This is a genomic window from Neisseria sp. (genome assembly GCF_030527965.1).
Classification (GTDB): Bacteria; Pseudomonadota; Gammaproteobacteria; order Burkholderiales; family Neisseriaceae; genus Neisseria.
Map to the genome: position 1 here is coordinate 1 of NZ_JAUMZU010000001.1, position 57,671 is coordinate 57,671.

Annotated in this window: 50 protein-coding genes and 2 pseudogenes (1 of these 52 running past the window's edge); 33 read left to right on the top strand and 19 right to left on the bottom strand. The window is 48.7% G+C overall.

Annotated elements, in window-relative coordinates:
* The 15 genes and pseudogenes from Q4A84_RS00005 to cas2 form a co-directional block, all read left to right on the top strand.
* Positions 1-557: pseudogene (locus tag Q4A84_RS00005) on the top strand (DEAD/DEAH box helicase); the annotation flags it as partial.
* A gap of 46 nt (positions 558-603) precedes the next feature.
* The gene (locus Q4A84_RS00010; protein ID WP_303086875.1) at positions 604-1,974 is read left to right on the top strand and encodes an ATP-binding protein; all 1,371 of its coding nucleotides are present in this window, start codon (positions 604-606) and stop codon (positions 1,972-1,974) included.
* Between the two features lie 5 nt (positions 1,975-1,979).
* The gene (locus Q4A84_RS00015; RefSeq protein ID WP_303086876.1) at positions 1,980-2,567 is read left to right on the top strand and encodes a hypothetical protein; all 588 of its coding nucleotides are present in this window, start codon (positions 1,980-1,982) and stop codon (positions 2,565-2,567) included.
* Entirely contained in the window at positions 2,564-4,255 is a 1,692-nt protein-coding gene (locus Q4A84_RS00020) for a site-specific DNA-methyltransferase (protein ID WP_303086877.1), read from the top strand. The genes Q4A84_RS00015 and Q4A84_RS00020 overlap by 4 nt, the downstream gene beginning before the upstream one ends.
* Positions 4,248-4,700 (top strand): hypothetical protein, encoded by a 453-nt coding sequence (locus Q4A84_RS00025; RefSeq protein WP_303086878.1) that lies wholly within the window; start codon positions 4,248-4,250, stop codon positions 4,698-4,700. Before Q4A84_RS00020 ends, Q4A84_RS00025 begins: the two co-directional genes overlap by 8 nt.
* Complete coding sequence (locus tag Q4A84_RS00030; protein ID WP_303086879.1) at positions 4,697-7,387, top strand: DEAD/DEAH box helicase family protein; 2,691 nt, start codon at positions 4,697-4,699, stop codon at positions 7,385-7,387. The genes Q4A84_RS00025 and Q4A84_RS00030 overlap by 4 nt, the downstream gene beginning before the upstream one ends.
* Positions 7,388-7,499: 112 nt before the next feature.
* A complete protein-coding gene (gene cas5c / locus Q4A84_RS00035) occupies positions 7,500-8,177 on the top strand; it encodes a type I-C CRISPR-associated protein Cas5c (RefSeq protein ID WP_303086880.1) in 678 nt (225 codons plus the stop codon).
* Positions 8,174-10,066 (top strand): type I-C CRISPR-associated protein Cas8c/Csd1, encoded by a 1,893-nt coding sequence (gene cas8c / locus Q4A84_RS00040; protein ID WP_303086881.1) that lies wholly within the window; start codon positions 8,174-8,176, stop codon positions 10,064-10,066. Before cas5c ends, cas8c begins: the two co-directional genes overlap by 4 nt.
* Before the next feature lie 11 nt (positions 10,067-10,077).
* On the top strand, positions 10,078-10,941 hold the full coding sequence (gene cas7c / locus Q4A84_RS00045; RefSeq protein WP_303086882.1) for a type I-C CRISPR-associated protein Cas7/Csd2: 864 nt from the start codon (positions 10,078-10,080) through the stop codon (positions 10,939-10,941).
* Positions 10,942-11,001: 60 nt separating this feature from the next.
* Positions 11,002-11,799, top strand: coding sequence for an NYN domain-containing protein (locus tag Q4A84_RS00050; RefSeq protein ID WP_303086883.1), 798 nt, complete (start codon positions 11,002-11,004; stop codon positions 11,797-11,799).
* Between the two features lie 85 nt (positions 11,800-11,884).
* A pseudogene (gene cas4, locus Q4A84_RS00055) lies at positions 11,885-12,352 on the top strand (CRISPR-associated protein Cas4); the annotation flags it as partial.
* A gap of 41 nt (positions 12,353-12,393) precedes the next feature.
* Positions 12,394-13,194, top strand: a complete 801-nt coding sequence (locus Q4A84_RS00060) for a CPBP family intramembrane glutamic endopeptidase (protein ID WP_303086884.1) — start codon at positions 12,394-12,396, stop codon at positions 13,192-13,194.
* Positions 13,195-13,415: 221 nt separating this feature from the next.
* On the top strand, positions 13,416-14,465 hold the full coding sequence (locus Q4A84_RS00065) for a hypothetical protein (protein ID WP_303086885.1): 1,050 nt from the start codon (positions 13,416-13,418) through the stop codon (positions 14,463-14,465).
* Positions 14,466-14,543: 78 nt separating this feature from the next.
* Positions 14,544-15,557: a type I-C CRISPR-associated endonuclease Cas1c gene (gene cas1c / locus Q4A84_RS00070; protein ID WP_303086886.1), complete on the top strand. Its 1,014-nt coding sequence runs from the start codon at positions 14,544-14,546 to the stop codon at positions 15,555-15,557.
* A gap of 38 nt (positions 15,558-15,595) precedes the next feature.
* A complete protein-coding gene (gene cas2 / locus Q4A84_RS00075) occupies positions 15,596-15,889 on the top strand; it encodes a CRISPR-associated endonuclease Cas2 (protein ID WP_303087063.1) in 294 nt (97 codons plus the stop codon).
* Between the two features lie 107 nt (positions 15,890-15,996).
* On the opposite strand, the gene Q4A84_RS00080 is transcribed toward cas2, so the two are convergent.
* From Q4A84_RS00080 to Q4A84_RS00090, 3 genes are all read right to left on the bottom strand, one after another.
* Positions 15,997-16,614 (bottom strand): NAD(P)H-hydrate epimerase, encoded by a 618-nt coding sequence (locus Q4A84_RS00080; RefSeq protein ID WP_303086887.1) that lies wholly within the window; start codon positions 16,612-16,614, stop codon positions 15,997-15,999.
* 88 nt (positions 16,615-16,702) lie between these two features.
* Complete coding sequence (locus Q4A84_RS00085) at positions 16,703-18,157, bottom strand: S41 family peptidase (protein ID WP_303086888.1); 1,455 nt, start codon at positions 18,155-18,157, stop codon at positions 16,703-16,705.
* A 125-nt stretch (positions 18,158-18,282) separates the two neighbouring features.
* Entirely contained in the window at positions 18,283-19,542 is a 1,260-nt protein-coding gene (locus Q4A84_RS00090) for a murein hydrolase activator EnvC (RefSeq protein ID WP_303086889.1), read from the bottom strand.
* A 180-nt stretch (positions 19,543-19,722) separates the two neighbouring features.
* Here Q4A84_RS00090 and Q4A84_RS00095 point away from each other — a divergent pair, with 180 nt between their 5' ends.
* From Q4A84_RS00095 to Q4A84_RS00115, 5 genes are all read left to right on the top strand, one after another.
* Positions 19,723-20,271, top strand: a complete 549-nt coding sequence (locus Q4A84_RS00095; RefSeq protein ID WP_303086890.1) for a YqgE/AlgH family protein — start codon at positions 19,723-19,725, stop codon at positions 20,269-20,271.
* Positions 20,264-20,728, top strand: a complete 465-nt coding sequence (gene ruvX, locus Q4A84_RS00100) for a Holliday junction resolvase RuvX (protein WP_303086891.1) — start codon at positions 20,264-20,266, stop codon at positions 20,726-20,728. The genes Q4A84_RS00095 and ruvX overlap by 8 nt, the downstream gene beginning before the upstream one ends.
* A 198-nt stretch (positions 20,729-20,926) precedes the next feature.
* On the top strand, positions 20,927-21,343 hold the full coding sequence (locus tag Q4A84_RS00105) for a YidB family protein (RefSeq protein WP_303086892.1): 417 nt from the start codon (positions 20,927-20,929) through the stop codon (positions 21,341-21,343).
* A 111-nt stretch (positions 21,344-21,454) separates the two neighbouring features.
* Positions 21,455-22,342 (top strand): acetylglutamate kinase, encoded by an 888-nt coding sequence (gene argB / locus Q4A84_RS00110; protein ID WP_303086893.1) that lies wholly within the window; start codon positions 21,455-21,457, stop codon positions 22,340-22,342.
* A gap of 75 nt (positions 22,343-22,417) precedes the next feature.
* Complete coding sequence (locus tag Q4A84_RS00115; protein WP_303086894.1) at positions 22,418-23,437, top strand: NAD(P)-dependent alcohol dehydrogenase; 1,020 nt, start codon at positions 22,418-22,420, stop codon at positions 23,435-23,437.
* 171 nt (positions 23,438-23,608) lie between these two features.
* Here the strand turns inward: Q4A84_RS00115 and cysI are convergent, their stop codons facing one another.
* The 4 genes from cysI to Q4A84_RS00135 form a co-directional block, all read right to left on the bottom strand.
* Positions 23,609-25,375, bottom strand: a complete 1,767-nt coding sequence (cysI, locus tag Q4A84_RS00120) for an assimilatory sulfite reductase (NADPH) hemoprotein subunit (protein ID WP_303086895.1) — start codon at positions 25,373-25,375, stop codon at positions 23,609-23,611.
* Positions 25,376-25,572: 197 nt separating this feature from the next.
* The gene (locus Q4A84_RS00125; protein WP_303086896.1) at positions 25,573-26,019 is read right to left on the bottom strand and encodes a DUF4124 domain-containing protein; all 447 of its coding nucleotides are present in this window, start codon (positions 26,017-26,019) and stop codon (positions 25,573-25,575) included.
* A gap of 116 nt (positions 26,020-26,135) precedes the next feature.
* Positions 26,136-27,470 (bottom strand): DEAD/DEAH box helicase, encoded by a 1,335-nt coding sequence (locus Q4A84_RS00130; RefSeq protein WP_303086897.1) that lies wholly within the window; start codon positions 27,468-27,470, stop codon positions 26,136-26,138.
* Positions 27,471-27,546: 76 nt separating this feature from the next.
* Positions 27,547-27,732, bottom strand: coding sequence for a hypothetical protein (locus Q4A84_RS00135; RefSeq protein WP_303086898.1), 186 nt, complete (start codon positions 27,730-27,732; stop codon positions 27,547-27,549).
* A gap of 49 nt (positions 27,733-27,781) precedes the next feature.
* Here Q4A84_RS00135 and Q4A84_RS00140 point away from each other — a divergent pair, with 49 nt between their 5' ends.
* The 3 genes from Q4A84_RS00140 to Q4A84_RS00150 all read left to right on the top strand — a co-directional run bounded on the left by Q4A84_RS00140 (position 27,782) and on the right by Q4A84_RS00150 (position 30,506).
* Positions 27,782-28,468 carry a M48 family metallopeptidase gene (locus tag Q4A84_RS00140; protein ID WP_303086899.1) on the top strand — a complete coding sequence of 229 codons (687 nt, stop codon included), beginning with the start codon at positions 27,782-27,784 and terminating at the stop codon, positions 28,466-28,468.
* A 36-nt stretch (positions 28,469-28,504) separates the two neighbouring features.
* Positions 28,505-28,750 (top strand): glutaredoxin family protein, encoded by a 246-nt coding sequence (locus Q4A84_RS00145; protein WP_303086900.1) that lies wholly within the window; start codon positions 28,505-28,507, stop codon positions 28,748-28,750.
* A 160-nt stretch (positions 28,751-28,910) separates the two neighbouring features.
* On the top strand, positions 28,911-30,506 hold the full coding sequence (locus Q4A84_RS00150) for an aspartate:alanine exchanger family transporter (protein ID WP_303086901.1): 1,596 nt from the start codon (positions 28,911-28,913) through the stop codon (positions 30,504-30,506).
* A 49-nt stretch (positions 30,507-30,555) separates the two neighbouring features.
* Here Q4A84_RS00150 and Q4A84_RS00155 read toward each other — a convergent pair whose 3' ends face one another.
* Complete coding sequence (locus Q4A84_RS00155; RefSeq protein WP_303086902.1) at positions 30,556-30,831, bottom strand: helix-turn-helix domain-containing protein; 276 nt, start codon at positions 30,829-30,831, stop codon at positions 30,556-30,558.
* A gap of 206 nt (positions 30,832-31,037) precedes the next feature.
* Here Q4A84_RS00155 and radC point away from each other — a divergent pair, with 206 nt between their 5' ends.
* The 8 genes from radC (at position 31,038) to Q4A84_RS00195 (ending at position 40,973) form a co-directional block, all read left to right on the top strand.
* Positions 31,038-31,712 (top strand): DNA repair protein RadC, encoded by a 675-nt coding sequence (gene radC, locus Q4A84_RS00160; protein WP_303086903.1) that lies wholly within the window; start codon positions 31,038-31,040, stop codon positions 31,710-31,712.
* A 56-nt stretch (positions 31,713-31,768) separates the two neighbouring features.
* A complete protein-coding gene (locus Q4A84_RS00165) occupies positions 31,769-32,302 on the top strand; it encodes an NUDIX hydrolase (RefSeq protein ID WP_303086904.1) in 534 nt (177 codons plus the stop codon).
* Positions 32,303-32,306: 4 nt separating this feature from the next.
* Positions 32,307-33,059 (top strand): hydroxyacylglutathione hydrolase, encoded by a 753-nt coding sequence (gene gloB, locus Q4A84_RS00170; RefSeq protein WP_303086905.1) that lies wholly within the window; start codon positions 32,307-32,309, stop codon positions 33,057-33,059.
* A 242-nt stretch (positions 33,060-33,301) separates the two neighbouring features.
* A complete protein-coding gene (locus tag Q4A84_RS00175; protein WP_303086906.1) occupies positions 33,302-34,207 on the top strand; it encodes a recombination-associated protein RdgC in 906 nt (301 codons plus the stop codon).
* Between the two features lie 44 nt (positions 34,208-34,251).
* Positions 34,252-34,818: a dCTP deaminase gene (gene dcd, locus Q4A84_RS00180; RefSeq protein ID WP_303086907.1), complete on the top strand. Its 567-nt coding sequence runs from the start codon at positions 34,252-34,254 to the stop codon at positions 34,816-34,818.
* Positions 34,819-34,945: 127 nt separating this feature from the next.
* Positions 34,946-39,037: a DUF6531 domain-containing protein gene (locus Q4A84_RS00185; protein WP_303086908.1), complete on the top strand. Its 4,092-nt coding sequence runs from the start codon at positions 34,946-34,948 to the stop codon at positions 39,035-39,037.
* 25 nt (positions 39,038-39,062) lie between these two features.
* Positions 39,063-39,494, top strand: a complete 432-nt coding sequence (locus Q4A84_RS00190) for a DUF4265 domain-containing protein (RefSeq protein WP_303086909.1) — start codon at positions 39,063-39,065, stop codon at positions 39,492-39,494.
* A 222-nt stretch (positions 39,495-39,716) separates the two neighbouring features.
* Positions 39,717-40,973, top strand: a complete 1,257-nt coding sequence (locus tag Q4A84_RS00195) for an RHS domain-containing protein (RefSeq protein ID WP_303086910.1) — start codon at positions 39,717-39,719, stop codon at positions 40,971-40,973.
* 156 nt (positions 40,974-41,129) lie between these two features.
* Here the strand turns inward: Q4A84_RS00195 and Q4A84_RS00200 are convergent, their stop codons facing one another.
* The 7 genes from Q4A84_RS00200 to Q4A84_RS00230 all read right to left on the bottom strand — a co-directional run bounded on the left by Q4A84_RS00200 (position 41,130) and on the right by Q4A84_RS00230 (position 50,332).
* The gene (locus tag Q4A84_RS00200; protein ID WP_303086911.1) at positions 41,130-41,657 is read right to left on the bottom strand and encodes a membrane integrity-associated transporter subunit PqiC; all 528 of its coding nucleotides are present in this window, start codon (positions 41,655-41,657) and stop codon (positions 41,130-41,132) included.
* Positions 41,658-43,283 carry an intermembrane transport protein PqiB gene (gene pqiB, locus Q4A84_RS00205; RefSeq protein ID WP_303086912.1) on the bottom strand — a complete coding sequence of 542 codons (1,626 nt, stop codon included), beginning with the start codon at positions 43,281-43,283 and terminating at the stop codon, positions 41,658-41,660.
* A gap of 15 nt (positions 43,284-43,298) precedes the next feature.
* Positions 43,299-44,600: a paraquat-inducible protein A gene (locus Q4A84_RS00210; protein WP_303086913.1), complete on the bottom strand. Its 1,302-nt coding sequence runs from the start codon at positions 44,598-44,600 to the stop codon at positions 43,299-43,301.
* Positions 44,601-44,797: 197 nt separating this feature from the next.
* Positions 44,798-47,383, bottom strand: a complete 2,586-nt coding sequence (gene acnB / locus Q4A84_RS00215) for a bifunctional aconitate hydratase 2/2-methylisocitrate dehydratase (RefSeq protein WP_303086914.1) — start codon at positions 47,381-47,383, stop codon at positions 44,798-44,800.
* Positions 47,384-47,683: 300 nt separating this feature from the next.
* On the bottom strand, positions 47,684-48,505 hold the full coding sequence (locus tag Q4A84_RS00220) for a M48 family metallopeptidase (RefSeq protein WP_303086915.1): 822 nt from the start codon (positions 48,503-48,505) through the stop codon (positions 47,684-47,686).
* Positions 48,502-49,359: a M48 family metallopeptidase gene (locus Q4A84_RS00225; protein ID WP_303086916.1), complete on the bottom strand. Its 858-nt coding sequence runs from the start codon at positions 49,357-49,359 to the stop codon at positions 48,502-48,504. The genes Q4A84_RS00220 and Q4A84_RS00225 overlap by 4 nt, the downstream gene beginning before the upstream one ends.
* Positions 49,360-49,543: 184 nt before the next feature.
* Positions 49,544-50,332, bottom strand: a complete 789-nt coding sequence (locus Q4A84_RS00230) for an SIMPL domain-containing protein (RefSeq protein ID WP_303086917.1) — start codon at positions 50,330-50,332, stop codon at positions 49,544-49,546.
* 76 nt (positions 50,333-50,408) lie between these two features.
* Here Q4A84_RS00230 and Q4A84_RS00235 point away from each other — a divergent pair, with 76 nt between their 5' ends.
* Complete coding sequence (locus tag Q4A84_RS00235; protein ID WP_303086918.1) at positions 50,409-51,602, top strand: amino acid aminotransferase; 1,194 nt, start codon at positions 50,409-50,411, stop codon at positions 51,600-51,602.
* A gap of 77 nt (positions 51,603-51,679) precedes the next feature.
* Here the strand turns inward: Q4A84_RS00235 and Q4A84_RS00240 are convergent, their stop codons facing one another.
* The 3 genes from Q4A84_RS00240 to mnmC form a co-directional block, all read right to left on the bottom strand.
* A complete protein-coding gene (locus tag Q4A84_RS00240) occupies positions 51,680-51,910 on the bottom strand; it encodes a hypothetical protein (protein ID WP_303086919.1) in 231 nt (76 codons plus the stop codon).
* 94 nt (positions 51,911-52,004) lie between these two features.
* Positions 52,005-53,459 (bottom strand): phosphatidylserine/phosphatidylglycerophosphate/cardiolipin synthase family protein, encoded by a 1,455-nt coding sequence (locus Q4A84_RS00245; RefSeq protein ID WP_303086920.1) that lies wholly within the window; start codon positions 53,457-53,459, stop codon positions 52,005-52,007.
* 111 nt (positions 53,460-53,570) lie between these two features.
* Positions 53,571-55,277 carry an FAD-dependent 5-carboxymethylaminomethyl-2-thiouridine(34) oxidoreductase MnmC gene (gene mnmC / locus Q4A84_RS00250; protein ID WP_303086921.1) on the bottom strand — a complete coding sequence of 569 codons (1,707 nt, stop codon included), beginning with the start codon at positions 55,275-55,277 and terminating at the stop codon, positions 53,571-53,573.
* 145 nt (positions 55,278-55,422) lie between these two features.
* Between mnmC and Q4A84_RS00255 the strand changes: the two genes are divergently transcribed.
* Complete coding sequence (locus Q4A84_RS00255) at positions 55,423-56,946, top strand: acetyl-CoA hydrolase/transferase family protein (protein ID WP_303086922.1); 1,524 nt, start codon at positions 55,423-55,425, stop codon at positions 56,944-56,946.
* Between the two features lie 165 nt (positions 56,947-57,111).
* On the opposite strand, the gene Q4A84_RS00260 is transcribed toward Q4A84_RS00255, so the two are convergent.
* Positions 57,112-57,671, bottom strand: partial view of an HAD family phosphatase gene (locus Q4A84_RS00260; protein WP_303086923.1) — the 3' portion only. It continues 100 nt past the right edge of the window; 560 of the gene's 660 nt are visible here — the last part of the coding sequence; the start codon falls outside the window, past its right edge; it ends in the stop codon at positions 57,112-57,114.

Consider the following 57,671-nt stretch of genomic DNA (forward strand, 5'->3'; position numbering starts at 1 on the left):
TTTTGAAACTATTAACTGTCGAAGCCTTGGGTAATCGTGAAGAACATTGTTTATTGGCTGCGGTTACATCTGATGGAACCATTCTGCAAGAAGAAGATCCTGAAAAACTATTGCAATTACCGGCAACATTGGCGGGTGAAATGAGCAACAACCTTTTTCAGGCAGCCTTAGAAGAAAACATTCAACAACGGCAGCAAAATTTACTCAAGCAAATTAATGAACGCAATCTAGGCTATTTTGAACAAGAAGTGAAAAAGCTGGAAGACTGGGCAGACGACTTAAAACTTGGATTAGAACAAGAAATTAAAGAAATAGACAGAGAGATTAAAGAAGTTCGCCGTACGGCTGCAGTAGCTGCTACTTTAGAAGAGAAACTGAGTTGGCAGAAAAAACAGCGAGAATTGGAACAAAAGCGCAATAAGCTACGCCGTGAGCTATATGAACGTCAAGATAATATCGAAGCAGAACGTAACCGCTTGATTGATGAATTAGAAGCGGAGTTGCAGCAAAAAGTGGAAGAGAAAGAATTGTTTGTGATTGAGTGGGAGATAATTTAATATCTACCATATACAGAATATTAAGATTTAAGATAGGTATTTTATAATGAAATTTCATTTTGAGAATTTAGGTCTTTTAGATAAGGCTGAATTAGAATTATCTGATTTAACAATTATTTGTGGTGAAAATAACACTGGAAAAACCTACGCTACTTATGCAATTTATGGTTTTTTACGTAATTGGAAGAATTTATTACGTAAAGTTATTTATTTAGAAATTAGACAACTTGAACATCCTAAGGAAAAATATCAAATTGATTTGGAAAAAATGTTTAAAGGTAAAATAAATACCTATTTAAATAAAATGAGTGAAGAGTTTATTGGTTATTTACCAGAGGTATTTGCATCAAAAGAAGGAGCTTTTTCCAAGACAATTATTAATGTCAATATTGATACAGAGTCTCCTATATCAAGGAAGCCTTTTAAAAGTAACATTCAAGGTGGAGGTAAAATATTAACAACTATAACAAAAGAAGAAAATTCAACAATTTTAGAAATACTAACAACAGACGATAAAATGCATTTAGTTAGTTTTGATAGTTTTGTAATAGAAGCTATTATTGATATCGTATTTAGTCCTTATTTTCCTAATACTCATATTTCAAGTGCTGAGAGAACTGGCGCTGCGATTTTTAGAAAAGAATTGGATATGGCTCGAACTAGAATTCTCAAAGCATTGAATGAAATGGATGCTAAAGATATCAAGAGAATCAAATCTATGCCATGGGAATTGTTAGATAAGGTTGATACTGATTATGCTTGGCCAGTTGAAGATAACGTTGAGTTTGTACGTCAATTAGAAGATATTGATAAACAAACTAGTGAATTATCTAAACAAAATCCTGAAATACTACCTTCTTTTTATACTATTATTGGTGGAACCTATAAGGTGGTTCGTAATCAAGGGTTGTTTTTTCAAGCAAAAAAAGGAAAACAAAAATTTACAATGAATGAAGCATCCAGTTGTGCAAGAGCGCTGCTGGATGTCGGTTTTTATTTGCGTTGTAGAGCTAAGGTTGGAGATTTATTTATTATTGATGAACCAGAATTAAACCTACATCCAAAAAATCAACGCGCTTTTGCACGATTAATTTCTAGGCTTGTAAATTCAGGTGTTAAAGTATTTATGACCACGCATAGTGACTATTTAGTTAAAGAGTTAAACACGCTAATTATGCTAAATCAAAAAACAAAGCATACAAAAAATGTGCAGGAAAAATATGAATATGTAGATGAAGAAATTCTAAATCCAGAATTGGTTAAGCTTTACATCACGACAAAAGGTGGTCCGAGAAAACAATTGAATGTTTTGCAACAAGCAACTATTCATTCTAATTTCGGCATAGAGGTATCCACTTTTGATGATACGATTGAATTAATGAATGAAATTCAAAGTAATTTAGTTTACGGAGGATAGTGGGAATGGCATTAACTCCAGAAATGGATTATTTAATGAACTCAATATCTTGTGTTTTATGCAATGGTGCACAACATACAAATATTCAAATAGTTGAACATGATAAATCAGCAAAACTGAAAAAAGTGAATATTGAGGCAGTAAATGGTGATTGGTTTTGTTTTAGTCCTGATGAGGGGAGGAAATGCAAACATATTCATAAAAGTGCAAAAAATATTGTTGTGATGTCCCCTTTGTTAAAAATAGACGCCCAATTTAATCATCATTGTGCTTGTGATGCTGTTTTACTTATTAGACAGGATGGAAAACTTGTTGTTATTTATATGGATTTAAAATCAGGAAATTCAGAAGGATATAGTCCTCAATTTCAAAGCACTCGCCAATTTGTTCGATATCTGATTTCACTATATGAGGAATTTAATGGTACAAAACTTCCTATAGATGAAGAAAGATATGTGATTTTTCATACTGGAAATTTAAATAAAACTACAACAATACCTAAGCAAAGAATCAGTCAAAGCAAGCCTAATGCTGCGTATAAACGTTCCGTAAAAAATGGTGACACACTGTATTTAAAAGAGTTATTAACATGACACTAAAAAAACTTGAACTAACCTGGATAGGTAAAGAGAAACGACCTAAATTGGAAGCGCGGATTTTGTTGGAAGATGCGGGGAAGTCGTATCATGCCAAAGTACGGTCGGAAAATGCGTTGTTTGATAATCGGTTGATTTTTGGCGATAACTTATTGGCATTGAAAGCGTTGGAGCAGGAATTTGCAGGTAAGGTCAAGTGTGTTTTTATTGACCCGCCGTATAACACGGGTAGTGCTTTTACGCATTATGATGACGGTTTGGAACATTCCATTTGGTTGGGGCTGATGCGTGACCGCTTGGAGATTATCAAACGTTTGCTGGCAGATGATGGCTCATTGTGGATTACCATTGATGACAATGAAGCTCATTATTTAAAAGTATTATGTGATGAGATTTTTGGGCGTGGGAATTTTGTTGCGAATGTGGTTTGGCAGAAGAAACATACTCGCGCAAATGATGCAAAATGGTTTTCTGATAACCATGACCATGTTTTAATTTATGCAAAAAATAAAGAACGATGGAAGCCTAATTTATTAACAAGAACAGAAAGTTCTGATAAAAATTATTCTAATCCTGATAATGATCCTAGAGGAGTTTGGCAATCATCTCCATTACATGCGAAAAGTGGTTCAGATAGTAATTTTTCATTCACTTTCAGGAATGGAATAACTTGGAAACCACCTTTAGGAACATATCCAAGATTTTCAAAAGAAACTCTAGAGAAATTAGATTTAGATAATCGTATTTGGTTTGGTAAAAATGGAACTAATGTGCCTAGGCAGAAAAAGTTTCTATCAGAAATTCAAAATGGTTTAGTGCCTGTTACTGTCTGGTTGCATGAAGAGGTTGGGCATAACCAAGATGCAAAAACAGAAGTTAAACAATTTAATTCTGACTATGTCTTTGATACGCCAAAACCAGAAAAATTACTGCAACGCATTATCCATCTAGCAACCAACCCCGGTGATCTAGTTCTCGACTCTTTTGCCGGTTCTGGCGCGACAGGTGCAGTCGCGCATAAGATGGGGCGGCGTTGGATTATGGTGGAATTGGGCGAACACTGTCATACGCATATTATTCCACGTTTGCAAAAAGTGATAGATGGCGAAGACCAAGGCGGTATTTCCAAAGAGGTTAATTGGCAAGGTGGCGGCGGTTTTCGTTATTACCGTCTCGCTCCGTCTTTGATTGTTAATGACCGTTGGGACAATCCGGTTATTAATCCTGAATATAATGCAGCCATGCTAGCCGAAGCATTGGCTAAATTGGAAGGCTTTACTTATATGCCGTCTGAAACTGTGTGGTGGCAGCATGGTTTCTCTAGTGAGCAGGATTTTATTTATGTGACCACGCAGAATTTGTCGGTTGCGCAGTTGCAAGCGTTATCAGATGAAGTGGGCGAAGGGCGTAGCTTATTGATTTGTTGCGCGGCTTATCGTGGTATTTCAGCAGATAAAGCAGCGGAACGTTTTCCTAACTTAACGCTGAGAAAGATTCCCAAAATGGTACTGGCTCGCTGTGAATGGGGGCATGATGATTATAGTTTGAATGTGGCGAATCTACCGATGGCTGAGAGCGATATTGCCTCTTCCCCTACTCTAAAAACAGAAAAAACACAAAGTTCGTCTGAGCAGCACTCTGTTCAAAACAATTTGTTTGAGAATGTGGAGGATTCAAATGAATGAACTGTCTCCATCATTAGGTGAGTTTCTACTTTATCAAACAGAAGATGCTCAAACGCGTATTCAAGTGCGGTTTGAAGAGAATGGGCTTTGGTTAAGTCAAACACAAATGGCTCAGTTATATCAAGTATCTGTTAAAACGATAAGTGAGCATCTGGGGAATATTTTTGATGAAGATGAATTAAACCCAGAACGAACTATCCGGAAATTCCGGATAGTTCAAAAATTAGATAATTTTTTAAGGTTAACCCGAAAAGATATTCTTGATCACGCCGGTAAAGTTTCAGCAAAAATGGCTGAAGATAAAGCACACCAAATATATGCCTTATATAAGCAGAAAGAATATAAGCAACCTTTACAGGTAGAGCAAGATTTTGAGCGATTTATTGAAACACCAATACATCAATTAACGCAAAAAATAAAATCGAAGACGGGGGAGGAACAATGAATATCAAAGTACTAAATCATGTTAATGGGCGTTTATCATTGCGTGCTCCGCAAGCGGAAAGCTTATCTCGTCTGGCTCAGGCATTAAGCTCTGCACCTGAAATGCTTAAGCATGAAAGAAATATTGATGCAGTTTTAAATTGCCTAAAAGCAGAATTTCCTACTTTAGAGGATTTTGAGCGCGATTTTCCGTCGCTTTGTTTTGCCTTAGCAACAGGAGTGGGTAAGACTCGCTTAATGGGTGCATTTATTTCTTATCTGCACTTGGCATACGGAATTAATAATTTTTTTGTACTGGCGCCGAATCTCACGATTTATAACAAGTTAATCACAGATTTCACGCCAAACACGCCTAAATATGTATTTAAAGGAATTTCTGAGTTTGCTATTAACTCCCCTCGTGTGATTACTGGTGATAATTATGATCAGCAGAATATTAGTGGCGGAGAATTGTTTGGCGAAGTTCGGATTAATATTTTCAATATTTCTAAAATTAATTCGGAAGTTCGTGGAGGCAAAGAACCGCGCATTAAGCGGATGCGCGAAGTCTTGGGCGATAGCTATTTTAATTATTTGGCTAATTTGCCGGATTTGGTGTTATTAATGGATGAGTCTCATCGTTATCGTGCTCAGGCAGGTATGCGGGCGATTAATGATTTAAATCCGTTGTTTGGGCTGGAGCTGACGGCAACTCCTTTTGTAGAGTCTACCAAAGTGCCAATTCCGTTTAAAAATGTGGTGATGGATTATCCGTTGGCACGGGCTTTGGATGATGGTTTTGTCAAAATGCCGGCTGTGGTTACTCAACGTAATTTCAATGCGAGTCATTATTCGCCAGAAGAAATCGAAAAGATTAAGTTAGAGGATGGCGTTCGTTTGCATGAAATGACAAAAGTTGAGCTGTTGACTTATGCACGTGAAAATAGTGTATCTACCGTGAAACCTTTTATGCTGGTAATTGCACGTGATACGACCCATGCAGGACAATTATTGTCTTTGATGGAATCAGATGCTTTTTTTAACGGACGTTATCGTGGCAAAGTGATCCAAGTAGACTCCAGCAAGACAGGCAAAGAAGAAGAGGAAATGATTACCCGTTTGCTGGCAGTGGAAAGCATTGATGAGCCAACGGAAATTGTGGTGCATGTGAATATGTTGAAAGAAGGTTGGGATGTAACCAATCTTTATACGATTGTGCCGTTGCGTGCTGCTAATGCCCGCACTTTGATTGAACAGAGTATTGGGCGCGGGCTGCGTTTGCCTTATGGTAAACGTACGGGAGTGGAAGCAGTTGATCGCCTGAATATTGTTGCACACGACAAATTTCAGGAAATTATCGATGAAGCGAATAAAGGTGATTCCGTCTTAAGGCTACAACAAGTTATTCTTGATGCACCGACAAAAGATGATGCAAAAGTAAGCGTGCAAGTGCCAAGTGGTGTAGAGAGTTCCTTAGGATTGGTTGATAAGGAATCTTTGCCGGCGCATATCGAGGCAAATAATCATGCTCCGGTTTTTCATAACGAAAAAGAACGAGAGACTGCTCGTGTTGTTTTGGAAGTAATCAACCAATATGAATCAAAAAAGACGGAAGTACCCACCAGCCAAGCGTTATTAAAACCTGAAATTCAGGCAGCCATTACCGCTGAAGTAAAACAGCGATTACAGCCGAAGCAAGGTGATTTATTGCAACAAGATCCGACTGATGTAACTGATATTGTGGCAAAAACAACTCAAACTATGGTTGATAAGACGATTGATATTCCACGTATTACCGTTGTGCCAAGCGACGATATTCAGACGGGATTCCATCCATTTAAATTAGATGTCAGCCAATTAAACTTACAACCTAGCGAACGTGAAATTACCATTCATAACCTGCATACGAATGAACAAAGCAGCTTAGCCCATGAAATGGGGTTGAAAGAAAAGTGCTTGGAAGATTATATCGTCTATGCCTTGATTGATTTTGAAGATATTGATTATGCCAGCCAAGCCGAGTTGCTTTATGACTTGGCCGGGCAAATGGTTGCTCATCTACAAAGCTATTTATCTGAGGAAGAAACATTAAATGTTTTAGACAAAGATCGCCGTTTAATCGCTAAAGAAATTCACGCACAGATGATGGCTCATTTCTGGGAAAGAGCAACGACTTATGAAGTGAATGTAAGCCGTGGTTTTACGAAATTAAAACGGATTAATTACACCATTTCAGAAAATGAACCCGTGCATACAGTGCGAGAAACCATTACAGATAAAAGCAGAATCAAACAGATGCTATTTGGTAGTTTTACGAAATGCCTTTATGAATATCAAAAATTTGATGTAGATACGGAACGGCGTTTTGCTGTTATTCTGGAAAGAGATGCACAGAAGTGGTTTAAACCTGCCAAAGGGCAATTTCAGATTTATTATAAACAAGGTGTTGATGAATCGGAATATATTCCTGATTTTGTGGTTGAAACTGAGCAATATATCTTAATGGCAGAAACGAAAGCACGAACAGATTTAGAAACGGTTGAAGTGCAAACCAAAGCCAAAGCCGCAAGTAAATGGTGTCAACATGCTTCGGAATATGCTGCAGAAGTAGGAAACAAGCCTTGGCGATATATATTGATTCCACATGATGAGGTTAACGAAGCTCAGAAAATAACTGATTTTCTGCGTTTTGAAGTAAAAGCCGTCTGAAAACGGTTTTCGCACAATATTGTGCGTGGGTTGAAACTAAAATTGATAGGTTAGCAAAAGCCGAATCAGCCGCCTTCGGGCGGCTGTGTGTTAATCAAAACGGAGAATAAACATGGCAAATAAGGTAAGGCTACATATCTGGGGCGACTATGCCTGTTTTACCCGAGCGGAGATGAAGGTGGAACGGGTTTCCTATGATATGCCGACGCCGTCTGCCGTACGTGGCATTTTGGCGGCGATACATTGGAAGCCGGCGATTCGTTGGGTGGTTGATAGAATCCATGTATTAAAGCCGATTCAGTTTGAATCGGTGCGCCGTAATGAGCTGGGCAGTAAGATTTCCGCCAGCAAGATTAGCGGTGCGATGAAACGCAAGAGCGTGGAAGATTTGCATTTGCTGATTGAAGACGATCGCCAACAGCGTGCAGCAACGGTGTTGAAAGATGTTGCCTATGTGATTGAGGCGCATATCGTGATGACCAACAAGCGAGGCGAAAGCGATAACATCACCAAGCATATTGAGATGTTCAAACGGCGTGCGGCTAAGGGGCAATGTTTTCAGCAGCCGTGTATGGGCGTGCGTGAGTTTCCGGCAAATTTTGCTTTGCTTGAAGATAGCGATCCTTTGCCGCCATCATGCCTGTCTGAAAATGAGCGGAACCGTGATTTGGGCTGGATGTTGCATGATATAGATTTTGACCGTGGCAATCAGCCGCGGTTTTTTCGTGCGCAAATGCAAAATGGCGTGATAAATGTTCCGCCGTTTTATGATGAGGAGGTGAAAGCATGATTTTGCAATCACTTGTTCATTATTATCGCCGACTTGCAATGCAAACGGATAACACCACGGGGCAAGCCAAAGTACCGCCTTATGGTTTTAGTGAAGAGAAAATCGGTTGGATTTTGGTTTTGTCGGCGGATGGAGATTTATTGGAAATTGTCTCTAATTTTAGTAGTGATAAAAAGCCACTGCCCAAACTTATGAGTGTGCCTCGCCCTGAAAAACGAACTTCAGGCGTTAAACCTAATTTTCTATGGGATAAAACCGCCTACGCGCTTGGTGTGGAAAGTAATAAAGATAAAGCCACCGCCAAGGAGCAGCCTTATAGCCTGTCTGAAAAAACATTCTCGGCTTTCAGGCAGCATCATTTGGATTTATTGCAAGATACAACGGATGAAGGCTTGTTGGCTTTACGTCGTTTTCTGGAAAAGTGGCAACCTGAAGATTTTCAAAATCCGCCGTGTAAAGCAGAAATGTTGGATGCCAATGTGGTGTTCGCCCTAGAAAAACCAACAGCATTTATTCATAAGCGCGAAGCAGCACAACAGCTCTGGGCAACGCTGTTAAAAACCGATGATGCCACGCAAGGCTGGTGTTTGGTGAGCGGTGAAGAAGCGCCGATTGCCCGTTTGCATCCGGCGATTAAAGGCGTTTTCGGCGGGCAAAGCTCGGGCGGTTCAATCATCTCGTTTAACAAAGAATCTTTTGCTTCCTTTGGTAAAGAGCAAGGCGATAACGCACCGGTATCGGAGCAAGCTGCGTTTGCTTATACCACTGCGCTTAATTATTTATTGCGACGTGAGAATAATCATTGCCTAACCATCGGCGATGCCAGCACCGTGTTTTGGGCGGAGGCGGATGACGAACAAGCTGCCGAAGCGGCTGAGAGTTTCTTTGGTAATACCATGAACCCGCCGGATGATGAAGAAGAAAGCCGCAAGATTTTTGATATCTTGGAACAGGTTGCCAAAGGGCGGCCGTTAAAAGAAATCGCACCTGAGTTGGATGAAAACACACGTTTTTATGTATTGGGGCTGGCGCCGAATGCTTCGCGGATTTCTATTCGGTTTTGGCTGGATACCGATTTTGGGCATTTGGCGGCTAATTTGGCTAAATATTGGCAAGATTTAAAAATTGAACCGGCTGCATGGAAAGCTAAAGCACCTTCCATTTGGCGGATATTATTGGAAACAACGCCAAAACGAAAAGGTGCAGATGGGCGTCTGAAAAAATCGGAAAGCAAAGACATTCCGCCGCAATTAGCCGGAGAATACATGCGGACAATTTTAACAGGCAGTTTTTATCCCAAAACCATGTTGACACGTATGATTGGGCGTATTCGCTCTGACGGATATATTTCAGGATTACGTGTTGCAGTCATTAAAGCGGTTATCAATCGTAATAGCTTATATAAAGAGGAACTTCCCATGGGATTAAATGAAGAAAGCAAAGATATTCCGTATCGGTTAGGGCGTTTATTTGCCATTATCGAATTGGCACAGTCTTCCGCTCTTGGCGAATTGAATGCAGGCGTTAGAGATAAGTTTTATGGAGGTGCATCGAGTACGCCACACAGCACCTTTCCTTTATTGCTGGATAATTATCGGACGCATATTTCTAGTTTGAGAAAAGGAAAGAAAGCGAAATGGGTTAAAGGTGATTCTAAAAAACTGGCAAACTGGCTGGAACGAAAAGTTGGAGAAATTGTATATGTTTTTGATGCAGAAACCCCTTTTCCTCGTCACTTATCTTTAGAAGAACAAGGTCGCTTTGTGGTAGGTTACTATCAACAAAAGTTTAAAAAATATAGCAAACAAGAAGATGGCAATCTTCCTGAGGATATCGAACAGGGTGATTATCTAACTAATAATACCGAATCTGAAAATGAAGAAAACTAAGGAGCAGAATAATGCCTATCCAAAACCGTTACGAATTCGTTTTTCTTTTTGATGTAACCAACGGCAATCCAAACGGCGACCCTGATGCCGGCAATATGCCGCGCTTAGATCCTGAATCCAGCAAAGGCTTGATTACCGACGTTTGCTTAAAACGCAAAATCCGCAACTTTATCGAAATCAGCAGCCAAAACGAAGCCGGCTATGAAATCTATATCAAAGAAAAAAGCGTATTAAATCTGCAAAACAAGCGCGCTTATGAAGCATTGAGTATTGAACCTGAAGCAAAAAAACTGCCGAAAGACGAAGCCAAAGCCCGTGATTTAACCGCTTGGATGTGCAAAAACTTCTTTGATATCCGCACGTTTGGCGCCGTGATGACGACCGAAGTCAACAGCGGGCAAGTGCGCGGCCCGGTACAACTGGCATTTGCCCAATCCATTGATCCGATTATTCCTTTGGAAATCTCCATCACACGCATGGCAGTAACCAATGAAAAAGATTTGGAAAAAGAACGCACAATGGGTCGTAAACACATCGTGCCTTACGCACTCTATCGCGTACACGGCTTTATCTCCGCTAACTTGGCACAAAAAACCGGTTTTAACGAAACCGATTTGCAAAAACTATGGCAAGCCTTGCAATTAATGTTTGAACACGACCGTGCAGCCGCACGTGGCGAAATGGCAGCACGCAAGCTAATTGTCTTCAAACACGATAGCGAACTTGGCAACCAACCCGCACATAAATTGTTTGAGCGTGTAACCGTTGAGCGTATTCAAGGCGAAACAGGCACACCGGCAGCCAGTTTTGATGACTATCGCATCACAGTGGATTCAGACGGCCTAAATGGTGTGAGGGTGGAAGAGTTGTTATAGAATATCAAACGTTTCCAACGTTATTATAATTTTATGTTTATAAAATATTAGGGGTATAAAATGTCTAAAGTAAAAACCAGTGTGAATGTGGTGGAAGAAAAATCAGCACATCTGGCTATTTTAATTGATGCCGATAATGCTTCAGCCAAAACAATCCATGCCATTTTAGAGGAAACAACAAAGTTTGGTGAAGCAACCGTTAAACGTATATATGGCAATTTTGTTGGTATTAATGGCCAATGGAAATCCGTGATTAACGAATATGCGATTAAACCTATGCAACAATTTGCTTATACAACAGGAAAAAATGCAACCGATGGTGCAATGATTATTGATGCAATGGATTTATTGTATACCAATCGATTTGATGGATTCTGTATTGTATCAAGCGACAGTGATTTCACAGCACTGGCTATTCGTTTAAAAGAGCAAGGTGTAACAGTGTATGGATTTGGGAAAAAACAAACGCCCGAATCATTCCGTAATGCATGTAGTCAGTTTATTTATGTAGAGAATTTGTTACCACCAGAAGAAATGAAGCAGAAGGCTGAAAAGCCAGAAGAAGTTACTCAGCAAAATAAATCACAAGCGGATAATACAACTGAAACAACTCATTCTAGCAAAATAATACCATTGGATACTGTTAAGAAAATTTTTGAGCAATTTGATAATGAATGGGTGCCAATGACAGCGTTTGGATCTACATGGAAAAGATTACAAGTGGATATTGATCCGAGAACATATGGATGCAAAAAATTTACCGATTTAGTAAAAAAATATCCTGAGATATTTGAATATCAATCAAGGAAAAATGAGGAAGGTACTCAAGAACAGATGTATGTTAGGCTCAAAAATTAATTGGTAGGATATCAAGGTTTTTTGTATTGTAAGAAATGTAATGATTCTTGATTTTCTTGTAATGTCAACTACTCCAGCCTCTGGCGAGCCGGAAACGCGCAAAGGCGTGCGCTTTGAGCGGACGGTGCATGTGTCGGCGGAGAAATTAGGGCTTATTGGCATTTTAGATTTGGTAGAACGAGATTTGCAAACAGGCCGTCTGAAACCTGTGGAATACAAGCGAGGTAAGCCTAAAATCGAGCATTGTGATGAAATCCAACTTTGCGCCCAAGCACTATGTTTGGAAGAAATGACAGGGCAAACCGTTAACGAAGGCGCGCTGTGGTATATGCAAACCCGTCACCGCGTCCCCGTCTTGTTTTCAGGCGACCTACGCGACCAAACACTCGCCACCATCGCCGCTGTGCGCGAACTCCTAAACAGCGGCCAAACCCCGCCACCCGACTACGGCAAACGCTGCAAAGCCTGCTCACTGGTGGAGATTTGTCAGCCGGAGTTGCTGGGAAAACGGGATAGGAGTGTGGGGTATGTGGAGGGGTTGTTTGCTGAATAAATGGAGGTAATATGCAAGACAAGTATTCGGGAAGCCTGGACATGAATTATTCGCATCCATGGCAATATTTTCTGCTGGTGTACGCTTTGAGCGCGCCGTTTTGGCTGCTGTCTTTGTTTCTCAAACACAGTCCTCTGCCTGATAATCTGCCGCTGACCGACATCGGCGCGGCACTCACCCCGACGGTTGCCGCCGCGTTGCTGCGTTACCGCGAAGGCGGCATGGCGGCGGTGCGCGGACTGTTTGGATGTGTGTTTGATTACGGGCGGATAAAGCATTCTGCCTATTTTTGGACGGCGATACTGATTTTTCCCCTGCTTTATCTGCTGACTTATGCCGCGATACGTCAAACGGGGCAAACCATACCTGCCTTATCCGTATCGTTTGCGCCGCTTGCCGGTGCGTTCGTCATGTTCTTTATCGCGGCAGTTGCCGAGGAATTGGGCTATGCCGCCTACGCTACGGAGAGTCTGCAACGGCGTTTTACCCCGCTTGTTACAGCGCTGATTATCGGGGTGCCGTGGGCGTTGTGGCACTTGCCGTCTATGATTGCCGTGGGGCAGTCTGCCGAACTGATCGCATGGGGGCTGGCAGGAACGGTTGCCGTGAGGATTATCTATGTATGGCTGTATAACGGCAGCGGCGGCTCGGTGTTTGTATTGATTGCGTGCCACACAGTTGCCAATACCGCGCGCACGGGCTTCCCGGGCGGACGGGCAGTATATGAAAACGGCAGCGGCATGATTCCATACGGAATCATCATCATTGCGGCGGCAATTGTGATGGGTTTTTGGTGTAAGGCGATGTGTTCGCCATATGATAGAGGTAAGTCATATTCGTAAGTTCAGCAACCTGTCCGTTTTTTCAGGTAGCCTGCACAAGCCGTTGCCCTAAAAGTGCGGTTAAACTTTAAGTAGCAAGCTGTAGTCTTTATCCGTTTGCTCAGTTGTGGAGATTGCCAGCTGGAGTTGCTGGGGAAACGGGATAGGAGTGTGGGGTATGTGGAGGGGGGGGTGTTTGGGGAATTAACTTTTAATAAGCATCTAATTATAAAAGGAATGTTATGAATGAAAATCAAGCTCATGAATTTGAGTTATTAATGAAAAATCGTCCACATGTAGTTTTACTTGGTGCAGGGGCTACAATGGCAGCTATACCTAATGGCGATAAAAATGGTAGAAAATCATCTGTTATGAATAATTTTATTGAAGAGCTAGGGATGTCTTCGATAATAAAAAATATCAATTTAAATACCAAAAGTAATAACTTGGAGGATATTTATTCAGAATTACACGATCGAGATGATTGTCAGTCCATCAGAGAAGAATTAGATAATAAGATAAGGGAATATTTTTCTTGTTTAGAAATTCCTGATGAACCTAATATATATGATTTAATTTTATTATCCTTAAGACGAAAGGACTTGGTAGCAACTTTTAATTGGGATCCGCTGTTATTGCAAGCATACCAACGTGCTGTTCGTATTACGAGCGATCTCCCAGATTTGGCTTTTTTACATGGTAATGTTTCAGTAGGATATTGTAGTGAGCATAGGTATGGTGGAAATCTAAATGCTAATGTTTGTCGTGAGTGTAAAAAACCGTTCCAACCTAGCAGGCTGTTATATCCCATACGTCAAAAAAATTATGCAGCAGATCCATTTACACAAGATAATTGGAAGGCTGTAAGGAATGCATTTAGACACGCTTATCTTGTTACGGTTTTTGGATATAGTGCACCAGCAACAGATACAGAAGCTATTTCTCTGTTAAAAGAATCTTGGGGAAAAATTGATGATAGGAATCTTGAAGATTTTGAATTTATCGATATTCGTTCTGAAAATGAATTGGTAGATAGTTGGTCTGAATTTATACATTCTCATCACTACACCGTAGTCGATAATTTTTTTGATTCTCTCCTTGCTCGTACCCCAAGGAGAACAACAATTGAATTCTTTGATAGAACAATGAATTGTGTATGGGGTGAGTCAGATCCAGCCTTTTCTTTTAAGGCAAATATGACGTGGGATGAAATTAAAAATATAGTAAAACCTTTAGTTCAAGAGGAAGAAATGCTTGAGCCCAATAACTTTTTGAGGATTAAAGTTAAGTAGTTATAAATTTGCAACCTACTTATATTTTCAGGTCGTCCTCATCCCAAAAAGTGCGTCCAAACCCCAAGGAGTTTCTTCATGCGCAAACTGCAAAACACGCTCTATATCACCACCCAAGGCAGCTATCTGCATAAGGAGCGTGAAACCTTAGTGGTAGAACAAGAACGAAAGAAAGTAGCTCAATTGCCCATTCATGCGATTGGGCATATTTTCTGTTTTGGTAATGTGCTGGTGTCGCCATTTCTGATGGGGTTTTGTGGTGAGAATAATGTCAATTTGGCATTTTTTACCGAAAACGGCCGTTATTTGGGACGGCTTCAGGGGAGACAAAGCGGCAACGTGTTGTTACGTCGTGCGCAGTATAAACGATCAGAAACCAATCCAGTACCAATTGCACGCAATATCATTGCTGCCAAAATTCAAGCATCTAAGCGAGTGCTGCAACGCCAAATTCGCAATCATGGTGAAAATGATGAAATTCAGGTAGCCATTCATGCGTTGAATGCCGGTCTAAAGCAGTTAGAACGGGCACAAAGTATCGATGTGGTACGTGGTATCGAAGGTGATGCGGCAGCGCGCTATTTTGCTGTGTTTCAGCATTTGATTGCGGAAAAAAGTGGATTTGTGTTTGCTGGACGCAACCGCCGCCCACCACGTGATGAAGTGAATGCATTGTTATCCTTTTTATATAGCATATTGGGAAAAGAAATTAGCGGTGCATTACAAGGCGTTGGTTTGGATCCTCAAGTAGGATTCTTGCATGCCGACCGTTCTGGTAGAGATAGCTTGGCACAAGATATTCTGGAAGAGTTCCGTGCGTGGTGGGTGGACAGAATGGTGCTCAGCCTGATTAACCGCGGTCAGATTAAGCCACAAGATTTTATTAGAGAAGCCAGCGGAGCGGTCATGTTGAAGCCCGAAGCACGTAAACTGTTATTTCAAACTTTACAAACCAAAAAGCAAGAAAAAATTACCCATCCGTTTTTGCTGGAAGAAGTGGAAATTGGTTTATTGCCTTATGTACAATCCATGTTACTTGCTCGTCATTTGCGCGGAGATTTGGCGGAATATCCGCCGTTTTTGATGCGTTGATGTTTCAGACGGTCATTGTGTGGGCAAAGAGGTAAATGATGTTAATGCTGATTACTTATGATATTTCTTTGGAGGACTTGCAAGGGCAAGCCAGATTGCGGCGCGTTGCCAAAATTTGTTTGGATTATGGTGTGCGTGTGCAATATTCGGTCTTTGAATGCGATGTGGCGCCAGATCAATGGGTGAAGCTGAAAAATCAACTGCTGGACACTTATAATCCTGACACCGATAGCCTGCGTTTTTATCATTTGGGCAGTAAATGGCGTGGTAAGGTGGAGCATCATGGCGCTAAGCCTGCTGTGGATGTGTTTCAGGATGTGTTGATTGTGTGAACTCAAGATAGTAGACGCAGGTAGCGAAGCCGTTGCAAGTTTAATAAGACTTGCAGCGGCTTTGTTGATTTAAGTTTGGTAATGCTATATGTGCAGGCAGGCATCGGTTATTCGATGCCGATATCCAAGCATATGATTTCGCCGCAGTAGGTTTTGCTGCCGACTTGAGTATGCGCGGGTTTGTATGCGGCGAAGGTATAGGTAATATCGGCGCGGAAGGTGTTGTTGTCGGCGGCGCCTGTGTCGCCGTTTAGGCCGGTTGGGATATCAAGGGCGATTTTGCTGCCGGACATGTTGTTTAAGGTTCGGCAGGCGGCGGCGATTTCTGTTGGCAGGGTGCCGGAAAAGCCGGTGCCGAAGATGCCGTCGATAATGAGTGTGTACGATTTGTTCAGACAGGCATTGAGATTGAGGAATGAAATACCGGGCAGTTTGAGCAGCTTTTGCCGGTTGGCTTCTGCCAGTTCGGATAGTTTCAATCCTAATAGAAAAACGATGTCAATCTGCCAGCCAGCAGCTTGTAATATGCGGGCGATAACTAAGCCGTCGCCACCGTTATTGCCTTTGCCGCAAACGATTAATGTGCTGCCGTGTTGTGGAAAACGGCGCAGTATATCTGATGCGGCGGCGCTGCCGGCATTTTCCATCAGTTGGGCGAAGCTTGTGCCTTTGTCTACGGCCATTTGTTCGTGGCGCCGCATTTCTTCTGCTGTATAGACTTTCATCTCGGCTCTCCTTTTGAATTGAATCTTTATTATAAGCGAAATGCCTGTCTGAAATTTTCAGACAGGCATTTTTTAATAACCAAGTGCGTTATTCTTTATCTTCTTTATCCTCGTTTTTCTTCGGCGCCGGTTTTTTAGCGGCCAAGCCCAAGGATTTTTGCCATTGAGCCGGCGATTTGACTAATTCCAAGGCTTTTTTCAGCTGCTCGTCTTTAGCCGGATTGGGCTCGCGGCGGGAAGAGAGATCTTCTTTCTCTTCCTTTGCATTTTTCGGCGAGGCGGAAGAAGCGGCTTCTTCGAATATATTTCCGTTTACTTCCTTGCCGCCGGTCGGGTTGCCGATGTGGCCGGCCAAATCGGCTTCGCGGCTTTCAAACAGGCGTTTTTTGTCTTTCACTTCTACATCCGGCACGATGCCTTGAGCTTGAATCGAGCGGTCGTTCGGCGTGTAGTAAAGGGCGGTGGTCAATTTGACTGCGCCGCCGTTGGAAAGCGGCAATACGGTTTGCACGGAACCTTTGCCAAAGCTTTGCGTGCCGACGATGACGGCGCGTTTGTGATCTTGCAGTGCGCCGGCAACGATTTCGGAAGCAGAGGCGGAACCGGAGTTGGTTAATAGCGTAATCGGGATGTTTTTCATTTCCGCCGGTATGCCGCTGAGCGGATCATGGCCGGCGCTGGTCATGTAATCTTGCTTGGTGGCTGAAAGTTTCATGCCTTCTTTACCGTCGCGGCCTTTGGTGCTAACAACCGATTGACCTTCTTTAAGGAAAGCGGCCGATACGCCTACCGCGCCGTTTAACAAGCCGCCCGGGTCGTCGCGCAAGTCGATGATAAGGCCTTTAAGCGGGCCTTTGTTTTCTTTATCCAATGCTTTGAGTGCATCGTTCAGCGCTGCGACGGTGCGCTCTTGGAATTGGCTGATGCGAACATAACCGTAGCCCGGCTCCAATAATTTGTAGCGCACGCTTTTTACTTTGATGATGGCGCGGATGATTTTGACGGTAATCGGCTTGGTAACGTCTTTACGCGATAATGTGATGGTAATCGGGGTGCCCGGTTTGCCGCGCATTTTTTTGACCGCTTCAGATACGGTCATGCCGCGGGTGGATACGCCGTCGATTTTGGCAATGAAATCGCCGCTTTTCACGCCGGCGCGTTCTGCCGGTGTGTCTTCAATCGGTGCAATGACTTTAACAAAGCCGTCTTCCGCACCGATTTCCATGCCCAAGCCGCCGAATTCTCCCGAAGTGGATTCTTTCAGATCGGTGTAGTCTTTTTTATTCATGAATTCCGAATGGGGGTCAAGCCCGGCAACCATGCCTTTCATGGCGCCTTCGAGCAGAGCCTCGTCGGTTTTGTCTTGATAATAATTGGCTTTGATTTGACCGTATACTTCGGCCATTGTGCGGATAGATTGAACGGGCAGGGCGCTTTGATTGTCTTTTTGTGCAGCATAGCTTTGTACGCTTAAGCTCAGTGCCACGCCGCTGAAGGCGCCTAGTGTGTAGAGTGCGACTTTTTTCAGAGTAGAATTAGCCATTTCTTTTTGCTTTCTCTTTCTTTCCAATCTTCGGAGAAGGTTGTGTCAAAGTGTGGAACTTTATTGGATTTACTTTATAGGGGCAACTCATCACGGGTAAAAAAATGATAACAAACCGTTTACACTTATCTTATCCATGAGAGCGGGTTCATCGGTTGGTTGCGATAGCGTATTTCCAGATACAGGCCTTGTTCGCCGGAAGGCAGCGTGCCGCTGGTGCCAAGGATGCTGCCCGCGCCGACACGGGCGCCGCCGCCAACGGCTATACTGCTTAAACCAGTGTAAACGCTGAGGTAGCTGCTGCCGTGATCGACGACCACCGTATTGCCGTAACCGGGCAGCGAACCGGCATAGGCTATCGTGCCGGAGGCAATGCTGGCAACGCCGGTTGGCGGGGTGGCGAAGAAAACGCCGCGCCAAGAGCCGCCATTAGGCCGGGCTTGGCCGAAGCGCCCGGCGATACTGCCGCCAACCGGCCTTTGCAAGCGCCCCTGCATACGGCTGAATGCGCCGGACTGGCTTTGATCGGTGCCGGAAAGCGAACGATCTTCGGCGGTCAGATTGCCTGTAGCGGGTGTATGGCTTTGGGATTTCGGTTGAGTCGGCTTGGTTTTGTTGGATTGGGCTAGGCGTGCTTGTGCGGCTTTTTTACGATTTTGCGCTTTCGCTTTTTGGTTTGCGGCATGGCGGCGCGCGATGTCGGCAAGCAGATTGTTTAAACGGCGTTCGTCGTCGCGCAGGGCGGCGATTTTTCGTGTTTGGTTGTCGATTTGGTTATTCAGCTCACTGCTTTGCTGTTGCGCTTGGCTGTGTGTTTTGCCGAGTTTGCCAAGTGCGGCCTGTTTGGCGGCTTTGAGTTTTTTGAGGCGGGTCAGCTCGGCATCAATGGCTTTTTCATGTGTTTCGAGTTCGCCCTGCTGTTTGACGAGATTCTGGATAACTTTTTCGTTGGCTTCGTTAACGTGTTTTATATATTCGAGATAACGCGCTTTTTGACCGGGTTCGGCATTTTTCAGGAACAGCGAGATGGAATTGGGGCGGCGGTTTTTATAATGACTGGCCAACAAGCGGCTGACTTGTGCTTTGGTGCCGGTTACTTCGGTTTTGACTTGTTCTAATTCGTTTTGTAATTTTTGCAGCCGGTTCCATACGATATTTTGCTGCTGGGTAAGGCTGGCCAGCTCTTTGCGGGCTTTTTCCAATGCGGCCAAGCTGGCTTTGAGTGCCGCCTGCGCACGCTGGTGGGCGGCCTGTTTTTGTTTGAGGTCGTTTTGGGCGCTGCTGATGGCTTCCCTGACATCGCGCAATTCCTGCTTGGGAGGCTCGGCGAAGGCTGGGAGGCTCAGGCATAGAAGGGTGGCAAGCAGCAGTTTTTTCGGTTGCATGGCGGCTTCGTGCGGTTTTTCTGAGTAGACGGATTGTTCGGATTATAGCCGATTTACGCTTTTGGGGGAGAGTGTGAGATGATGTGTTGTGCAGATTTTTGCTCTTGTATTTCGATGATTGATACCCATATAGCCTGCATTATTTAAATCCTTTGATTCGTGACGTTCATGAAACCTGAAATGAATTTGACCGACCATTTTCTGATTGCTTCGCCTTCGATGGAAGATATTTTTTTCGAAGGCAGCCTGATTTATTTGTGCGAGCACAACGAAGAAGGCGCTCTGGGCGTGATTGTTAACAAGCCTTCCCCGGTAACGATGGATTTGGTATTCGAGGCGGCGGGTAGGGAAACGCCTGAGCGTTTTAAAAGCGAATGGGTCATGATGGGCGGGCCGGTGCAGATAGACCGCGGCTTTGTTGTGCATACGCCGATAGGGTCGTGGCAAAGCAGTTTGGCGGTTAATGATCGTATTGCCATGACTACTTCGCGCGACATCATCGAAAAACTCAGTTTGTCGGAGAATGTTGATAAAGCTCTGATTACCATCGGTTATTCAAGCTGGGGTAAAGGCCAACTGGAACAGGAATTGATGGATAATGCCTGGCTGACCGTGCCGGCCGATCAGCAGATTTTGTTTGATTTGCCCCATTCGGCGCGTTACGAGGCGGCTTTATCGAAACTGGGTGTGTCGATGCAGACGCTGATGGGCGGGGCGGGTCATGCTTGAGCCGATGCGTGTGCCGACGGGCACGGTATTGGCGTTTGACTTCGGCGAGGTGCGCATCGGCGTGGCGCAAGGCGATGCGGAAATCGGTTTGGCGCATCCGATTGCTACGGTAACCGGAAACAGTAATGAGGCGAAGCTGATTCTTATCGATAAACTGGTGCAGGAGTGGCAACCGAGCTATTTTGCCGTCGGTTTGCCGACACATACCGACGGCACGGAACACGAACTGACCCGTTTGTCGCGTAAATTTGGTCGCCGCTTGCACGGGCGTTATGGGCTGCCGGTGTATTGGGTGGATGAGCGTTTGTCGTCGGTTTATGCGGAAGGGCTATTAAAAGAAGCTCAGGTGCGCGGACGCCGCCAGAAGGCGGTGCTTGACCAAGTGGCGGCGCAGGCGATTTTGCAGGGTTTGTTTGAGGGTGGTGCGATTGAGTTTTTTAACGGCAAAGAGGCTTAATTCAATGTGAATCGTTTGAGTTTGAGATCATCATTAAATGCCTGTCTGAACATTTTCAGACAGGCATTTTTTAAAGACGGTACGGTTATGATAACAACATACATTAAGCTGCTAAATCAGGTTAAAACGGCCAATCATCGTGGCGGTTGCGGTTAGAATGGCTGGGTTTTTAACACGTTTTAGAAAAGGAAACCGTAAATGGGTTTGATGGATTCTTTGATTGGTGCGGCCACGTCCGCCATCGGCGGCGGAGACGGCAGCCAGAATACTGCGCTGCAACTGGTGATGCAGCTTGTGCAGCAAAACGGCGGCGCAGGCAATCTGCTTAACCAGCTTCAACAGGGCGGTTTGGGCGATGCGCTGAACTCTTGGGTTTCCAGCCAAAGCAGCAATGAGACCGTATCGGCTTCGCAGATTCAAGATGCCTTGGGTAGCGGTGCTTTGGAAAAAGCCGCTTCTGCGGTGGGTGTGGACAGCGCGCAGGCCGGTAGTCTTTTGTCGCAATATCTTCCGCAAATCGTTGACAGCCTGACACCGAACGGCAATGCCGCCGATGCCGATGGTTTCGGTTTGGACGACATCGCGCGCATCGTGATGCACAATTTCCTGAAGTAAGCCGCAGGTTGCGCTGTAATGCAATGCCTGTCTGAAAAGCCGTTTCAGACAGGCATTGCGGTTTATATGGCATAATGGCCGGGTCTGAAAACCCGTAAGAAAGCCGCAGCTATGGAACGCGAAAACATTCCCCCTACCGTAAAAGCCAATATTCTGGGCGAGGCCCTGCCTTACATCCGCCGTTTTTCCGGCAGCACCTTCGTGATTAAATACGGCGGCAATGCCATGACGGAAGAGCGGCTGAAAGAAGGCTTCGCCAAAGACGTTACTTTGCTGAAGTTGGTGGGCATCAATCCGGTTATCGTGCATGGCGGCGGCCCGCAAATTAACGAAATGCTGCAGAAGGTGGGTAAAGAAGGCGTATTCGTGCAGGGCATGCGGGTAACCGATGCGGAAACGATGGATATTGTCGAGATGGTGCTGGGCGGCCATGTTAACAAAGAGATTGTTTCCTTGTTGAACCAAAACGGCGGCAAGGCCGTCGGCATCAGCGGGCGCGACAACCATTTTATCCGGGCGAAAAAATTGTTTATCAACACACCCGAGCGCAATGGCGTGGACATCGGCCAAGTGGGCATCATCGAAAGCATTGACGCCACTTTGATTAAAGAGATGGTACGCGGCGGTTATATTCCCGTTATTGCGCCCATCGGCGTCGGCCGGCAAGGGGAAGCATTCAATATCAATGCCGACTTGGTAGCCGGGCGGTTGGCGGAAGAATTGGATGCGGAAAAGCTGATTATGATGACCAACATCACCGGCGTGATGGATAAAGAAGGCAATTTGCTAACCAACCTTACGCCGCGCAAAATCGATGATTTGGTGGCTGACGGTACGCTCTACGGCGGCATGTTGCCTAAAATCAGCTCGGCAGTGGAAGCAGCCTGCAACGGCGTTAAAGCGGTGCACATCATTGACGGGCGCGTTTTAAATGCCTTGCTGCTGGAAATCTTTACCGACAAAGGCGTCGGCTCGATGATTCTTGGTGAAGAAAAATAATACTCAAACCGGAAACGGCTTATTCATACCTCAAATCGTTTTAATCAAATCCTAATTATATAGAGAGGACACGCTATGTCACAAAATATGATTCGCGCTTATGCGGCCTCGGCGCCGCATGCCGCATTAGAACACTATGATTACGATGCCGGTGCGCTGAAAAACGATGAAGTGGAAATCAAGGTGCACTACTGCGGCATCTGCCACTCCGATATTTCAATGATCGACAACGAATGGGGCATGAGCCATTACCCGCTGGTGGCGGGGCACGAAATTATCGGCGAAATTACTGCGCTGGGCGCGGGGGCAAAAGGCTTGAAAGTCGGCCAGATGGTGGGTGTGGGCTGGACGGCGGAATCCTGCCAGCATTGCGATCCGTGTATCGGCGGCAATTCGCATACTTGCGCCACCGCCGTGCCTACCGTTATCCGTATGGGCGGCTTTGCCGATAAAGTGCGCGCGCAATGGCAATGGGTGATTCCTATGCCTGATGGCATTGATTATTCTAAAGCCGGGCCTTTGTTGTGCGGCGGGATTACTGTATTCCAGCCTTTGCTGCAACACGGCATTAATGCCAGCCATAAAGTGGGTGTGATAGGCGTGGGCGGGCTGGGCCATATCGCTTTGGGCTTTTTCAACGCATGGGGTTGCGAAGTGACCGCGTTCAGCTCAAATCCGGCCAAATACGATGAAATCCGCGCCATGGGGGCGCATCATGTGCTCAATTCGACCCAGCCCGAGGCGTTTGCCGCGGCACAAAACAGCTTGGATTTGATTGTGTCGACTGTAAACGTGCCGCTGGATTGGAATGCCTACATGACTTTGCTGAAGCCCGAAGGCAAGCTGCACGTGGTCGGCGCGGTGCTGGAGCCGATGAATATCAGTGCTTTTTCGTTGATTCCGGGTGCAAAATCCGTGGCGGGTTCGCCAACCGGCGCGCCGATTCATCTGCGTACCATGATGGATTTTGCCGCGCGTAAGAAAGTCGAACCAATTGTGGAGACTTTCCCTATGTCTCGCATTAATGATGCTTTGCAACATGTACGCGACGGCAAAGCGCGTTATCGCGTAGTATTGAAAAACGATTTTGTTTAAAGCAGTAATGAAAGAAGATGCAGCGTCGAACGAATCAACCGGTTGGATAAGATGGTTTGAACGGCGTTCTAATCGATTATTGGCTTGTTAGATAAATAAATGCCTGCCTGAAAAAGCACACGAGAAAATCAAGTGCGGTTTTTCAGACAGGCATTTTGGTTTTGCCGGCGCTTATACGGCCCAGAAGTCGCGCGGGGCGTCGAGAACCGGTTTAACGATGCCGGTACGTACGGCGAAATCGCCGAAGCCTTCGCCGTTTTCACGATCCGAAGCCCAGCCGGTCAGCCAATTGTCGATGATTTCGAGAATTTCCGGCTCGGTAATGTTTTCTTTGAACAGGCGCGGAATACGGGTGCCGGCGCGGTTGCCGCCCGCGTATAGGTTGTAGCGGCCGACAGCTTTGCCGACCAGCCCGATTTCGGCCAGCATGGCTCGGCCGCAGCCGTTGGGGCAGCCGGTAACACGCAAAACGATATGCTCTTCAGACAGGCCGTGTTTGGCAAACAAGGCATCGATTTTGTCGGTGAATTGCGGCAGGAAGCGTTCGGCCTCGGCCATGGCCAGCGGGCAGGTCGGCAGGGAAACGCAGGCCATGCTGTTTTCACGTTGAGGGGTAATCGCATCGCTGATCAGGCCGTGTTCGCGGGCGATTTTTTCGATTTTGGCTTTGTCGCGTTCGGGTACATTGGCCACAATCAGGTTTTGGTTGGCGGTCAGGCGGAAGTCGCCTTTGTGGATTTTGGCGATTTCGCGCATGCCTGTTTTGAGCGGTCGACCCGGGTAATCAAGCAGGCGGCCATTTTCGATAAATAGTGTCAGATGCCATTTTTTATCTTCGCCCTGCACCCAGCCGATGCGGTCGCCGCGCGAGGTGAATTCATAGGGAAGAATGGGTTGGAATTGGGCGCCCATGCGGTTTTCCACTTCGGCGATGAATACGTCTACGCCGACGCGTTGCAGGGTGTAGCGGGTTTTGGCGTTTTTGCGGTCGCTGCGGTTGCCCCAGTCGCGTTGAACGGATACCACGGCGGCGGCGCAATCGAGCGTTTTTTCCAATGGAATGAAGCCGAATTCGATGGCGGTGTTGGGGTAGGTTTTGGTGTTGCCGTGTTCCATGGAAAGGCCGCCGCCAACCAAAACGTTGAAGCCTATCAGTTTGCCCTTTTCGCCGATGGCGATGAAATTCAAGTCGTTGGCGTGGAGGTCGACGTCGTTGTGCGGGGGAATGACGACGGTGGTTTTGAATTTGCGCGGCAGGTAGTTTTTGCCGAGCACCGGTTCGGTTGCGTCGCCGCTTTTAACGGAATCTTTCAGCGGCGTGGCGGGCATGGTTTCGGTGGATTGCACTTTTTCGCCGTCGAGCCAGATTTCGGCGTAGGCACGGGTTTTGGGCAACAGGTGTTCGCTGATTTTTTTGGCCCATTCGTAGGCTTCTTTATGCAGATTGCTTTCGACCGGATTGCTGGTGCACAACACGTTTCGGTTGACGTCGCCGGCGGTGGCGATGGAATCGAGGCCAAGTTTGTGCAGCCATTGGTGCATGGATTTGATGTCTTCTTTTAATACGCCGTGGTATTGGAAGGTTTGGCGGTTGGTGAGGCGAATGGAGCCGTATAAGGTGTGTTCGGTGGCAAATTCGTCTATGCCCAGCCATTGCTTGGGCTGGATGATGCCGCCGGGCAGACGGCAGCGCAGCATGACGTTTTTCAGCGGCTCGAGCTTTTGTTCGACGCGTTCGGCACGGATGTCGCGGTCGTCTTGCTCATACATGCCGTGAAAGCGGATAAGCTGGAAATTGTCGCCGTTGAAACCGCCGGTTAGACCGTCGGAAAGGTCTTTGGTGATGGTGCCTTCGAGATAATGGCTCTGGCCTTTGAGCCGCTCGTTGTCGGCTAAGGGGGCGTCGGGCAGTTTGGCGCGCGGGTCTTGAGCTGTCATGGGTGTTCCTTGGTTATCATCGTTTTGGTATGTGGAAAATACGGGATACTTTAATAACTGCGACAGGAAAAGGGAAAGAATGGTTTGCTTTAATTAAAGATGATTTGGTTATATTGATTATTTATGAGAAATGCCTGTCTGAAAACATTTTCAGACAGGCATTCGGCTTTGGATTTAAAGATTATTTTTGAATATGTTTATTGTGAAATAGGCGAGGGGTTGGCATTATGGGTCGAATTGCTACCGCCTGCCTGGTTTAAGTCGTTTTGGGCTTTTTTCACGTCGGCTTCCAAACCGGCAATGCGTTGCAGATAGCGCGCGTAGTTGCGTTCGTTGCCATAGCGTACTTTCTTGCCTTCTTCCAGTGCTTTTTGGGCATCGGCCAATTTTTTCTGCGCGGCTTGATAATCGGCGTTTTCTTGGGGGGATTCTTGCGGCGCGGCCGGCGGCGTGTAATTGACCGGTTTGGCCGGTAGGGATGAATAAACGTCAAGGCGGCCGATATCGGCTTTCTGGCAGTTGGCCGAACGGGCATCTTGCGTGTAGATTTTATTGCCGCTGCGGTCGATGCAGGTGTAGATTTCTGCATGGGCAGCGGGCAGAGCGGCAGTAAATAATAAGGCTGTAATCAGAGCGTGTTTCATGCGTTTTTCCATAATGAGAGGTAAATTTGATTATATCGGTAAGCCGGTTTTTTTGCAGCATGGAATAATGAAGAAGTGCCTGTCTGAAAATGGTTTTTCAGGCAGGCATGTTCTATTTAGGCTTTGGTTTTGTCACGGCCGTGTTTTTTTGCCGGTGCGCCGTCGGTTTTCTTGTTTTTTTTGAAACCATCTTTGTTTTTGAAGCCGCCGTCTTTACGACCCCATTTTTTGTCTTTGCCCGCGCCGTCGTTTTTATCGCGCCAGCCGCCTTTTCCTTTGGGCTTGCCGCTGCCCGGCTTGCTACGTTTGCGGGTCGGCTCCAAGCCTTCGATGGTCATTTCGGGCAGTTTGCGGCCGATGTATTTTTCAATTTTGTGCACTTTGACGTGTTCGCCCACTTCGGCAAAGCTAACGGCAAGGCCAGTTCTTCCGGCGCGGCCGGTACGACCGATGCGGTGAACGTAATCTTCCGATTGCTTGGGCAGATCGTAATTGATAACGTGGGTAATGGTAGGAACGTCGATTCCGCGTGCGGCTACATCGGTGGCAACCAGAATTTTGCAGCGGCCTTTGCGCAAGTCCATCAGCGTGCGGTTGCGCCAGCCTTGCGGCATGTCGCCGTGCAGGCAGTTGGAGGCGAAGCCTTTTTCGTATAAATCGTCGGCCAATACTTCGGTCATCGCTTTGGTTGAGGTGAAAATCACGCATTGGTCGATGTTGGCATCGCGCAAGATATGGTCGAGCAAGCGGTCTTTATGGCGTTTGTCGTCGCAATATAACAATTGCTCTTCGATTTTCCCTTGATCATCAACGCGTTGGATTTCGATGACTTCGGGATTTTTGGTTAGTTTGCGTGCCAATTTGCCTACGGCGCCGTCCCATGTGGCGGAAAAGAGCAGCGTTTGGCGGCTTTCGGGGGTGGCGGCGACAATGGTTTCGATGTCGTCGATAAAGCCCATGTCGAGCATGCGGTCGGCTTCGTCGAGAATCAGAACTTCCAAGCGGTTGAAATCGACCTTGCCGCTGCGCATCAAATCCATCAGACGGCCAGGCGTGGCCACCACCAAATCAACCGGTTTGTTTAACGCGCGAATCTGCTGGCCGAACGAAGCACCGCCCACCACGGTTACGGTGCGGAACCATTTCATGTTGCGCGCATAAGCCTGCGCGTTTTTTTCCACTTGCGCGGCGAGCTCGCGGGTAGGCGCCAGCACCAATGCGCGCGGACCGTTGCCGGGTTTTTCGCTGCGTTTGGTCAGGCGTTGCAGGGTGGGAAGCAGAAAAGCGGCTGTTTTGCCGGAGCCGGTTTGTGCGCCCGCCATAATGTCGCGGTCATCCAGCGCGGCGGGAATGGCTTGGGCTTGAATCGGTGTGGGTGATTCGTAGCCTTCTGTTTTAAGGGCGGAAAGAATGTTTTTATCGTGCAGTAAATCGCTGAATTTAATGGACATGAGGTTCCTAAAAACGGCAACAATGCCTTCCGCCCGCAAAGTGGGTGGCCTGAAGCTGGGATAAAGAGGGATGGCTTTAAAGGTTGTCGCAAGCGCGGCGGCTTGTGTTAACATCGGCGACAACCTGCAATCGGATGGTTTCGCCGCTCGGCGGGAAACCCAAAAGAAAAGCCTTATCTTGAAGATAGGCGCACAGTTGGCTGAAGACGATGGCTTCGAAAATGTGAGGGCAGATAATAGAGGGTTTGGGTGGCAGGGTCAAGCAAAATTCATGCTTCTGTCTTTCAGACAGGCATCGGGTGTTTCAAAATATGGTTCAAAAAACACATACTCTACAAAACGGGCGACGCATTGCTTTGCAGCTTAAGCGCAGCGCGAAGAAAAATATCATTATGCGGCCGGTTTCGGCCGATGCAATCAGCGTGAACATTCCGCCTTTTCTCAGCGAGAGCCGTTTGATGGCGTGGCTGCTGCAAAACGAGCATCATGTATTGGATTTGTTGTCGCGCGAGATGCCTGCTGCAAGGGAAGGCCTGCCTGCCTATGTGTGGTATCGCGGCGAACGTTATGGTTTGGGCGAACATGATGAGGCTTTTATTGGGCTGTCGGAAAAGCGCTTTTTGCTGCCGCGCGGTAATCCGGCGGCGCAAAAAGGCCATTTCAGCCGCTATCTGAAGGCGCGGGCAGAAGAGGTTTTACTGCCGCGTTTGCGTTGCCATGCGGAAAGCACGGGATTCCAACCAGCGGCAACGGCTTTATCCGATGCGAAAACTTTTTGGGGCGTGTGCCGTGCGCGCACCGGCATACGCTTGAATTGGCGATTAATCGGCGCGCCGGATTTTGTGTTGGATTATGTCTGCATTCATGAACTTTGCCATTTGCGCCAAGCCAATCACAGCCCGAAATTTTGGGCTTTGGTTGACGGTTTAACGCCGCACACCGCCGCAGCGAAAGCTTGGCTGAAGCGGCATGGCAACGAATTGTTTATATTGGGCTGATTAGGGAGCTCGCTTGAAATTGGAAACGGATGGAAAATGAAGCTGACGCTTATGTTTCGCGAATATTGCAGCCTTTGTCATAAGATGCGTGATGAATTGTTGCGGCTGCAACCGGAATACGGGTTTGAGCTGGCGCAATTCGATGTGGACGACGATGCCGCTCTGGAAGAAAAATATAACGAACTGGTGCCGGTTTTGCTGCATGGGGAAACGGAAATTTGCCATTGGCATTTAGACGAACCGAAGCTGCGCGCTTATCTGGATGATTTGATTCGGGCATAAAATCTATGCCTGTCTGAACATATTTTCAGAAAATTTCAGCATAATTGAAACTTAACTACATTAAATATTTGCTTAAACGCAAATATTGGTGATTGCGGCATAGTTTGACTTAGTTGATTGTAGTAAAATTTCTTTATCTATAATGATTAGGAGTCGAAGTATGACGGCGATTGCAGAGTTTCTCGCCTCTCAGCCGTTGCTGGCGCTGTTTATTACCATTGCGTTGGGCTACGGATTGGGTGCGGTAAGCATTAAGGGGTTTTCCCTCGGGTCGGGAGCGGTATTGTTCGTCGGGCTGGCGATTGGCGCGTTGGCGCCCAAATCCGCCTTGCCCAATACGGTGGGTGCATTAGGCTTGCTGCTGTTTCTTTACGGCGTCGGCATTGCCTACGGCGCCCACTTTTTTAAAGGCCTGACCAGCCCAGAGGGCATCCGCTCCAATCTGGCTTCGATTATCGGCGTTTTGCTGGCATTGGGTGCGATGCTGCTGGCGGTAAAATTTATGCCCGGCGTGGCGTTGCCTGAAGCGATGGGCGCGTTTGCCGGCGCCGGCACCAGTACGTCGGCCTTGCAAGCGGCGATGGCGGTAACGGGCGACAGCATTCCGGCAACCGGCTATTCGGTTGCTTATCCGTTGGGTGTGGCGATACCGATTCTGATTTTGGGGCTGTATAACGCATGGTTCAAGCCGAAAATTGCGCCGCAGGAGCGGATTTCGCTGCAAATGTATGCGGTTCGGGTTGAGAATGCTTATGTGGTGGGTAAAACGCTGGAGGAATTGTCGAATTGGCTGCCGAAAGGGGTCGATGCTTCTACCGTGAGCCGCGATGGTCAGACCCACTCGGCCGAAGTGCACGGCGAATTGGCGCTGAACGACGTGGTGTTGATTACCGGTGTCGACGGCAAGGTGATGGAAGAAGCGGAAAAAATGATCGGGGTGCGTGTGGGCGATACTTTCCGCCGCAGCTACGGCGAGCTCGATTATCTGCGCTTGTTCGTTTCAAACCCTAATATGTCGGGCAAAACCATACGCGAAGTCAAGCAGATGCTGAAATTTGAAACCAGCATTTTGCATTTGCGCCGCAATGATGAAGACATCACCACCAACCTTGATTTACGCCTTGAATTGGGCGATCAGATCGGTCTTTTGGCTGCCATCGAAAACATCCGCGATTTGCGCCGCGTGTTCGGCGATTCGGTACGAGCCGGCGGCGAACTGGGGTTTGCTTCGGTCGGTGTGGGCGCGGCATTGGGTTTGGCCGTAGGCGCGATTCCTTTATATCTGCCGGGCTTGGGTCGCTTCACTTTCGGTTTTGCCGGTTTGCTGGTGGTTGCGCTGTTTCTGGGTATGCGGCGGCGCACCGGCCGGTTTGTGTGGTCGATGCCGATTCAGGCCAATTTGGCCATCCGCAATTTCGGGCTGACTTTGTTTTTGGCTCAGGTGGGCATGTCTTCCGGCCAGACCTTCGTCAACACGGTTTCCCAAAACGGCCTGACTTATTTGCTGCTGGCCGCGCTGTTGGCTGCGGTATTGACCATTGCCGTATTGATACTGACGGTTTATGTGTTCAAAATTCCGTTTGACTTGGCTGCCGGCGTGGTATCCGGCGCAACCGGCAATCCTGCGATTCTTGCGTTTACCAGCCGCACGCTCGGCACCGATAAGCCGGATATCGGCTATGCGATGATTTTCCCGTCGATGACGATTCTGAAAATCATCGTGGTGCAGGTGGTTGGCGCCATCGGTTTGGGATAGCCGCCCACTTGTAAAAAATGCCTGTCTGAATTTTTCAGACAGGCATTTTTTATCCTATCATGGCCAGTCTGGCTTCGGGCGGCAACAACAATTGGTAAGCAGGCACGCCGAGTGCGGTCGCCATTTTTTCGATATTGGAAAGCGCAATGTTCCAGCGTTTGCGTTCCACTGCCGAAACATAAGTTCGGTCGAGCCCGCATTGGCGGGCGAGCTCTTCTTGCGACCAGCCTTTATTAACGCGGAACAGGCGCATGTTGTAAGCCAAAACGGCGCGTAAGTCGGAAGAATCGGGTAGCTCGGTGGGGGCTTGCAGTTTGCTGGTCATGGACATTCCTTTGAATTTGTTTCAACGGATTTTACTTCACATTTATTTAAACGCCAATGCCTGTCTGAAAAAACCTGTATGGCTTTTCAGACAGGCATTTCTCTTGCAGCGTTTACAACATCATAGCGGTTTGCATCAGGCGCTTTTTTGGATAAACTTACTTGAGAAACTATTGTTTAAAATGATTTTAAAATGGGAAAACGATTATGAGCATCAAAAACTGGCCGCAGGGCGAGCGGCCGCGGGAAAAATTATTAGCGAGCGGAGCGGCAGCGTTAAGCGATGCGGAATTGCTGGCCATTTTGCTGCGGGTAGGCACGAAGGGCATGAGCGCGGTGGATTTGGCGCGCTATTTATTGCAGGAATTCGGCAGCTTAGGTCGGTTGATGAATGCGGATGCAAAATCGTTGGCCAAACATAAAGGCATGGGGCTGGCGAGTTACACTCAATTCGCTGTGGTAAAAGAGGTTGGTCGGCGGGTGTTGGGCGAGGAATTGCAACAAGCGCCGGTATTCGGCCAATCGCAGGCGGTGGCCGATTTTCTCCGTTTGCATCTAGGGCGGGAGCAGGTGGAAATCACCTTGGCGTTGTTACTTAACGGGCATAACCAGCTGATCAAATCGGTGGAGCTGGCGCGAGGAACGGTGGCTGAAAATACGGTTTATGTGCGCGAAGTGGTTAAATTGGCGCTGGATAACGGCGCCAGCGGCATGATTATCGCGCATAACCATCCCGGCGGTTCGCCCGAACCTTCGGCGGCGGATATCGCGTTTACCAGTCGGCTGAAAGCGGCTTTGGCATTGGTTGACGTGGTTTTGCTGGATCATTTTGTGATTACCTCGGCTGAGGCGGTATCGTTTGCCGAACAGCGTTTGTTGTAAGGCAGGCTTGGGTATACAATGCTTGTCTGAAAACATGAGTTGAAAAGGATGGGCTGATGGATTTAACCGAAACCCAAATTGGTTCGGAACCGATTTTTCAAGGTACTTTCGTATCGATTGCCAGAGATAAAGTGCGCCTGCCCAACGGCAATGAAAGCCATCGGGTTGTGATACGTCATCCCGGCGCGGCCTGCGTGTTGGCGGTTACGTCGGATGACAAAGTGATTTTCGTGCGGCAATGGCGTTATGCCTGCGGCAAGGCTATGCTGGAATTGCCGGCCGGCAAGTTGGAGGCGGGTGAAGATCCGGCATTATGCGCCTTGCGCGAGTTGGCGGAAGAAACGCCGTTTGCCGCCGAGCGGGTTGAGTTGGTGAGAGTTTTTTATACTGCTCCCGGCTTTTGCGATGAGAAAATGTATCTCTACCGTGCGATTAATGTGAGCGAAACCAGCAATCTGCAACCGGATCAGGATGAATTTGTGGAAACCGTGGTATTGAGTCGGCAAGAAGTGTTGCAAGCCTTGCAAAACGGCGAAATCGAAGACGCTAAAACGCTTATCGGCCTGCAAGATTGGCTGTTGAAAGGTTAGCTTTATGCAGATTGTACCGATTCCTGCGTTAAGCGACAACTATATCTGGCTGATTCGGTCGGGCAATGAAGCGGTGTGCGTTGATCCGGGCGAAGCCGCGCCGGTAGCGGCTTATTTAGCTCAGCATGGCTTGGTTTTGCGCCAAATTTGGATTACCCACCATCATCACGACCATATCGACGGGATAGCGGATTTGCGCCGCCTCTTTCCAGAATGCAAAGTGTATGGCAATGACGACATTGCGGCGGCAACCGATTATGTGGCGGAAGGCAGCGAAGTGGGTTTTTGCGGTGAAACTGCCCGTGTCTGGTATGTGCCCGGTCATACCGGCCGGCATCTGGCGTATTTGCTGCTGCTTTCCGGCCGTTATCATGTATTTTGCGGCGATACTTTATTCAGTGCCGGGTGCGGTCGCGTGTTTACCGGCACGGTAGCGCAGCTTTACGGCAGCATGCAACGTTTCAACAGTTTGCCTGCCGATACTTTGTTTTATCCCGCGCACGAATACACGGCATCAAACTTGTGCTTTGCCATCCATATCGAACCGGATAATCAGCCGGCGATTGAGGCACTTGCTTTGGCTGAAAAATCTAAGCCGACGCTGCCCGTAACCCTAGCGCACGAGCGGCGGGTCAATCCTTTTTTAAGAACCGGCAACGCAGCTTTGGCCAAGCGGGTGGAAGCCTTATCGGAAACCGTGTTAAACGATGAAGCGGAAATATTTGCTGCCTTGAGGGCATTGAAAAATTCGTTTTGATGCTGGTGATGAAAAGCATTATGGCAAATAAAATGCCTGTCTGAAAACCTGTTTCAGACAGGCATTTTACTGCGCGTGAGCAGCAAAATTAGGAGGTAAAACGGCGAATGATTAAAAATAACGGAGCAGGGCGGGTAGCGTTGTTACGGAAATCACGTCGAAAGCCCGATGCAGTGGAATGATTGGGTTTATTCACTATATAATAGACCGCTTTGAAAACAACTTTAAAGAAAGCATGCGTTATGTGGTTTAAGCAAATCAGTTTTTATTCCCTCACTCCGGAAAAACTGCCAACACTGGAAACATTGGCAGATAAACTGGGCGAGGCAGAGTTTACGCCTTGTGCAGGGTTAGACTGGTTTAGCGAAGGCTTTGCCGCACCGGTTTCTTTTTCGCCGGAAGCGGTGTTTCCGGCTGAAAACACTTGGCGCGTTGCTTTGAAAAAAGAAGAAAAAGTGCTGCCGGCTGGCGTTATTCGCGATATTCTGGATGAAAAAGTAGCGGAAATCCAAAACGCCGAAGCGCGCAATGTCGGGCGCAAAGAAAAGCAGGAGCTGAAAGAGCAGATTACCGACGATTTATTACCGCGCGCCTTTACCCGCTCGGGGCGCGTGCAAGCGGTATTCGATACACGGCGCGGCTATCTGCTGGTCAACAACGCTTCCGCCAACAAAGCGGAAGGGCTGCTGACCAAGCTGCGTGAAGCGCTCGGCGGCTTGGAAGCGCGTTTGCCGAATACCCAACAATCGCCGGCCAGTTTGATGACCGAATGGCTGTTGCGCGGGGCTTGCGAGGGCGGCTTCGAGCTGGATAGCGACTGCGAGCTGAAAGGCAGCGGCGATGTGGCGCCTACGGTAAAAGTGTCGAAACAGGATTTGACCGCCGATGAAGTGGTGCAGCATGTGAAAAACGGCAAAACCGTTACCCAGCTCGGCTTGGTATGGCGCGAGCAGATTGCCTTTATTCTGACGCAGGATTTCACTTTAAAACGCATCCAATATTTAGACGTGCTTCAGGAAGAAGCGGAAAGCCACGGCGACGATGCCGCCAGTTTGGCTTTTGCATCGCAGGTTTTGATGACGGAAAATATCGGCGCCATGTTGGATGAATTGGTCGGCTATCTGGGCGGATGGCAGAAATCATCCTGAACTGGCGATGCCTGTCTGAAAACGATTTAACCAAGGAAAATACTATGAGCATTAAATCCGATAAATGGATACGCCGGATGAGCGAGCAGCACGGCATGATTGAGCCGTTCGAGCCGAATCAGGTAAAAGAAGTAGACGGCCGCAGAATCATTTCTTACGGCACGTCCAGCTACGGCTACGATATCCGTTGCGCCAATGAATTTAAGATTTTTACCAATATCAACAGTACCATCGTCGATCCGAAAAATTTCGATCCGAAAAACTTTGTGACGATTGAAGACGATTGCTGCATTATCCCGCCCAATTCTTTTGCGCTGGCGCGCACGGTGGAATATTTCCGCATCCCACGCAACGTGCTGACCGTGTGTTTGGGGAAATCAACTTACGCGCGCTGTGGCATCATCGTCAACGTTACGCCGTTCGAGCCGGAGTGGGAAGGTTATGTTACGCTGGAATTTTCCAATACCACGCCGCTGCCGGCCAAAATTTATGCCGGCGAAGGTGTGGCGCAGGTATTGTTTTTCGAAAGCGATGAAATTTGCGAAACCTCTTATAAAGACCGAAGCGGCAAATATATGGGGCAAACCGGAGTTACCCTACCTAAAACCTGACGGGTGGGCCGATAAAAACCGGTTGGAGATTAAGCCGTTAATCTTCAACCGGTTTCGCATTTTTCATGAAACTTTTTCTCTTTTAGGCCGTCTAAATTTTATCTTTAATCCGTCTTATCTTCACATCATGGCCATCCAAAAAATCGCCCGCAAAGACAGCGACTTCCGCGTTGTGTGCATGTTGCCCGACTTCTGTTTTCTACCGATGCCGCCGACCCCGCCGCAAGTGCCGCCGATACCTTTTCCGCTGACCACCGATTTAGGCAAGGCCAAAGCCGTTGCGAAAGATGTGAAGATTAATAAAAAGCCCGCATTTGTCTTTGATGCCAGCTATGTTCCAGAAACATTCGGCGACGAGCCGGCCGACCCGCCGCCGCATCCCGGCCCCGGAACACGGAAAAAAGGTGTGTTAAGCCAAACGGCCGGCGAAGCGGCCTGGCCGATGACCCATTCTTCTTCGGTTAAAATCCGCGGCGAATACATTATCCGGGCAGGCGACATGTTCTATATGAACAACAAATACAAAGGTCGTCTCAAAAAGAAATGCCCTGCCTGCAAGGCCAGTATGCTGGCCGGATTGCCGGTCAACCCGATTCTCGGCATCAAAGTTTTGCCGGATGAAACCGATTTTGCCTTTGAAGGCGTTTTACCGCTGGTTTGGCAGCGCAGCTATTATTCCGACCAAGACGGTGCAGGTTGGTTGGGCGAAGGCTGGAGCGTGCCGGGCGGGCAACGGCTGATTCGCACCGAATCCGGTTTGGCCTACATCGATTTGCAGGGGCGGCTGATACCGATGCCGGATATGGAAGACGGTGAAGAGCCGGTGTTGTTCGAAGCCGAGATGGTTTGGTTTGCCCGCGACGGCAGCAACTATTTCGTTACCTCGCTGGACGGTTCGGTTTCGCTGCGATTTGCCCCGGCTGTCGTATCCGAAGAGGATCCCGAGGGAGAAGCCTGTCTGAATTTCCCTTTGGTGGCGGTGGAAGACAGCAACGGCAATCACCAACGCTTTATCTACCATCATCTGACCGGATTACCGCAATACATCATCGACGGCAACGGCAGAGTGTTTTACCTCGACTTCGGCAATGTCGGCACCATAGAGCAACCCGCTTACCGGCTGCTTTCCGTTTCCCTGCTGGATCGGTTGCCCGCCTTGGAGGAAAAGGCTCGCCCCGCCCGCCCGTTGGTTCGCTATGAATATGCGGCAACGGGCGATTTGTTACGCGTTATCGGCCGCGACGGCGCGCTCAAGCGCAGCTTTACTTACAAAAACAATCTGATGGTGTCGCATACCAATGCCGGCGGGCTGACTTCTTATTACGAATACAGCCATTACACCCCGACCGGCAAAGTCTTGCGCAACTGGTCGTCGCTCGGCCACGAATGGCGCTTTACCTACCATGAAGGCTACACCGAAGTTACCGATGTGCTCGGCCGTACCGAGCAATACCATTACGACGACAATCAAGAGCTGATTCGCCACGTTTTGGCCGACGGCAGCAGCATCAACATGGAGCGCGACCGCCTCGGCCGGCTCACAGCCCACACCGACGCATTAGGCCGCACCACACGCTACCAATACAGCCGCGAAGGCCAAGTCACCACTATTACCCGCCCCGACGGCAACGCGCTCTATTTCGATTACGACGACAGCTACCGCCTACGCGTATCAACCGATGCCAACGGCGACCTGACAAGTTACGTTTACGACGCCGCCGGCAACCCGATTATCCACACCGACCCGCAAGGCAACGCCACCCGTTTTGCCTACCAGCCCAACGGCCTGTTGCAAACCGTGACCGACCCGCTGGGTCATACCACCGAATACCATTACAACACCAATAACCAGCCCGACCTGATTACCGACTGCTCCGGTTATCAAACCCGATTGAGCTACACCCCCGAAGGCCAGCCGGCCCGAATTACCGACGCCCTCGGTCAACATACCGAATATTATTACGACGACGATCTGCGTCTGATTCGGGCGGATTACCCCGACGGCAGCCGCGAGCGCTTCAGTTACGACACCGCCGGCAACCTCGTTGCCCACACCGACGGTGAAGGCCACACCACCGAGTACCGCTACGCTGCCGACGGCCTGCCGACCGAAAGGAAAAACGCCTTAGGCTACACCTTCGGCTACCAATACGATCCGGCCCGCCGCCTGATCGGCCTGACCAACGAAAACGGCGCCCGCTATCGTTTCTCTTATGACCCGCTCGACCGCCTGATCGCCGAAGCCGGCTTCGATCAAAAACTGACTGCTTACCATTACAACCAAGGCGGCGAATTAACCCAGCAAACCGAATACGGTCGTCTGGCCGAAAACGAAGCCGTACTCAAAGACCTGTTCGCCCAAAATTCAGACAGGCATCAAACCGATCCCAAAGCCTGTCTGAAAGACAAAACCCCGCTGCGCATTACCGAATTCCAGCGCGGCACGCTCGGCAGATTGATTGCCAGCATGGCCCACGACCAACAGGGCGGCACGCAGGAAACCCTGTTCCAATACGATGCCGAAGGCCGCTTAGTCCGCGCCGCCGACCCGCACAGCATTACCGGTTTCGACTACGATGCCAACGGCCGCATCCTGCAAGAGAGCTTCCGTTTCCACCGCCCCGAAGTCGACCAAAGCAACGCACTGCCGCTGACCGACTGGCGCAATCCCGACCACGACCTGATTCTGCAACACACCCACCGCAACGTCCGTTATGTTTACGATGCCAACGGTAACCGCACCGCCACCCATCTGCCGAACGGCCAACGGCTGGATTACCTCTACTACGGCAGCGGCCACCTGCACCAAATCAGCCTGAACGGCAATCCGCTGACCGACATCGAACGGGATAAACTGCATCGCGAAATCCAACGCAGCCAAGGCAAACTTAACAGCCGCTATCAGCTCGATCCGCTGGGCAGGCTGAAACAACAAACCGCCGAGCTGCAAAGCCTGTCTGAAACCGGCAGCAAAGCCCAAACCATCACCGCGGTTAAACGCAGCTACGGCTACGACAAAACCGGCAACCTGACCCAATCGACCGACCAGCGTTTCGGTACTACCCATTACGCCTATGATCAACTCGGCCGCATCACCCAAGCCGGCGAACAACGCTTCGCCTTCGATCCGGCGCACAACATCGTTGACAAAGCCGATCAAAGCGTTAAAGACAATCTGGTTACCCACTATGAAGGCAACCAATACGTTTACGACGAATACGGCAACCTAATCTACCGAGAGCTGCCGAACGGCGAAATCCAAAAATATCAATACGACTTAAAAGACCAACTGATTAAAGCCGAAATCCATCAAAACGGACAACAGCAGACTTGGCGCTATACCTACGATGCCATCGGCAGAAGGATAGCCAAAGAGCAGGTGGAAAACGACCCGCCGCGCATCTTCGGCGAAGAAGCCTGTCTGAAAGAAGCGCAGCCGATAGCAGGCAGCCGCACCGAGTTCATCTGGGACGGCAGCCATCTGCTACAGGAAACAAACGGCAAAGGCACGTATACTTACGTTTATACCGACCAAGACAGCTACGAGCCGTTGGCGCAAATCTTCGATTCAAAAGACCCGGAGCAGCCGCAGCAAACCCACTATTTCCACTGCGACCAAATCGGCATACCGCGCGAGATGACGGATAAGGAAGGCAACCTGCTTTGGTTCGGCAATTACAAAGGCTGGGGGCAGCTGGACGAAGAAACCAACATTACCGGCGCACATCAACCGTTCAGATTACAAAACCAGTATTGCGACGAAGAGACGGGGCTGCATTACAACTTCTTCCGCTATTACGAACCGCAGTACGGGCGGTTTGTGAATCAGGATCCGATTGGGTTGAACGGTGGAGAAAATTTATATCAGTTTGCTCTTCATAGTAATTCATGGCTTGATCCTTTAGGATTGGCGAAAAAATATATTCCTAGCTTTGAGAGACACTTAAAAAAACAAGGAACTAGAAAAGGGAAAGATTTTACTGCAGCGGGGAAAAGAGCAGTTCGAGATCAGAATAAGGCTGATAATAAAGGACAAATGATTTGTGGAGTATGTGGTAGACAGACTGTAGAGCCTAAGAGGCATGAAAAAGGGAAATCTCCTCCCGATAATGAGGCTCATGTAGATCACATATTAGCAAAAGCGAAAGGAGGATCTGGTACTGTGGAAAATGGTCAAGTATTATGTAGAGTGTGTAATCTTGCAAAAAGTGATAAGTAAGGTTTGATTAAAAGGTAAATTTAGAATGAAAAAAATATTTTTTAGACTTGAAGTTGTGGGCGACTATCCACCTGTATCAATGGAAAGTATTTGGGCTGAACCAACAAAAGAAGGATTTTTTAAAATTGATAATATACCATTTTATAGTAAAGAAGTATCGTTAGGAGATATAGTAAGCGCTGAAAAGCAAGAAGAAAACTATTTTTTATATAGAAAGACTATAGTTCATAGTAATAACAGCACGATTAGGATTATTTTTTTTAATGATGATCAGGAATTAAAAGATCAGGTTTTAGCTAGGTTAACAGAGCTAGGTTGTTCTTTTGAAGCATTTGATGAAAAGTTTTATGCAATTAATGTGCCAATTACTGTTGATATTGAGTTAATATATAATTTTTTGGATAGTTTACTAGAGAATGAAGAATTGGATTATGAAACAGGATATCTATCACAATAAAACTTCGATCAAAAACTGACTGCTTACCATTACAACCAAGGCGGCGAATTAACCCAGCAAACCGAATACGGTCGTCTGGCCGAAAACGAAGCCGTACTCAAAGACCTGTTCGCCCAAAATTCAGACAGGCATCAAACCGATCCCAAAGCCTGTCTGAAAGACAAAACCCCGCTGCGCATTACCGAATTCCAGCGCGGCACGCTCGGCAGATTGATTGCCAGCATGGCCCACGACCAACAGGGCGGCACGCAGGAAACCCTGTTCCAATACGATGCCGAAGGCCGCTTAGTCCGCGCCGCCGACCCGCACAGCATTACCGGTTTCGACTACGATGCCAACGGCCGCATCCTGCAAGAGAGCTTCCGTTTCCACCGCCCCGAAGTCGACCAAAGCAACGCACTGCCGCTGACCGACTGGCGCAATCCCGACCACGACCTGATTCTGCAACACACCCACCGCAACGTCCGTTATGTTTACGATGCCAACGGTAACCGCACCGCCACCCATCTGCCGAACGGCCAACGGCTGGATTACCTCTACTACGGCAGCGGCCACCTGCACCAAATCAGCCTGAACGGCAATCCGCTGACCGACATCGAACGGGATAAACTGCATCGCGAAATCCAACGCAGCCAAGGCAAACTTAACAGCCGCTATCAGCTCGATCCGCTGGGCAGGCTGAAACAACAAACCGCCGAGCTGCAAAGCCTGTCTGAAACCGGCAGCAAAGCCCAAACCATCACCGCGGTTAAACGCAGCTACGGCTACGACAAAACCGGCAACCTGACCCAATCGACCGACCAGCGTTTCGGTACTACCCATTACGCCTATGATCAACTCGGCCGCATCACCCAAGCCGGCGAACAACGCTTCGCCTTCGATCCGGCGCACAACATCGTTGACAAAGCCGATCAAAGCGTTAAAGACAATCTGGTTACCCACTATGAAGGCAACCAATACGTTTACGACGAATACGGCAACCTAATCTACCGAGAGCTGCCGAACGGCGAAATCCAAAAATATCAATACGACTTAAAAGACCAACTGATTAAAGCCGAAATCCATCAAAACGGACAACAGCAGACTTGGCGCTATACCTACGATGCCATCGGCAGAAGGATAGCCAAAGAGCAGGTGGAAAACGACCCGCCGCGCATCTTCGGCGAAGAAGCCTGTCTGAAAGAAGCGCAGCCGATAGCAGGCAGCCGCACCGAGTTCATCTGGGACGGCAGCCATCTGCTACAGGAAACAAACGGCAAAGGCACGTATACTTACGTTTATACCGACCAAGACAGCTACGAGCCGTTGGCGCAAATCTTCGATTCAAAAGACCCGGAGCAGCCGCAGCAAACCCACTATTTCCACTGCGACCAAATCGGCATACCGCGCGAGATGACGGATAAGGAAGGCAACCTGCTTTGGTTCGGCAATTACAAAGGCTGGGAATTGGAGGAACATATCAGCTGCTCCGATTACTGAATTAGATGGCGAATACAGACAACAGTCGTCTTGAAATTTGAAAATGAATCGGTGTTATTTGGAAAAGTGAATTTTTAATTATTGTTGCAAGTGCCTTAGGTAAAACAAAGCCTGTCTGAAATTTTTCAGGCAGGCTTTGTTCAAGCTAGCTGGTATTTAGTCGGCCAAGGCAGCTGCTGCGCTTTCTACGCCTTCATCCAATGATTGAATCATGGCGGGGTAGCCGTCGCCTTGTTGCGGCGTTTCGATATTGAAATTTTTGCCATGTCCGTTCGGGCGGACTGCATAGCCTTTTACCAAGGTGCTGCCTTTGTAGCTGCCGTTGAACGCTTCGATATAAATCTTCAATACTTGGCTGCTGCCGCTACGGCTAGCCGGAACGTAGCGGTAAGAAGAATGTTGCCGCCGATTCAGTTTGTTGGAGAAACTGGCGGCTAAGGCTTGATCCAGCGGAGAGGCCCAGAGATTGTTGCGGGCGAAGTTAAGGCTTAACGGGTCGGTTTGGTAAACCAAACCGCCGTTGTTGAGCGGCTCCGCTAAAACAATTTGTACGGCAATTTCTTTACCTTGGCCTTGAGGCAATTCAAACTGGCTGTCTGGCAAGCTGTAATACTGAGTGGCAGCAGTTGTACTACAGGCGCTTAAGGTTACGGCAGTCAGGGTGGCGGTAAGCAATTTTTTCATTTAGCGGCTTCCTTTCGGTGTCGGATCTTTTGCGCTTTGGTTGAAAATCAGCGAATTGGGTTTTTCTTTTAAAGTGTTAAGCAAAGGCTGGGCATCACGCATGGTTTTATCCAGACTGCGTAAGGTGTTTTGCACGTCTTGGTACACGGGCGATTGGGGTGAAACGCCTTGCAGCGTGCTGCGCAGCTCGTTAAGCGTTTGATTCAGCTCGGCCGGGATTTGCTGAGTTTGCGGCTTGCTGATCAAGCGGTTGGCGGAATTGAGGGTGGCTTTCAATTCTTTCAGGCTGCCGTTCAATTCGCCCACTGTGTTTTCCAGCGGCAGTTTATTAAACTTATCAAGCAGCTTTCCTAGCTGGGCTTGCAAATCGTCCAGGCCGCTGTTGTGCGTGGCGATAACAAGATTGCCGTTATATTCTTTAAATGGTCTGAGCTTGCTGTCCGGCGTGCTGTCGGTTAATTCGATCATCTTGCTGCCGAGAATCAGGTTGTTGTTGGAGAGCGTGGCATTGAGCCCTTTTTCCAGCGCTTGTTTGAGCTGGTCCTGCCAATAAGCTTTATTTTGCGGATCGGCATTCACTTCGATACGCGAAGGGTCGATGCGTAAGCGAACCGGTATCAAGCCGTTTTGGAACAGGCGGGTGCTGTCGTTTTTAGAGAAGTAGGGCACATCGGTAACGCTGCCGATATTAATACCTTTGTATTCTACAGGCGAGCCTGCGCTTAGGCCGCGTACGGAGTTTTTGAAGAATGCGACATAGTAAAGCGCGCGTTCGTCGGGCAGGTTCTCGATTTGGGCAAGGTCGTTATAAAGCTCGAAGGTGTCTTCGTTGGAGACCGGTTTTTTCTCGCCTTTGGGTGTGCGGAAGGCAATGGCGCCGGATAGCAGGGTATAGATCGGCGCGCTGTCGATTTTGATGCCGTTGCCGGTGGTTTGCACGCTCACGCCGCTTTCAAGCCAGAATTGGCTGTCGGCACTGATGAGTTTTTCATTCGGGCTGTTGACGAAAATTGTGTAATCCACGGTTTGGGTGGTCGGATTGAATTTTGCGGTTTCAATCTGCCCGACGTTAAAACCTTCATAGAGAATTGGGCTGCCGGCGCTCAACAGTTTGCTGTTGTCGCCGATAAGGTGTAAGCGCAGGCCGCTTTGGCCGATGGCGGCAATCGGCGGGATATCAGATACTTTGAAAACGCTCTCGCTTTCTTCTGACGAGCCGGGCGTAAAGGCGATGTAAGAGCCTGAAACCAAAGTAGTCAGGCCGGAGATACCGCTTTGGTCGATGCGTGGTTTAACCACCCAAAACTGGGTGTCTTTACGCATCATGTCTTTGGTATCGGCATTGAGCTGCGCCGTGATTTCCACGCCTTTGCGGTCTTCCCGTAACCGGATTTTCGTTACGCGTCCGACGTCTACGCTCAATACTTTTATCACTGTGGTATTGACTTCAATGCCGTCTGCGCTGTCCATCAATAGGGTAATTTCAGGGCCTGTATCGCGGATGTTTTGGAATAAGAGCCAAATGCCGGCGATTAAGGCAATCAGCGGAATCAGCCAGACGAAAGAGGAAAATGTGGTGTTTTTCTTGATACGTGCCGGTACGGGCTTTGGAGTTTGCTCGTTCATTGTCATAAGTTTTCTTTAATAAGTCGGGTCGGCCGGTGTGGTTTTGTCCCACAAAAGGCGTGGGTCGAAGAAGTGTGCGGAGAGCATGGTCAAAATAACCACCAGGCAGAAATAAATGGCGGCCGGGCCGGGTAAAACACGTGCTATCGGGGTGTGGAACGCGCTCATCAGGATAATGATGACAAAAATATCAATCATAGACCAGCGGCCGATGGATTCGGTAATTCGGTAAACCAGCGACATTTTTTCAATGGTAAAAGGTAATCGGCGGTGTGCCGATAAAATTAAAACCGACATGCTGATGATTTTCAGCAATGGAACGGCGATGCTGGCGCTAAAAATGATAACGGCAATCAAGCGGTCGCCATCGTTCCACATGTAAATAATGCCGTTTAGGATGGTGCTGATTTCCAAGGCCGTCGGATTTGAGGAAATCATAATCGGAAACAGATTGGCAGGAATATACAATATGGCGGCGGCGATGAGAAAAGCAGTGGCGATGCTTAAACTTTTGGGCCGCCGGTTGAACAACGGCGAACCGCATACGCCGCATTCGGTTTCAATTTCAGGTCGAAAATACAAACAAGAGCTGCAGCAGACGGAAGATGATTCTGCTTCATGAATGGGAGAACGACCGAGCAGGTGGTGAATTTGGTAATAAACCCAATGTTGCGGTATGGATACGGAAGTACGGATGAGCAAGACGGCCAGCACCAGCATCAGCCAGAAGGCAGGGCCAAAGGTTAATACGGCAACGCTTTTAAGTTTGATATAAGCAACAAGGGTGGAAATAAAGAAAACGTCTACCATAATCCATTCGCGTAGCCTGACCATCGTGCGCGTTGCATAAAGCAGGCAGGGCAAAGGAATTTGGCGGTGCAGGGCGTAAAAAACATAAGTGCAAAGCAATAAAAACAACAGAGGCGTGCCAAAGGTGAGGGCAAACATGATTTCCGCCAGAATGCCAAAATCCTGAACAATTAATGTTTTGACCATCACCGGCAACGTTAGTTTGGAATACACGCCGACGCCGGGCATTTTGACGATGATAAACATCAGGCTGTATACGATAGCCATAATGATTAACGAACTGATGGCGAAAGACAGAGGCGCCAAAAACGGATTGCTCTCCACCCTTGCAAGCCGGTAGCCGCAGCGCGGGCAATGGCATTCCTGCCCCCGCATCAAGTGGGGAATGTCGACCCGTTGCCCACATTCCGGGCAATCAAGCGTATGCGCCGGCAGCGTGGCATGATGTCGGTGGCCTTGGTGTTGCGCAAAGCGATGGTCAGTTTCAATTTTCCGGTATCGGAGCATTCGGAATGGATGGAGCGAAATAAAAAAACGGAGGCGTATTATACCCTAATATGGTAAGGCGGATTAGGATTAAACTATTCGTATATTATTGTTTTGAGTTGATTAAAAAAAACGGGATAACAAAATTATCCCGTTTTGGTTTTCAGACAGGCATCTGGAGTGATATGCCTGTCTGAAAATAAATGATGCTTAATGATTTAAACTTTTACCGTTTCGGCGACATCGTTATACGTTTCGATTTCGTTGAAATTCATATAGCGGTAGATTTTATCGCCTTGCTCATTGATGATGCCGACATTGGCTTGATATTCTTCAACAGTAGGAATATAGCCGAGCTTGGAGCAGATGGCCGCCAGTTCTGCCGAACCGAGGTAAACAAAAGTATTTTTACCCAACCGGTTGGGGAAGTTGCGCGTTGAGGTGGACATTACAGTCGCTCCTTCGTGCACTTGCGCTTGGTTGCCCATACACAGCGAGCAGCCCGGCATTTCCATACGTGCACCCGCGCGACCGAGTACGCCGTAATGCCCCTCATTGGATAATTCCTGCGCATCCATTTTGGTTGGCGGAGCCATCCACAGCCGAACCGGAATATCGCTTTTGCCTTCCAACAGTTTGGAAGCGGCGCGGAAGTGGCCGATGTTGGTCATGCATGAGCCGATAAACACTTCGTCGATCTTCGTGCCTGATTTTTCAGACATGAAGCAAACATCGTCCGGATCGTTCGGGCAGGCGATAATCGGCTCTTTGATATCGTCCATATTGATTTCGATAACGGCTGCATATTCGGCATCTTTGTCGGCAGACAGCAGCTGCGGATTGGCCAGCCAAGCTTCCATCGCTTTGATGCGGCGCTCCAGTGTGCGCGGATCTTTATAGCCGTCGGCAATCATGTTTTTCATCAACACAATGTTGGATTTCATGTATTCGATAATCGGCTCTTGATTCAGCTTCACGGTACAGCCCGCAGCCGAACGTTCAGCAGAAGCATCGGATAGCTCGAACGCCTGTTCCACTTTCAAATCAGGCAAGCCTTCGATTTCCAAGATTTTGCCGGAGAAAATGTTTTTCTTGCCCGCTTTTGCAACAGTGAGCAAACCCTGCTTGATGGCGTATAAAGGAATGGCGTTGACCAAATCGCGTAAAGTGACGCCGGGTTGCAGTTTGCCGGAGAAGCGTACCAATACGGACTCTGGCATATCCAAAGGCATAACGCCTGTTGCAGCGGCAAATGCCACCAAACCGGAACCGGCAGGGAAAGAGATGCCGATAGGGAAACGGGTGTGCGAGTCGCCACCAGTGCCGACGGTATCGGGCAGCAGCAAACGGTTCAGCCATGAGTGAATCACACCATCGCCCGGGCGCAACGCAACACCGCCGCGGGTAGAAATAAATTCAGGCAATTCTTTATGGGTTTTGACATCCACCGGTTTTGGATAGGCGGCAGTATGACAGAACGACTGCATTACCAAATCGGCAGAGAAGCCCAAGCAAGCCAAATCTTTTAACTCGTCGCGGGTCATCGGGCCGGTAGTATCTTGCGAGCCGACGGTAGTCATGCGGGGTTCGCAGTAAGTACCGGGGCGTACGCCTTGACCTTCGGGCAAGCCGCAGGCACGGCCGACCATTTTTTGTGCCAAGGTGAAGCCGGCATTGCTTTCGGCAGGTGCTTGAGGCAGGCGGAATTCGGTGGAAGCTGGCAAGCCTAATGCTTCGCGTGCTTTGGCGGTTAGGCCGCGTCCGATAATCAGATTGATACGGCCACCGGCTTGTACTTCATCCAGCAACACTTGTGATTTCAGCGTGAATTCGGCTATGGTTTCGCCGTCTTTCACGATTTTTCCTTCATAAGGCAGAATATCGACTACGTCGCCCATTTTCAGTTGTGATACATCCACTTCAATCGGCAATGCGCCGGAATCTTCTTGCGTATTGAAGAAAATCGGGGCAATTTTGCCGCCCAAGCAGACGCCGCCGTAGCGTTTGTTCGGCACGAATGGAATATCCAAACCGGTGTGCCAAATTACCGAGTTGGTGGCTGATTTACGCGAGGAACCGGTGCCGACCACGTCGCCGACATAAGCAACCGGATGGCCTTTGGCATTCAGTTCTTCCAATAGTTTGATCGGGCCGATTTCACCGGGTTTGTCGGGCGTGATGCCGTCGCGCGGGTTTTTCAGCATGGCCAGGGCATGCAAAGGAATGTCAGGGCGCGACCAAGCGTCCGGTGCGGGGGAAAGGTCGTCGGTATTAGTTTCGCCGTCAACTTTGAAAACGGTTACAGTAATTTTTTCAGGAACTTTTTCGCGAGAGGTAAACCATTCGGCATCCGCCCATGATTTGAGCACGGCTTGGGCATGTTGGTTGCCTGCTTCGGCTTTTTCTTGCACATCATGGAAGGAATCGAACATCAGCAAGGTGTGTTTCAGGCCTTCTGCGGCGATGGGTGCGAGTTTTTCGTTATCCAGAAGTTCAATCAGGGGGTGGATGTTATAGCCGCCGAGCATGGTGCCTAAAAGCTTGGTTGCGTATTCGGGCGAGATAAGCGGGCTTTGCGCACTGCCTTCGGCAACGGCGGCAAGGAAAGAAGCTTTGACTTTCGATGCATCATCCACGCCGGGCGGAACGCGGTGGGCAAGTAGGTTGACCAGAAACTCCCCTTCGCCTGTGGGCGGGTTTTTCAGCAGTTCCACCAGATCGGCGGTTTGCTGTGCAGTTAGGGGAAGTGCGGGAATGCCGAGGGCTTCGCGCTCCGCGGCGGCTTTGCGATAGGCTTCTAACATTATTGATTGTTCCTTTTATATGTTTTTCTTCTGAAACCGCATGTAGTCATGCGGGCTTGATGGCTATCATAAACTAAATTGTATGAAACAGGAAGGGCTTCGGCGGTCTTGAAAAAACGAGGAAATCATAATGATTGTTAGTGGTTTGCGGCTTTTAGGATTGTAGGTGTGCTTGCTTATTGTCGGTGTTTATAGTCGCTATAGTTTAGAGGGAGCAATGCCTGTCTGAAAAAAGTTGCAGCGATTGTTACAGAAATGAAAACAACCGCTTAAATTAAGCGGTTGTGAAGTTTGGCCGGGTTAGCGTTTTCTTTTGCTTTTCTCGTAAATCGGCATGACTTCGGGGAGCAGCCTGCGAAGATTGCTCATGCGCGTATCGTTGGAGGGGTGGGTAGACAGCAGGGAACCTGCGCCACCATTACTGCCTTCGACGCGGTTCATTTTTTCCCAAACGGTCAGCGCGGATTGCGGGTTGTAACCGGCTTGGGCCATGAGGCGTAAGCCGCCTGCATCGGCTTCGTTTTCCTGTGTGCGGGAGAAGGGTTTGCTGATGCCGATGTCGCTGACCAAGCTGGTGCCTAGGCTGACAACGTCGCTGTTCACGCCGGTGGAGGATTGTAATAGTGAGCCGCCGATATTGGCCGCCAAGCCTGTCAGGACTTGTTGCCCGACGGCTTTTTTGCTGTGTTCGAGCAGGGCATGGGTCATTTCGTGGCCGATAACGGCGGCAATCTCGTCGTCGGTCAGGTTCAGCCGATCGACAATACCGGTGTAAACGGCCATTTTGCCGCCCGGCATGGCCCATGCGTTGATGTCGTTGGATTTGATAACGGTCATCTGCCATACGAAAGGCACGCCGGTGTGGTTGGCTTGGTTGGCGTAGGGCTTCAGCCGGTTGAATACGGCATGTACGCGGCGCGAGGTATTCGAGGTGTTGTCAATCAGCTTTTTGCTTTGGGCGGCGGAAACGACTTGGGTGTATTCTTTTGCTGCGGCAGCATTCAAGGTCGCGCTGTCGTAACCGACGGCATCGGCAACACCGGTACAGCCTGTTACGCTCATGCCGAGAGACATGTTAAGGCCGAGTGAAAGGAGCAAAGCAGAGGGAGATAGCTTCTTCATATATCTGGATTCCTGTTTACCAAGGCATATTGATGCTTGTCTGAAATATCGGATGCCGAAGATTCAGAGCATGATTGGGGTTGGTAGGCTTTTAAAGCTTCGGGCAGCATTTTTTGCAGATTTTCCATTCGCCGTTTATTGGTTGGGTGGCTTGAGACGATGGCGGTTTTCAGATTGTCGTTGCTTTCAATCTTTTCCAGTTTCTGCCATAAGCTGACGGCGCCCTGCGGGTTGTAACCGGCTTGTGCCATCAGTTTCATCCCGCCTTCATCTGCCTGATTTTCCTGGCTGCGGGAATATGTCATTTTGACACCGTAATGCGTCAATACATCGGCACCGAGATTGGCGAAGCCGCCGCTTACGCCGGTTGTGGCTTGCAAGGCGATGCCGGTGGCTTGGCCTGCGATACGGGTTAAAACTTGCTGACCGGCTTTTTTCTTACCGTGTTCTTTTAAAGCGTGGGTCATTTCGTGACCGATAACGGCGGCAATTTCGTCATCGGTTAACTTAGGCAGATCGACCATGCCGGTATAAAACGCCATTTTGCCGCCGGGCATCGCCCATGCGTTTAGTTCTTTTGATTTGATAACGGTCATTTGCCAGTCGAAAGGCGTGCCGGTTTGGTTGGCACGTTCTGCATAAGGTTTCATACACTCGAAAATGTGCTGAATGCGATGAGCCGTTTCGGATTCTGTGTCGACCAGATATCGCCCGTCGGCAATCCGCATCATTTGCCGATATTGTTTGGCTGAAGCTTGATTCAATGCTGCGGTATTGTAACCGGCCATTTCCGCTACTGCGGTGCAGCCGCCGAGGATGAGCAGAATGGCCGACTGTAGGACGGTTTTTTTCATAAATACGGGTGGGTTTCAAGTTCTGAATACAGCAGCATTAAGCTGCTATCGGTGTTTTGTATTATGCAAACGAGGCATACCTGATGAGGGTAAATAGTTCAGGTGCATAACGCCGATTAAATCAAAACTAGCATAGGTTTGGTATTTTTCCTATATTTTTTTGATAAGAGGTTATTTGGGCGGATTACATTTGAATCGAGCCGCTTACGGTCTGCACCACTTCTTCCGTTCCGGAATTGTCACCACTCATTTGCGGCGCTGCTTCGCTTACAGAGGCATTTAGCGCGCGCGCTTTTAAGTTTAAATTGGGCGTGTGGAAAGTGTCGAATTGGCTGTCAATTTTGATATTAACGATTTTATAGCCTTTAAACCCCATGGTCTCACTGATGAATTTGGCGCGGGCTTGGAAATTTTTCAAGGCTTCTCGGCTGAGCTCGTTGATGGTTTTGCTGCGTTTTTCCGGTGATACGGAAAAGCCCATATTCTGTACGGAGGCTTCGTTTTGGCTGGCAGCGATTAGTTTGTTTAATGCTTGAAAGTTTTTGCTTTGTACGTTGACGTAAGCGCTGTCGTGCCAGCCGATAATTTTCCCTTTTTCGTTGTAATGGGGGCGTGTGTTGCGGTTGGTTGACGAGCTTTTAAATTCGCGGTTGGCCGCAATACGGGCGGTTAGGGCATTGAGGCGCGTGGTGGTTTGGTTACTGACTTGTTGACGGTCGCGGCCTTCCTCTTCAATGGCGAAAGTAACGTTCATCACGTCGTTTTCGATGGTGGTTCGGGCGCTTTCGGAGAAAGAAACCACATTATAATTTAAAGGTTCTGCCAGTACGGGGGCTGTAAAGAGGGCTAACGTAAATAAGATGGTTTTGCGCATATCGTCTCCAATATTGATCGGGTTGATTCGGATATTCTGTTGAAAGGCATCATGCCTGTCGGAAAAAATAATGGGTAATTTGATGTAAGGTCTTGTCAAGAAAGCTGCTTCGCAGTATAACAGAATAGATATGGCAATTAATCAATTTTCATTGTAACAGCTTAAGGTAGTGATCATGTTTTTTAATAAAATCGAAGCAGCACCCGCCGATCCGATTCTGGGTTTGGGCGAGGCGTTTAAAGCCGAAACACGGGCAGGCAGAGTAAACTTGGGTATCGGCGTTTATAAAGATGCTCAGGGCAATACGCCGATTGTCAAAGCGGTAAAAGAGGCGGAGAAACGCTTGCTGGAAACCGAAAATACCAAAAATTATCTGACGATTGACGGTGTGGCCGATTATAACGCGCAAACACAAGTATTATTATTCGGCGCTGATAGTGAAATCATTGCTTCCAAACGGGCGAAAACCGCACAGAGCTTGGGTGGTACGGGTGCTTTGCGCGTGGCGGCCGAATTTATCAAGCGTCAAACCGGCGCTCAAAACATTTGGATTTCTGCTCCTACCTGGCCAAATCACAATGCTATTTTCAAAGCCGTCGGCATGAATATCCGTGATTATCGCTATTATGATAAGGCTACTCACAGTTTGGATTGGGACGGACTGATTGCAGACTTGAGCCAAGCGGGCGAGGGCGATGTGGTGCTGTTGCACGGTTGCTGCCACAATCCGACCGGTATTGATCCTACCGCCGAGCAATGGGAAACCTTGGCCAAAATGTCGGCGGAAAAAGGCTGGTTGCCGCTATTTGATTTTGCTTATCAGGGTTTTGCCAACGGCTTGGAAGAAGATGCTTACGGTTTGCGCGCCTTTGCCAAGTTAAACAAAGAATTGTTGGTTGCCAGCTCGTATTCGAAGAATTTCGGTATGTATAACGAACGCGTAGGTGCGTTTACTTTGGTGGCTGCCGATGCGGAAACGGCCAATCGCGCGTTCAGCCAGGTAAAAGCGATTATCCGCACGCTTTATTCCAATCCTGCCTCGCACGGCGGTGCTACGGTGGCCTTGGTGTTGAAAGACTCGGCTTTGAAAGCACAATGGATTGCCGAATTGGATGAGATGCGTGCCCGCATTAAAGAAATGCGCCAGCAGTTTGTGGATTTGCTGAAAGAATACGGTGCCAAACAAGATTTCGGCTTTATCGTGAAGCAAAACGGTATGTTTTCATTTTCAGGTTTGACGCCCGAGCAGGTTGATCGTTTGAAAGACGAATTTGCCATTTATGCCGTGCGCAGCGGTCGTATCAACGTAGCAGGCATTACGGCCGATAACATCCGTTATTTGTGCGAGAGCATTGTGAAAGTGTTGTAAATCAAATTTTCATATTTAGAAAAGCCTGTCTGAAAATGTTCAGACAGGCTTTTTTCTTGATTTGATGAGGTAGGGTATTAGTTGCTGGAAGAATCCGATTTTTGCTGAGTTTGAGAAGTTTGAAACAAAGGCGCTTTGTTTTTCTCATACTCTTTCTGCTTCTCGCTATTTTTGAATTTCACTTCAAACATTTCGGAGCGGCTGAATGTTTTGCTGATTTTTTCTTCCATTCCCGGTGTGCTCTGTACCCAATATAGAGCGGCGATGGGAAGACCTACAAGTAGTAAAACCGTTTTGCTGATTTGCATGTTGTATTCTCTATTAGTGATTATTGTGTGATTATTTTAAACAGAGAGATTTACCCGGTTAGGACTTTTTCGATAAGCGAGCCGTATTGAGGATTCAACGGTTTCTGCTTTTAAAATGCCTGATTTGTTTGGCGGCGTTGAAGCAGGTGCCCAGCCCGCCGAATATCAGTAAAAACAGCAGCGGCCACACTAAAATTTGTGGAAAAAACCATAATAAAGCGGCGATGAATAGAAAAACTGTGCCGATGGCCAGATAAGCCCACGCTTCGCTTTGATCGACCAATCGGGTTTGTGCGATGTTGTTATCAAACACATAACTTAACTGCATGACTTGGCGCATCATGCCTTTCATCTGGCCGCGGTGTAGCATTTTTGCATTTCGATAAATTGGGCTGCGTTCGGCGTTGGGTTTGACGCGTGCTTTGGGATCGAGCACCACTTCGGTGGCGCTTTCCAAATCTTGCAAGAAAATGCGTTCGAGCTGGTATACCGTTGCCGGGTCTTCGATGGAAACGTCGAGTTCCCGATTGGCATACCAGCTTGAGAGATTGAGATTGGTACTGCCTACGCGCGCCCATTGGCCGTCAATCAATGCGCTTTTGGCGTGAATCATAGTGCCGTTCCATTCGAATACGCGTACGCCGGCTTCCAGAAGCTGCCGGTATTGGGTGCGTGAAACGGTGCCTATCCATTTGATATCGGAAGTGCGGGGAACCAGAATCCGTACGTCGACCCCGGCGTTGGCGGCATTGACCAGTGCTTGAACATACATGCGGGTCGGCATGAAATAGGCGTCGGTAATCCAGATATTTTGCTGCGCAAGGCTGATAACGCTTAAATCAAGCCGGATGGTATTGGTATTGGCCGGTGTGGTGGCCAATATGCGTGCGCAGGAACTGCCGGCGGGCTGGCTTTCGCCGTGTTCGTAATTGCGCAGGTTTGCCGGCATTTTCCCGCCTTGGGAAACCAGTGTGTCTTCAAATGCGGCCAGAATGTCTTCTACAACCGGCCCTTGCAGCTGCAAACCTGTGTCGCGCCAAACCGAGATGCCGCGGGCAGGGTTGCCTTGCCAAGCCGAGGAAATACATAAACCGCTGACGAAGGCGGTGTGTTCGTCGATAACGATGGATTTTCTATGGTTGCGCGACAAGATGCTCAAACCGCCGAACCAGCCGGGCGGGTTATAGCTTCTCACTTCGGCGCCCGCTTCGATAAGCGGCTTGAAAAAGCCGCGCAGGTGGGCGTTGATGGAACCGAGCCAATCGTATACCAGCGCAACGGCAACGCCTTCGGCTAGTTTTTCGAGCAATATTTGGCGGATGGTTTTGCCGAATTCATCCGGTGCGAAAATATACATTTCAATGCAGATGCTTTCTCGGGCGGAGCGTAAGGCGGCTTCCCATGCGGGGAAATTTTCGGTGCTGTCGAGCAACACGGTGATTTCGTTGCTGCAACTGGGGCGTGCACCGGAAGCGCGGCGTATCATTTGCTCTATTAGCGAATTCGGGTTGGCAAGGTTGTCGGGAGCAGAAGAAGATTGGGTGTTCATGGGGCGTTGGAGGGTGGGGTTGCCGGTTTTGCGGGTGGTTAATCGGATGCCTGTCTGAAAACTTTTCAGACAGGCTTTTGTTTGACAGAGGTTGGTTGGAAAAGTTTTGGTTCAGGGTGATTCTGTTTTGGTGGGCGTTGAGTATAAGGTGCCGCGGGCAATGGCGCGAATGATGAAGCGGTTGGGGTGCAGTGCTTGGCGGATGCGTCGGGATAGTGGGTTAGGTAGCCCTAGAATTTCGGCGGCCAAACTGTCGGCGCAAATCGGTGCGCTGGAGAGGCCGCGGCTGCCGTGGGCGGTGTTGATATAAACGCCGGGCAGATAAGGGCAGGCGGCGGTTAAAGGATATTTGCGGTCGAGTGCGAGCCGGGCGTACAACGGCTGCATGGCGGCGGCATCGCCCAAGGCGCCGACAACCGGTAAATGGTCGCTGGTGTCGCAGCGCAAGGCGGCATGGCCGCGGAGGTTATGCCTGTCTGAAAGCAGGCTGCGGGCGAGTTCGGGATGCAGGCGGCCCAACGCTTGCCGGTTGGCTTGCTCTTCTGTTTCGCGCCAGTCGCTGGCGGAATCGTGTTGGATAAAAGTGGCGCCGTAGCAATGAATGCCTTGCCATGCGGGCGCGAGATAGCTGTCGCCGGAGAGGGCGATGCGCAGATTTTCAGACAGGCTGGTGGCGGGTGCCAGCGAGGTTTGGCCGCGTACCAACCGGAAAGGCAGGATGTTTAGCGGCGGCAGGGCGGCGCTGTCGGCTCCGGTGCAATAGATGATGCAATCGGCTTCGATTATATCGTTGGGTGTGGTTAATTGCCAGTGGCTGCCGGTGTGTTGTGCGGTTTGCAACGGGGAGAAGTTATGCAGCGTGATGTTGGGATGCTTGAACAGGGCGGCGACCAAAGCGGGCGGATGCAGCCATACGCCTTGTGGCCAGAATAAGCCTTCTTCGTTTAAATCGATGCCGGCGGCAGCAGATGCTTCTGCGGCTGAAACACTGTGATAAAGATGGTTATGATGGGTTTGGCGGCTGAGCAAAGTGTTGCGCTGCTGTTCTGCCGGCTCATGATTGAGGTGCAATACGCCGGCGCCGCCCCAGCTGGTTTGCTTGGGCAGCAGGCGTTCCAGCAAACGGCGGGTGTGGCCGTATCCGCAGAGGAGTAATTCGGTTTGCTCGGTATCGTGCGGCGATATGCGGGTGTAGAGCAAGCCTTGCCGGTTGCCGGAGGCAGCTTCTGCGGGTCGGGCGCTTTCTAAAACACAGACTTGCACACCGCGCTCGGCTAAAGCGCGTGCGGTTGCTGCGCCGGCAATGCCTGCGCCGATAATCGCAGCGCGTTGCGGCTTGGGTCGGCAGGGTGGTATGAACCACGGCTTTTGGGCGACCGCTTCGGTTTGGGGCAAGGCCGTGGTTTGCCAGATTGGCGCTTGCGGAAAATATTCGTGCAGACGGTGCGCTGCTTCGGGCGGCATCAACCAGAGTTCGGTATCGGGCAGAATGTCGCGCAAAACGTTGGCGCCGGCAAACTGCAGGCAGCCAAACGCGTTTTGCAGGCGGTGCCGCAATGTTTTTTCTGCCTGAGTGGCATTTTCAGACAGGCTTAGTGCAGGAATGGTTTTATTCGGCAGACAAATGGCGATGAGACCGTATTGCTTCGCCGTATCAAGTAGCGTTTGTAACGGCGGAAAATGGTTGAAGGCGGCAATCATGGTATTCAGACAGGCATTATCAAGCAGCATATTATCGTTATCCGAGTGAGAAATATAAAGGAAAATCGGCAATGCCTGTCTGAAAATCTCGGGTGACGCGCAAAAAGCAGTTTCCATACCGCTGCTTTTTATTATATATTCCAGCTCAGCGGCTACGGCCGACTACACGAATTCCACATTGCCCGGATAAACCTTTTCCATCCGCGCTTTTTTCTGACACCAAAATAAGGTTGATGCCTTTGCCAACACAAGGAGAACAATTATGACAAACCAAGCAGCGGAACGCGTACAACACGAAGGATTGCGCAGTAAAATCATGTCGCCCGAGCAGGCTGCCGGGTTCATTAAAAACGGAATGAACGTCGGTATCAGCGGTTTTACCGGTGCCGGTTATCCGAAAGCCGTGCCGGCCGGGCTGGCCAAACAAATGGAAGAGGCGCACGGGCGCGGCGAGCCGTTTACCATCGGCATGCTGACCGGCGCATCCACCGCCGCCGATTGCGACGGCGTATTGGCCGCGGCGAAAGGCATCCATTTCCGTACGCCTTTTCAGTCTGACCCCACTTTGCGTAACGGCATTAATGCAGGCGAAATCAACTATGTCGATATGCATCTCTCGCACGTTGAGCAACAACAGCGTTTCGGTTTTTACGGCAAAATGGACGTTGCCGTTATCGAAATCACCGGCATTCTGCCCGACGGCCGCATCATCCCTTCTATGGGCGTAGGCACCAATAACGAATGGCTCAAAGCCGCCGACAAAATCATTCTGGAAGTCAACAGCCGCCAGCATATTCTGCTGGAAGGCATGCACGACATCTATTACGATATCGGCGTTCCCCCGCATCGCAAACCGATTCCGCTGGAAGCACCGAATGATCGCATCGGTAGCCCTTATTTTCAAATCGATTTGAATAAAGTCGTTGCCGTTGTCGCAACCGACTTGCCCGACCGCAACAGCAAGTTTGCCGATCCCGATGCAAATTCCAAACGCATCGCTGAACAAATCATCGATTTCTTTTCGCACGAAGTCAAAGCGGGTCGTCTGCCTGCCAATCTGTTGCCCTTGCAATCCGGTGTGGGCAACGTTGCCAATGCAGTGTTAGCCGGCTTGCAAGACAGCCCGTTTGAAAATTTGACCGGCTATACCGAAGTGCTGCAAGATGGTATGCTCGATTTGATTTTGAGCGGCAAAATGCAATCCGCTTCAGCTACAGCATTGTCGTTCAGCCCCGAAGCGCTGGAGCGTTTCAACAATAATATCGAAAAACTGCGCAGCAAAATCATCTTGCGCCCGCAGGAAATTACCAACCATCCCGAATTGATTCGTCGCTTGGGCGTTATCGGCATGAATGCGATGATAGAAGCCGATATTTACGGCAACGTCAATTCCACCCACATCATGGGCACCAAAATGATGAACGGTATCGGCGGTTCGGGCGATTTTACCCGTAATGCGTTCTGGTCGTTTTTCGTTAGCCCTTCAGTAGCGAAAGACGGTGCGATTTCTTGTATTATGCCTATGGTATCGCACCACGACCATACCGAGCATGACGTGATGTTTATCGTTACCGAGCAAGGCATGGCCGATTTACGCGGCAAGTCGCCCCGCCAGCGTGCCAAACTGATTATCGAAAATTGCGCGCACCCTGATTATCGGGATATGTTGCGCGATTATTTCGACCGTGCCGAAAAAGCAGGCGGGCTGCATACCCCGCATTTGTTAAACGAAGCCTTGTCTTGGCACCAACGCTTTGTCGAAACCGGCGATATGCGCGTCAAGTAAATTAACGGCTTGAAATTAAACCTCTGCTGGCCATAAACAAGCGGAGGTTTTTCATTTTATTGCTTGAACTAAGAAAACTTACGTTGGTTTATGTATAGATCAAGCAGCCGCAACCATGTTTAATGCCTGTCTGAAAATTTCAGACAGGCATTTTCGGCTGTGGGCTTAAATTGCTTCGCGTCCGGCTTGAATCAGATGTGGTAGCTTGTGCATATCGTTAAAAACCCGTGTCGCACCGGCATCCAGCAGTTTGCTTGGTGGCGTTAACGCGCAATAACCGAATACCGTCATTCCAGCGGCTACCGCGGCGCGCACGCCGGTAGGGCTGTCTTCCACCACCGCACAAGATTCAGGCGGCACGCCTATAGTTTTGGCGGCCAGCAGAAACACATCCGGCGCTGGTTTGGGCGCGGCGACTTGGGTCACGCTGAACATACGCCCTTCAAAACGCGGCAACAGGCCTGTTTTGCCTAATGTCGTACGCATTTTTGCAAAATCCCCGCTTGATGCCACGCAATAAGGTAGGCCGATTACATCGAGCGCCGCCTCAATGCCTACCACCGGCAGCACTTCCTCTGCCAGCGCCGCATTTGTTCGTTGGCGGAAATTTGCTTCAAATGCTTCCGGCGGCGCTTTTCCGAGCAGCTTTTCGATTTTAGCCATGCTTTGCGCCATCGATAAACCGATGAAATGGTTAAACATGGTTGCTAAATCCAAATCCAAGC

What these genes read in the sequence shown, in the direction of transcription:
- cysI (WP_303086895.1), bottom strand. Translation starts at nt 25,375, where the DNA reads ATGACAGCTCAAGACCCGCGCGCCAAACTGCCCGACGCCCCCTTAGCC.
- Q4A84_RS00090 (WP_303086889.1), bottom strand. Translation starts at nt 19,542, where the DNA reads ATGCAACCGAAAAAACTGCTGCTTGCCACCCTTCTATGCCTGAGCCTC.
- Q4A84_RS00240 (WP_303086919.1), bottom strand. Translation starts at nt 51,910, where the DNA reads ATGCAAATCAGCAAAACGGTTTTACTACTTGTAGGTCTTCCCATCGCC.
- Q4A84_RS00190 (WP_303086909.1), top strand. Translation starts at nt 39,063, where the DNA reads ATGAAAAAAATATTTTTTAGACTTGAAGTTGTGGGCGACTATCCACCT.
- Q4A84_RS00025 (WP_303086878.1), top strand. Translation starts at nt 4,248, where the DNA reads ATGAATGAACTGTCTCCATCATTAGGTGAGTTTCTACTTTATCAAACA.
- Q4A84_RS00220 (WP_303086915.1), bottom strand. Translation starts at nt 48,505, where the DNA reads ATGAAGAAGCTATCTCCCTCTGCTTTGCTCCTTTCACTCGGCCTTAAC.
- Q4A84_RS00200 (WP_303086911.1), bottom strand. Translation starts at nt 41,657, where the DNA reads ATGAAAAAATTGCTTACCGCCACCCTGACTGCCGTAACCTTAAGCGCC.
- dcd (WP_303086907.1), top strand. Translation starts at nt 34,252, where the DNA reads ATGAGCATTAAATCCGATAAATGGATACGCCGGATGAGCGAGCAGCAC.
- Q4A84_RS00195 (WP_303086910.1), top strand. Translation starts at nt 39,717, where the DNA reads ATGGCCCACGACCAACAGGGCGGCACGCAGGAAACCCTGTTCCAATAC.
- Q4A84_RS00105 (WP_303086892.1), top strand. Translation starts at nt 20,927, where the DNA reads ATGGGTTTGATGGATTCTTTGATTGGTGCGGCCACGTCCGCCATCGGC.
- Q4A84_RS00150 (WP_303086901.1), top strand. Translation starts at nt 28,911, where the DNA reads ATGACGGCGATTGCAGAGTTTCTCGCCTCTCAGCCGTTGCTGGCGCTG.
- Q4A84_RS00210 (WP_303086913.1), bottom strand. Translation starts at nt 44,600, where the DNA reads ATGCTCCGATACCGGAAAATTGAAACTGACCATCGCTTTGCGCAACAC.
- Q4A84_RS00130 (WP_303086897.1), bottom strand. Translation starts at nt 27,470, where the DNA reads ATGTCCATTAAATTCAGCGATTTACTGCACGATAAAAACATTCTTTCC.
- Q4A84_RS00015 (WP_303086876.1), top strand. Translation starts at nt 1,980, where the DNA reads ATGGCATTAACTCCAGAAATGGATTATTTAATGAACTCAATATCTTGT.
- Q4A84_RS00155 (WP_303086902.1), bottom strand. Translation starts at nt 30,831, where the DNA reads ATGACCAGCAAACTGCAAGCCCCCACCGAGCTACCCGATTCTTCCGAC.
- Q4A84_RS00255 (WP_303086922.1), top strand. Translation starts at nt 55,423, where the DNA reads ATGACAAACCAAGCAGCGGAACGCGTACAACACGAAGGATTGCGCAGT.
- Q4A84_RS00165 (WP_303086904.1), top strand. Translation starts at nt 31,769, where the DNA reads ATGGATTTAACCGAAACCCAAATTGGTTCGGAACCGATTTTTCAAGGT.
- cas5c (WP_303086880.1), top strand. Translation starts at nt 7,500, where the DNA reads ATGGCAAATAAGGTAAGGCTACATATCTGGGGCGACTATGCCTGTTTT.
- Q4A84_RS00145 (WP_303086900.1), top strand. Translation starts at nt 28,505, where the DNA reads ATGAAGCTGACGCTTATGTTTCGCGAATATTGCAGCCTTTGTCATAAG.
- Q4A84_RS00125 (WP_303086896.1), bottom strand. Translation starts at nt 26,019, where the DNA reads ATGAAACACGCTCTGATTACAGCCTTATTATTTACTGCCGCTCTGCCC.
- Q4A84_RS00245 (WP_303086920.1), bottom strand. Translation starts at nt 53,459, where the DNA reads ATGAACACCCAATCTTCTTCTGCTCCCGACAACCTTGCCAACCCGAAT.
- Q4A84_RS00085 (WP_303086888.1), bottom strand. Translation starts at nt 18,157, where the DNA reads ATGGCTAATTCTACTCTGAAAAAAGTCGCACTCTACACACTAGGCGCC.
- cas8c (WP_303086881.1), top strand. Translation starts at nt 8,174, where the DNA reads ATGATTTTGCAATCACTTGTTCATTATTATCGCCGACTTGCAATGCAA.
- Q4A84_RS00175 (WP_303086906.1), top strand. Translation starts at nt 33,302, where the DNA reads ATGTGGTTTAAGCAAATCAGTTTTTATTCCCTCACTCCGGAAAAACTG.
- pqiB (WP_303086912.1), bottom strand. Translation starts at nt 43,283, where the DNA reads ATGAACGAGCAAACTCCAAAGCCCGTACCGGCACGTATCAAGAAAAAC.
- Q4A84_RS00020 (WP_303086877.1), top strand. Translation starts at nt 2,564, where the DNA reads ATGACACTAAAAAAACTTGAACTAACCTGGATAGGTAAAGAGAAACGA.
- argB (WP_303086893.1), top strand. Translation starts at nt 21,455, where the DNA reads ATGGAACGCGAAAACATTCCCCCTACCGTAAAAGCCAATATTCTGGGC.
- Q4A84_RS00235 (WP_303086918.1), top strand. Translation starts at nt 50,409, where the DNA reads ATGTTTTTTAATAAAATCGAAGCAGCACCCGCCGATCCGATTCTGGGT.
- mnmC (WP_303086921.1), bottom strand. Translation starts at nt 55,277, where the DNA reads ATGGAAACTGCTTTTTGCGCGTCACCCGAGATTTTCAGACAGGCATTG.
- Q4A84_RS00050 (WP_303086883.1), top strand. Translation starts at nt 11,002, where the DNA reads ATGTCTAAAGTAAAAACCAGTGTGAATGTGGTGGAAGAAAAATCAGCA.
- Q4A84_RS00010 (WP_303086875.1), top strand. Translation starts at nt 604, where the DNA reads ATGAAATTTCATTTTGAGAATTTAGGTCTTTTAGATAAGGCTGAATTA.
- gloB (WP_303086905.1), top strand. Translation starts at nt 32,307, where the DNA reads ATGCAGATTGTACCGATTCCTGCGTTAAGCGACAACTATATCTGGCTG.
- ruvX (WP_303086891.1), top strand. Translation starts at nt 20,264, where the DNA reads ATGCTTGAGCCGATGCGTGTGCCGACGGGCACGGTATTGGCGTTTGAC.
- Q4A84_RS00115 (WP_303086894.1), top strand. Translation starts at nt 22,418, where the DNA reads ATGTCACAAAATATGATTCGCGCTTATGCGGCCTCGGCGCCGCATGCC.
- cas7c (WP_303086882.1), top strand. Translation starts at nt 10,078, where the DNA reads ATGCCTATCCAAAACCGTTACGAATTCGTTTTTCTTTTTGATGTAACC.
- Q4A84_RS00060 (WP_303086884.1), top strand. Translation starts at nt 12,394, where the DNA reads ATGAATTATTCGCATCCATGGCAATATTTTCTGCTGGTGTACGCTTTG.
- Q4A84_RS00225 (WP_303086916.1), bottom strand. Translation starts at nt 49,359, where the DNA reads ATGAAAAAAACCGTCCTACAGTCGGCCATTCTGCTCATCCTCGGCGGC.
- Q4A84_RS00080 (WP_303086887.1), bottom strand. Translation starts at nt 16,614, where the DNA reads ATGAAAGTCTATACAGCAGAAGAAATGCGGCGCCACGAACAAATGGCC.
- radC (WP_303086903.1), top strand. Translation starts at nt 31,038, where the DNA reads ATGAGCATCAAAAACTGGCCGCAGGGCGAGCGGCCGCGGGAAAAATTA.
- Q4A84_RS00185 (WP_303086908.1), top strand. Translation starts at nt 34,946, where the DNA reads ATGGCCATCCAAAAAATCGCCCGCAAAGACAGCGACTTCCGCGTTGTG.
- cas1c (WP_303086886.1), top strand. Translation starts at nt 14,544, where the DNA reads ATGCGCAAACTGCAAAACACGCTCTATATCACCACCCAAGGCAGCTAT.
- Q4A84_RS00030 (WP_303086879.1), top strand. Translation starts at nt 4,697, where the DNA reads ATGAATATCAAAGTACTAAATCATGTTAATGGGCGTTTATCATTGCGT.
- cas2 (WP_303087063.1), top strand. Translation starts at nt 15,596, where the DNA reads ATGTTAATGCTGATTACTTATGATATTTCTTTGGAGGACTTGCAAGGG.
- acnB (WP_303086914.1), bottom strand. Translation starts at nt 47,383, where the DNA reads ATGTTAGAAGCCTATCGCAAAGCCGCCGCGGAGCGCGAAGCCCTCGGC.
- Q4A84_RS00095 (WP_303086890.1), top strand. Translation starts at nt 19,723, where the DNA reads ATGAATTTGACCGACCATTTTCTGATTGCTTCGCCTTCGATGGAAGAT.
- Q4A84_RS00065 (WP_303086885.1), top strand. Translation starts at nt 13,416, where the DNA reads ATGAATGAAAATCAAGCTCATGAATTTGAGTTATTAATGAAAAATCGT.
- Q4A84_RS00140 (WP_303086899.1), top strand. Translation starts at nt 27,782, where the DNA reads ATGGTTCAAAAAACACATACTCTACAAAACGGGCGACGCATTGCTTTG.